The organism is Acidovorax sp. FG27, from assembly GCF_040365715.1.
Taxonomy (GTDB): Bacteria; Pseudomonadota; Gammaproteobacteria; order Burkholderiales; family Burkholderiaceae_C; genus Paracidovorax.
In genome coordinates, this window is record NZ_BAABVY010000011.1 from 112,458 (window position 1) to 169,672 (window position 57,215).

Here is a 57,215-nt window from a genome sequence, read left to right on the forward strand (position 1 = left end):
TGGTGGCCGAAGGCAAGGCGTACATGTTCTTCCAGCCCTGGGTGATCATGATCCCGGGCCTGGTGCTCGCGGTGCTGGTGCTGGCGATCAACCTCGTGGGCGACGGCATCCGCGACGTGGCCACTCCCGATGGCCGCCATTGAACGCATTGAAGGAGAACACCCTATGAGCATCCTTCTCGATGTGAAGAACCTGCGTGTGGATCTGCCCACCGAGCGCGGCCTGCTGCATGCCGTGCGCGGCATCGACTTCCAGGTGCGGCGCGGCGAGATGCTGTGCCTGGTGGGCGAGTCGGGCTGCGGCAAGTCCATGACCTCGCTGGCGCTGATGGGCCTGCTGCCGGCCAGGGCGCGGCGGTCGGCCGAGCGCCTGCACTTCGACGGCATCGACCTGCAGGCGCAGGACGAGCGCGGCATGGCGCGGCTGCGCGGCGCCCGCATGTCCATGATCTTCCAGGAGCCCATGACCTCGCTGAACCCGTCGTACACGCTGGGCGACCAGCTGTGCGAGGCGCTGCGCGCCCACCGCAAGGCGACGGCCGCCGAGGCCCGCGAGCGCGCCCTCTACCTGCTGGAGCGCGCCGGCGTGCCCCAGGCGGCCGACCGCCTGCGCCAGTACCCGCACCAGCTCTCGGGCGGCCTGCGCCAGCGCGTGATGATCGCCATGGCGCTGATGTGCGGGCCCGACCTCATCATCGCCGACGAGCCCACCACGGCGCTGGACGTGACCATCCAGGCGCAGATCCTGCGCCTCATCCGCGAGCTGCAGCAGGAATTCGGCACCGCCGTGGTGTTCATCACGCACGACCTGGGCGTGGTGGCGCGCATCGCCGACCGCGTGGCCGTGATGTACGCAGGCGAGGTGGTCGAGGCCGCGCCGGTGGGCGATCTGTTCGCCCGCCCGTCGCACCCCTACACCCAGGGCCTGCTGCGCTGCATTCCCGTGCGCGGCAAGACGTTGCCGGGCAGCCGCCTGCACGCCATCCCCGGCGTGGTGCCCAGCCTCGTCGGCGACGTGCAGGGCTGCGCCTTCGCCAACCGCTGCAGCCTGGTGCGGCCCGCCTGCAGCGTGGCGCCGCCGTTCGCCGAGGTGGCGGCCGGCCATGCCGTGCGCTGCGTGGCCGCCACCCATCCCACGACCCCGGCACTGGCGGAGGCCGCATGAACGCCATGACCGATTCCATGACCTGGACCCTGCCCGCACCGGCCGCCATGCCGGGCCCGGCGGGCGCGGTGGGCGGCTCCGAGGACATCGCGCTGGAGCTGTGCGCGCTCAGCCGCAGCTTCACGCTCAGGCGCGGCCTGTTCAAGCCCGCCGGCAGCATCCAGGCCGTCAGCGAGGTGTCGCTGCGCATCCGCAAGGGCGAGACGCTGGGCCTGGTGGGCGAATCCGGCTGCGGCAAGAGCACGCTGGCCAAGATGCTGCTGGGGCTGCTGCCGCCCACGTCCGGCAACGTGCTGGTCGGCGGCCGCGAGATCGACCCGCGCCAGCGCCGCGCGCTGGCCCGCCGCATCCAGCCCATCTTCCAGGACCCGTATTCCTCGCTCAACCCGCGCCGCACCGTGGCCGACATCGTCGGCGTGCCGCTGCGCCTGCACCGCGTGGGCACGGCCGCCGAGCAGGAACGTGCCGTCCGGGCCATGCTTGATCTGGTCGGCATGCCCGAGCGCACGCACCGGCAGTATCCCAATCAGCTCTCGGGCGGCCAGCGCCAGCGCGTGGCCATCGCCCGCGCCCTGGTGCTGCGGCCCGAGATCCTGGTCTGCGACGAGCCCACCTCGGCGCTGGACGTGTCCGTTCAGGCGCAGATCCTGAACCTGCTGCTGGACCTCAAGGCCGAGTTCGGCCTCACCTACCTGTTCATCAGCCACGACCTGGGCGTGGTCGAGCATCTGGTGGACCGCGTGGCCGTGATGCACCGGGGCCGCATCGTGGAGCAGGGCACGCGCGAGCAGATCTTCTCCGCCGCGCAGCACCTCTACACCCGCATGCTGCTGGCCTCGGCCCTGTCGCCCGAGCCGGGCCTCGGCCTGCCCGACATCGACCGCGAGGCCTTCGCCTGAACGGTTGCCGTGAACGAATCCACCCTGCAAGAGCCCGCCATGACCCGTGAATCCGCCATCGCACGCACCGTCGCCGTCTTCGACGACGGGCGCTTCCAGCAGACGCTCGACCGCCGCGTCGCCTTGCGCACCGAGAGCCAGGACGCCGCCAGCCTGCCGCAGCTGTACGCCTACCTCCGCGACGAGATCGCTCCGCTGCTGCAGCGGCTCGGCTTCGCTTGCCGGATCGTCGACAACCCCGTGCCCGGCAAAAGCCCGTTCCTGCTGGCCGAGCGCACCGAGGCGGGCGCCGCCTTCACCGTGCTCACCTACGGCCACGGCGACGTGGTGCGCGGCTACGACGCGCAGTGGCGCGAGGGCCTGCAGCCCTGGAAGATCGTGGTGGACGGCAACCGCTGGTACGGCCGCGGCACGGCCGACAACAAGGGCCAGCACACCATCAACCTCACGGCGCTGGAGCAGGTGCTCGGAGCGCGCGGCGGGGTGCTGGGCTACGACGTGAAGATCATCCTGGAGATGGGCGAGGAAGACGGCTCGCCGGGCCTGGACGAGGTCTGCGCGCGGCACCGCGACTTCCTGGCCGCCGACCTGTTCCTGGCCTCTGACGGGCCGCGCGTGTCGGCCTCGCGGGCGACGATGTTCCTGGGCTCGCGCGGCGTCTTCAACTTCGACCTGCACCTGGACCTGCGCGACGGCGGCCACCACTCCGGCAACTGGGGCGGGCTGCTGCGCAACCCGGGCATCCGCCTCGCGCACGCCATCGCCACGCTGGTGGACGCCAAGGGCCGCATCCTGGTGCCGGGCCTGCTGCCGAAGGAGCTGCCCGAGAGCGTGCGCGTGGCCCTGCGCGACATCGAGGTGGGCGGCAGCGCCGGCGACCCCGCCATCGACCCGGACTGGGGCGAGCCAGGCCTCACGCCCGCCGAGCGCGTCATCGGCTGGAACAGCCTGGAGGTGCTGGCTTTCACCTGCGGCAACCCTGCGATGCCGGTCCATGCGATTCCGGCCACGGCCCGGGCGCATTGCCACATGCGCTACGTGGTGGGCAGCGACGCGGCGCATTTCCTCGACCACATCCGCGCCCACCTGGCCGCCCATGGCTTCGACGACGTGGAGGTGCGGGGCACCGACGTGCACATGGCCGCCACGCGCCTGGACCCGGACGATGCCTGGGTGCGCTGGGGCCTGGCCTCCATGGAGCGCACCACCGGCAGGCGCCCCGCGCTGCTGCCCAACCTGGGCGGCTCGCTGCCCAACGATGTGTTCTCCGAAACGCTGGGCCTGCCCACGCTGTGGGTGCCGCACTCCTACCCGGCCTGCTCGCAGCACGCGCCCAACGAGCACATCCTGGCCGACGTCACGCGCGAATCGCTGGAGATCATGGCCGGCCTGTTCTGGGACCTGGCCGAGCAGGGGCCCGCCGTGATGCGGCAGCGCGCCGCGTGAGCGCCTGACTGCAGCGGGGCAGGGCAGGCAGGCGCCGCGTTGGCGGCGCGGTCGCTAAGATCGGCAGCTCCCTTCCCCTTTCCCGAACGATCAGGACGCTTCAGCCATGTGTGGTGCCGAACTCCGAACCCTGCCCGAGGGCGTGCAGCGCGTGGCCGCCGCCCTGCAGGCCCTAGGCCATCCCCATGCCCCGCGCATGCTCGACAACTCGGCGCGCACCGCGCAGGAAGCGGCCGATGCCCTCGGCATCGCCGTCGGGCAGATCGCCAAGAGCATCATCTTCCGCCGCAAGAGCGACGACGCGGCGGTGCTGGTCATCGCCTCGGGCGACCGGCGCGTGGATGAGAAGAAGGTCGATGCGCTCGTCGGCAAAACCGGCCGCGCCGACGCCGACTTCGTCAAGGCCAGGACCGGCTTCACCATCGGCGGCGTGTCGCCGGTGGCGCATGCCACGCCCCCCGTCACGCTGATCGACCGCGAGCTGTTCCGCTTCGACGAGATCTGGGCCGCGGCCGGGCACCCCAACGGCGTGTTCCAGCTGCGGCCGCAGGATCTGGAAGCACTCACCCAGGCGCCGGTGGCCGACGTGGTGCAGCCGCCGGCGGCGCAATGACCGATCGGCTCACGGTCGAGGATGCTATTGTTTTAATAGCTGCTCGAGCAGATGAATCAAGCGCTGCGGGCTGTTTTGATGCGCAAAACGATGCGGCCGTGCCGTCGCCCTGCATCGGCGTGTGCCGCATGGCCGCGGACGGCGGCCGGTGCGAGGGGTGCTTTCGCACGCTCGACGAGATCCGCGTCTGGTCGGCCGCCGGCCGCGAGCAGCGACGCGTCATCTGGGCCCGGCTGCTGCGCCGCGCCGGGTTGACGCCGCCAGCGTCCCTGCCGGCGGCGTCCTGACCGCTTCGTCCCTCTCCCCGCCCAGCCAATCCCGGAGCGCGCCATGCACCAGATCACCTTCTATCTCGACTTCGTCTCTCCCTACGCCTGGCTGGCCTTCGACGCGCTGCCGAGGTCGCTGGAAGGGCTGAGTCACGAGGTGAACTACCGGCCGGTGCTGCTGGGCGCGCTGCTGCAGCAGCACGGCAACCCCGGCCCCGCCGGCGTGCCGCCCAAGCGGGACTGGACGTACCGCCACGCCAGCTGGCTGGGCCATGCCCAGGGCTGCGGGCTGGACATGCCGGCCCGCCACCCCTTCAACCCGCTGCCGCTGCTGCGCCTGGCGCTGGCGTGCAGCGACGACGGCCACATCAACCGCTTCGTCGCGGGCACGGTGCTGCGGCATGTCTGGCTGGGCGGCGGCGACCCGCTGGAGCCGGCGCGCCTGGCGGCGCTGCAGGAGGCCTTGCAGGCGCAGCTGCGGCCCGACCCGGACGGCAGCGGCGCGCGGGCCAAGGCGCTGCTGCGGGCCAACACCGACGAGGCCATCGCCCGCGGCGTGTTCGGCGTGCCCAGCTACGCCGTGGGCGACCGCCTCTTCTGGGGGCTGGACGGCCTACCCATGCTGCGCGCCAGCCTGCAAGGCGATGCCTGGTTCGACGGCCCGGCGTGGGACGCCGCGCCCCGGGTGCCGAGCGGGCTGCCCGGCGCGGCCTCCTGACGCGCACCGCCTGGCCAGGTGGTGGCGGCCGTTGCCGCCCGCGCCATCCACGCCTCGGCTCGCATGGCGGCCTGACCGATCCGCCATCTATTCAGGGTTTGTCCCCGGCAGGGATAACCCGCGCCGCCCGCTCGGTGTTTACCCGCGCCGGGCGGGGGGCGAATCACGTGAGTTTGGCGCCGGGCGCCGTGTTTTTCCACATCGAGAAAAACGCGCTACGGGTTGCGCCGGGTTTTGTCAGCGGCGTGTAAGACCGGGTGGAGTCCTGCGACTTCGCGGGCCATGGCGCTGTCAGTTTTCGGTCAGACGGCGCGCACATATTGCGCCGCAGGCACCTTCCGGGGTGCTGCCGTCATCGCCCGCAAATTCATGGAGACACCCACCATGGCTACCAACGTCGCTCCCCGGCCCATGTCGCCGGAAGAAAGAAAAGTCATCCTGGCCTCGTCGCTAGGCACCGTTTTCGAATGGTATGACTTCTACCTGTACGGCTCGCTCGCAGCCATCATCGCCAAGCAGTTCTTCAGCGGGCTGGATGCCGGCTCTGCCTTCATCTTCGCGCTGCTAGCCTTCGCGGCTGGTTTCATCGTGCGGCCCTTTGGCGCACTGGTGTTCGGCCGCCTCGGCGACATGATCGGGCGCAAGTACACGTTCCTGGTGACCATTCTCATCATGGGCCTGTCCACCTTCATCGTGGGCATCCTCCCCACCTACGCCAGCATCGGCGTGGCCGCGCCGGTCATCCTGATCGTGCTGCGCATGCTGCAGGGCCTGGCCCTGGGCGGCGAGTACGGGGGTGCCGCGACCTACGTGGCCGAGCACGCGCCGCAGGGGAAGCGGGGCGCATACACCTCGTGGATCCAGACCACGGCGACGATGGGTCTCTTCCTGTCGCTGCTGGTGATCCTGGGCACGCGCACCGTCATGGGCGAAGAGGCCTTCACCGACTGGGGCTGGCGCATCCCGTTCCTGGTGTCCATCCTGCTGCTGGGCATCTCGCTGTGGATCCGGCTGTCGCTGTCCGAATCGCCCGCCTTCCAGAAGATGAAGGCCGAGGGCAAGACCTCCAAGGCACCGCTGCGCGAGTCGTTCGGCCAGTGGAAGAACCTGAAGATCGTGATCCTGGCGCTGATCGGCCTCACCGCCGGCCAGGCCGTGGTCTGGTACACCGGCCAGTTCTACGCGCTCTTCTTCCTGACGCAGCAGCTCAAGGTGGATGCCGTCACGGCCAATCTGATGATCGCTGCGGCCCTGCTGATCGGCACGCCGTTCTTCGTGGTGTTCGGTACGCTCTCCGACAAGATCGGCCGCAAGCCCATCATCATGCTGGGCTGCGTGCTCGCCGTGCTGACCTATTTCCCGGTCTTCAAGGCGCTGACCGAAGCCGCCAACCCTGACCTCGCCGCCGCGCAGGCGAAGAACAAGGTCGTGATCGTGGCCGACCCCGCCGAATGCTCCTTCCAGTTCAACCCCACCGGTACGGCCAAGTTCACCAGCTCCTGCGACGTGGCCAAGCAGGTGTTGGCCGCCAACTCCGTGAGCTATGACAACGAGGCGGCGCCGGCTGGCACCCCCGCCGTCATCAAGATCGGCCAGACCACGATCCCGAGCTACAGCGCCCGCGGCCTGCCCGCCGATGAAGTGAAAGCCAAGGACGCTGCATTCAAGAAGTCCGTGGCCGACACGCTGAAGGCCGACGGCTACCCGGCCAAGGCCGACCCCGCCAAGATGAACAAGGTGATGATGGTCGTCATCCTGACCTACCTGGTGCTGCTGGTGACCATGGTCTACGGCCCCATCGCCGCCATGCTGGTGGAGATGTTCCCGACCCGCATCCGCTACACCTCGATGAGCCTGCCCTACCACATCGGCAACGGCTGGTTCGGCGGCCTGCTGCCCACCATGTCGTTCGCCATCGTGGCGCAGACCGGCAACATGTACAACGGCCTCTGGTACCCGATCATCATCGCCGGCGCCACCGCCATCATCGGCACGCTGTTCATCCGCGAGACCAAGGACGTCGACATCTACGCGGGCGACTGATCGGGCGGGTCCAGGCACGGGCGAGGGGGACGTGCAAGCACTCACCCCGTGCCTGGAGATCCGTTCCGGAGGTTTTCGTGGTGCACCGCCGCACATCATTGGTGAATGGCCCGTGAAGTGTGGCGGCGATACATCACGACAATCATGAAATCGACTTTCGCATGTGTTAACCGGGGCGTTACACCTAGAATTTGGGCGAGTAGACGCACACGGTGCTCACGGCCCATCAGGCTGCAAGCGGTGCCTACATCACCCGATGGACACAAGCATTCAAGGATCCATATGCAAAAAACCAATCGCCTGCTGCTCGCTTCCCTGGCTCTGCTGAGCACCTCCGCTGCCTTCGCCCAAAGCAGCGTCACGCTGTATGGCCGCGTCAACACCACGGTCGAACGTCAAAAGGACGGCAGCACCACCAACACCGTGCTGGCCAACAACGCTTCGCGTTTCGGCTTCCGTGGCACGGAAGACCTGGGCGGCGGCCTGAAGGCTGGTTTCGTCCTGGAAAGCGGCTTCAACTCCGACACCGGCACCACCGACTCCCGCGGCTTCTTCGCTCGTCAGAGCGAACTGAACCTGTCCGGCAACTTCGGTACCGTGCGCCTGGGCCGCTGGACCGCCGAGTCGTACTTCGCCACCGCTGACTACATCAGCCTGCACAACCACGACACCGGCTCGTCGTCCGACGCCTTCTACGCATCCGTGATGCGCAACGCGTTCACCAACTCCAACTCCATCGCCTACAAGACGCCCGACATCGGCGGCCTGACGGTCGAAGGCTCGGTGGGCCTGCACGAGCAAGCCGTCGGCGGCAAGAACGTGTACGACCTGGCTGCCAACTACACCCTGGGCGCTCTGGCCCTGGGCGCTGGCTACTCCAAGCTGGACACCGCCAACCAGTTCGCCCTGCGCGCCCTGTACACGGCTGGCCCGTTCATCGTCGGCGCCTACTACCAGCGCAGCGACGACTGGAACGCCATGACCGACTCGGCCGCTCCCGTGGGCAAGCGTGACACGTACCGCGTGTCCGGCGCCTACATCCTGGGCGCTTCGGAGTTCCACCTGAACGTCGGCCGCGCCGGCAAGTACGACAACATCGCCAACAGCTCCGCTCTGCAATACACGCTGGGCTACAACTACAACCTGAGCAAGCGCACCAAGGTGTACGGCTACTACACCAAGGTCGACAACAAGGCTGGCGCCAGCTACTACAGCTCCGCCGCCGGCAACGACTTCAGCTCCGTGGCCGTGGGCGTTCGCCACAACTTCTGATCGCCATCACCCCAGCTCCAGGCTCCTATGAGCCTGTGGCCTGCGGTCTCGCATCAGAACCCCACACCCGCAAGGGCGTGGGGTTTTTTCATGCCCGATTTCTGACCATTTCAATAACCAGGAGACAAAAATCATGTGGAAACTCGTCGTGGGCTTCGTTCTGTTCGCCGCCGTATCGCTGTTCGTGATCATGAAGGCCGGGGACAAAGTGGACATGAGCGGTGAGAAGCACGGTGCAGATGCCGTGCACGTCCCCGAGGCGCCTGCGTCCGCCGCATCCCGCTGACGCTGCTGCGCGATGGTGGACAGGCGTCGGGAAGCGAGGTCCCGGCTGCCCGCCCAGCCCGGCCTGTCTCGCAGGGTCCGGCGGCTGATTGCCGTGGTCACCGTATTGGTCGGCATTCCGTTGCTCCTGGCCTGCTGGATCGGCGGCCTGATGCTGGCCAGCAAGCTGGGTACCCCGATCTCGGCCGCGCAGATGCTGGCCTGGGTGCTGAGCGTGTTCGTGGCCGCCATCGTCTGGCCGCTCGGCATCCGCCGATTCCGAAGGGACTGTCCGTATCCCGAGGGCTCCGGCCTGACGCCGCAGGCGCCCACCCGCCTCGACGCGGCCGCCCGGGTGCTGGTGCTCTTTGCCGGCGGCATCGCCATCGTGCTGGTCTGCGGTCCGCTGGGCGTCGTCGCCATGCTGGGGGAATGGTGGCAAATGGCTTCCGCCGGCGGCCGCGCGGATGGGCCGCTGCTGCAACTGGCCGCGATACTGGTCTCGCTTCTGCTCGCGGCGCCGGTGCTGATCGCGTCCCACCGCGCGCTCCGCCATCTGCCCCCGGGCGATCCTCGCCGCTTGAAATGGCAGGAGCGCGAAAGCTGGTACTACGGCGCCGCTGTCGCGTGGGTGGTGTCGCTGGGGATCGGGATGATGGCTTCGCTCATGGCGCTGCGGATGCTCTGACCGCCGATCTCCCGCGCCTCTCCTTCAGCGTCGGAACTTCCCGTCCGTGCCGATGATGGACAGATCGGCGAAGTCCAGGCCCGAATGGTCCGTGGGGCTGTACGAGATCTCCAGTCCGCCCAGGTCGAACTTCTGCAGCCCGTCCAGCGCCGCGTCGATGCTCTCGCGCGTCGGCCGGGGACCGGAGCGGCGCAGACCTTCCACCATCACCTTGGCGGCGGCGAAGCCCTCCAGCATGGCGGGGCTGACGTCCTGCCCTCGGGCCTTGGCCAGTTCCTGCGCCTCCCGCACCATCGGGAAGTTGACCGAGCGCTCGTTGGGGAACACCTGCGTGACGATCACGCCGCGCCCGTTCGCGCCCAGGCTTTTGGCGAAGCCCGTCGAGGCATTGTTCGACAGCGTCACGATCTGCGCCGTGGAGCCCGCTGCGCGGAAGGCGGCGTAGCCGTCCACCACCGCGACGCCCGACGCGATCATCAGCACGGCCTGCGCGTTTGTCTGCATCAGCTTGGCGGCAACCGGGCCGAAATCGGGCTTGGAGCGGTCGAAGCGCTCTTCCAGCACGGCTTTCAGCTGCGCCCGTTCCAGGCCGCGCTGGGCGCCGGTCAGGCCGTCGGCGCCGAAGCTGTCGTCGGCCAGCACCACGGCGATGCGGGTGATGCCCAGCGAGGCCAGGTGGGCGATGGCTTTTTCCGCCTCGCGCTGGTAGGTGGCGCGCACGTTGAAGACGTGCTTGCGGGCGGGCTTGTGCAGCACCATGGCGCCGGTGGACGGGCCCACCAAAGGCACGCCGTACTGGTTCAGGAGAGGGATGATCGCCTCGGTGTGGGGCGTGCCCCGGGTCAGGAACAGCGCCAGCACCTTGCGGTCCTCGATCAGCTGGCGGGCGTTCTCCGCGCTCAGCTTGGGGTCGAACTTGTCGTCAAGCGACACCAGCTCGATCTTCTGGCCGCCCACGCCGCCCTTGGCGTTCACCGCGTCGAAGTACAGCTTCGCTCCATCGGTCGTTTCCTGCACGCCGGCCGCCACCGGGCCGGTGAAGCCCGCCGTCTGGCCGATCAGCAACTGCGCGTGGGCAAAGGGAGCGAACAGCGCCGTGGCGGCGACGAGCACGGCGGCAGCCTGGGGCCAGCGGATCATGGGAAAAGCTCCTTAGCAGGGGGCGAAAGGTGAGGGACGGGGCCGGCAGCCGCGCCGATTTCCGCACGGCGGCACGGCGGGGGAGGGCGCGGTACGGGCGGCACTATCACCCGGAACCGGTAGCGTGACAACTGGTAACCACCCTGTGCCCGGCCCGCACCCCGTTGCGTTTCCGGCCTACCGCCCCACCTATGACGACCGCGCAAGAATACGGCGCACTCTCTGCCCGCGCGCCGCCCCCGTCCGACGGGCCGCCCCTCCTAGAATCTTCCGCCCCGCACCAGAAAGACCCCACCCCATGACCCAGGGACTGATCCGCATCCACGGCGCTCGCCAGCACAACCTCAAGGACATCGACCTCGACATCCGCACCGGCGAGTTGACCGTGGTGACCGGCCCCAGCGGCTCGGGCAAGTCCAGCCTGGTGTTCGACACGCTCTATGCCGAAGGCCAGCGCCGCTACGTCGAAACCTTCAGCGCCTATGCCCGGCAGTTCCTTGACCGCATGGACAAGCCCGCGGTGGACAAGGTCGAGGGCGTGCCGCCGGCCATCGCCATCGACCAGACCAACCCGGTGCGTTCGTCGCGCTCCACCGTGGGCACGATGACCGAGCTGAACGACCACCTGAAGTTGCTCTTCGCCCGCGCCGGCCAGTTGTTCGACCGGCAGACCGCGCAGCCCGTGCGCCACGATTCTCCCGACAGCATCTATGCCGAGCTGCAGCAGCGCTGCGCCCGGGCGGGCGACCCGCGCATCGTGCTCACCTTCCCGGTCGAGCTGCCCGCCAACACCTCGCCCGAGCAGGTCGAGCAGTGGCTGTCCGCCAGCGGCTTCACCAAGGTGCAGGCCGAACGCGAGCAGGGCGGCCGCAAGCTGCTGGATGTGGTGGCCGACCGCTTTCGCCTCGCCAGGGCCGAGCGCGCCCGCGTGGTGGAGGCCATCGAGGTCGCGCTCAAGCGCGGCACCGGCCGGCTCACCGTCTACCGGCTGGCGGACGAGGAGGGCGGCGAGCCCGAGCTGTGGAAGTTCTCCACCGGCCTGCACTCACCCGACAGCGACCTGCGCTACTCCGAGCCCATCCCCTCGATGTTCTCGTTCAATTCCGCCGTGGGCGCCTGCGAGACCTGCCGTGGCTTCGGCCGCGTCATCGGCGTCGACTACGGGCTGGTCATTCCGAACGACAAGCTCACGCTGCGCGCCGGCGCCATCAAGACCATCCAGACCCCGGCCTGGAAGGAAGCGCAGGACGACCTGATGCGCCATGCCGAGGCGGCCGGCATTCCGCGCGACACGCCCTGGTACAAGCTCACCGACGAGCAGAAGGCCTGGGTGATCGACGGCACGCCCGGCTTCAAGCAGGGCAACTGGAACAAGCAGTGGTACGGCATCAAGCGCTTCTTCGAATACCTGGAGAGCAAGGCCTACAAGATGCACATCCGCGTGCTGCTGTCCAAGTACCGCAGCTACACGCCGTGCCCCACCTGCGGCGGCGCGCGCCTGAAGACCGAGAGCCTGCTCTGGCGCATCGGCAGCAAGGCCGCGGCCGACGCGGTGGTGGAGCCTGCGCGGCGCTTCATGCCTCGGGGCGTGGCCTGGAGCCGCGCCCAGCTGGAGGCGCTGCCCGGCCTGGCCCTGCACGACCTGATGCTGCTGCCCATCGACCGGCTGCGCCGCTTCTTCGCGCAGATGGGTGACGAGCAGATTGCTCCTGGTTTGATAGCTGCTGGCGCAGATGGATCAAGCGCTGGCGGCCAAAATGACCATGAAAACGCTGCCGCGTCCGGCGACGCGCAGGCGCTCAAGCTCCTGCATGAAGAAATCACCACCCGTCTCAAGTACCTGTGCGACGTGGGCATCGGCTACCTCACGCTCGACCGGCAGAGCCGCACGCTCTCGGGCGGCGAGGTGCAGCGCATCAACCTCACCACCGCGCTCGGCACCAGCCTGGTCAACACGCTCTTCGTGCTGGACGAGCCCAGCATCGGCCTGCACCCGCGCGACATGCACCGCATCACCGAGGCCATGCTGCGCCTGCGCGACGCCGGCAACACGCTGGTGGTGGTGGAGCACGACCCGGCCGTCATGCTGGCGGCCGACCGCGTGATCGACATGGGCCCGGGCCCGGGCGAGCGGGGCGGCTCCATCGTGTTCGACGGCACCACCGCCGAGCTGCGCCGCGCCGGCACGCTGACCGGCGTCTACCTGAGCGGTACCAGGCAGATCACCTCCGGCATGAAGCGGCTGGTGACCGACGCCACGCCCCGCCTCATCCTGGAAGGGGCGCGCGAGCACAACCTGCAGAACGTCTCGGTGGACTTTCCGCTGCAAAAGCTCGTCACCGTCACCGGCGTCAGCGGCTCGGGCAAGTCCACGTTGATCCAGGACGTACTCGCGCCCGCGCTGCTGCGCCACTTCGGCAAGGCCACCGAAACGCCCGGCGCGCACGACCGGCTGCTGGGCGCCGACCACCTGGGCGACGTGGTGTTCGTCGACCAGTCGCCCATTGGCAAGACGGCGCGCTCCAACCCGGTGAGCTACGTGGGCGCGTGGGACGCCATCCGCGAGCTGTTCGCCGTGGCGCCGCTGGCGCGCCAGCGCGGCTATACGGCCGCCAAGTTCAGTTTCAACTCGGGCGACGGTCGCTGCCCGACCTGCGGCGGCTCGGGCTTCGAGCACGTGGAGATGCAGTTCCTCTCCGACGTGTACCTGCGCTGCCCCGACTGCGACGGCAAGCGCTATCGGCCCGAGATCCTGGAAGTGACCATCGAGCGCGGCGGGCGCACCGTGAACGTGGCCGACGTGCTCGACCTGACGGTGAGCGAGGCCGCCGCCGCCTTTGCGCAGGACCGCGACGTGATCCGGGCGCTGCAGCCCATCGTGGACGTGGGGCTGGAATACGTGAAGCTCGGCCAGCCCGTGCCCACGCTCTCGGGAGGCGAGGCGCAGCGCCTGAAGCTCGCCGGCTTCCTGGCCGAAGCCGCCAGGAGCGCCAGCAGCAGCCGCCAGCCGCTCGCCAGGAAGGGCACGCTGTTTCTGTTCGACGAACCGACGACGGGCCTGCACTTCGACGACATCGCCAAGCTCATGCGTGCGCTGCGCAAGCTGCTCGACGCCGGCCATTCGCTGATCGTGATCGAGCACAACCTGGACGTGATCCGCGCCAGCGACTGGCTGATCGACCTGGGGCCGGAAGGCGGCGACGGCGGCGGCCTGGTGGTGGCCGAGGGCACGCCCGAGGACGTGCGCCAGCACCCCACGTCGCACACCGGCGCGGCGCTGCGCGACTACGAACTCGCCCTGGGCGAGGGCGGCCACTCGGTGCACGAAAAGGCCGCCGTGCTACGAAAAGAGAAGCGCGCAGCCCAGGTGGAATCGGCGCTGGAGCCCAAAAACGCCATTGAAATCGTCAACGCCAAGGAACACAACCTGAAGAACCTGTCGGTGGACATTCCACGCGGCAAGTTCAACGTGGTGACCGGCGTGTCGGGTTCGGGCAAGTCCACGCTGGCCTTCGACATCCTGTTCAACGAAGGGCAGCGCCGCTATCTGGAATCGCTCAACGCCTATGCCCGCAGCATCGTGCAGCCGGCCGGCCGGCCCGAGGTGGACGCCGTCTACGGCATTCCGCCCACGGTGGCGATCGAGCAGCGCCTCTCCCGTGGGGGCCGCAAGAGCACGGTGGGCACGACCACCGAGGTCTGGCACTTCCTGCGCCTCCTGTACGTGAAGCTGGGCGTGCAGCACTGCATTTACGACGGCGCGGCCGTACAGCCGACGAGCGCCGACAACATCGCCGCGCAACTGCTCACCCAGTTCAAGGGCCAGCACATCGGCCTGCTGGCGCCCCTGGTGATGAACCGCAAGGGCGTCTATACCGAGCTGGCCGACTGGGCCCGCCCGCGTGGCTACACCCACCTGCGGGTGGACGGCCACTTTTTGCCGACCACCGGCTTTCCGCGCATCGACCGCTTCAAGGAGCACACCATCGAGCTACCCGTGGCCAGCCTGGACGTGGCGCCCGCGCAGGAGGCCGAGCTGCGCGCCGCCCTGTCCCGGGCGCTGGAACTGGGCAAGGGCGTGGTCCACGTGCTGAGCAGCCTGGACGGCCTGAAGGACGCCATGCTGGCCGGCCGGAGCACCGCCGCCATCGGCACCCTGCAGGCGTTCTCGACCAAGCGCGCCTGCCCGGTCTGCGCGACGAGCTATGCCGAGCTGGATCCGCGCCTCTTCTCCTACAACAGCAAGCACGGCTGGTGCCCCGACTGCGTGGGCACGGGCGTGAAGCTCACCAAAGAACAGCGCAAGGTCTTCGACGACTCGGTGCAGGACGACAAGGACCGAGGCCGCGAGCAGACCTTCGCCGAGCCGGAGGCCGAGGACGTGGCCGAGACCGCCTGCCCCACCTGCCAGGGCACGCGCCTGAACCCGGTCGCCCGCACCGTGCTCTTCGCCGGCACGCCGGTGACCGAGGTCGCGCGCCTGTCGGTGTCCGAAGTGCGGCAGTGGATCGAAGGCCTGCAGCTTTCCGGCCGCGAGGCCGAAATCGCCCGCGACCTGGTGCCCGAGATCAAGAGCCGGCTGGAATTCCTGGAGGAAGTGGGCCTGTCGTACCTCACGCTCGACCGGGGCGCGCCCACGCTCTCGGGCGGCGAGGCGCAGCGCATCCGCCTGGCCGCGCAGCTGGGCAGCAACCTGCAGGGCGTGTGCTACGTGCTGGACGAGCCCACCATCGGCCTGCATGCGCGCGACAACCAGATCCTGCTCAACGCCCTGCACAAGCTGGGCGACAAGGGCAACACCCTGGTGGTGGTGGAGCACGACGAAGACACCATCCGCCGGGCCGACCACATCATCGACATCGGCCCCAGCGCCGGCAAGCGCGGCGGGCGGCTGGTGGCGCAAGGCAGCGTGGCCGACATCCAGGCCGCCGAGGATTCGCAGACCGGCCGCTACCTGCTGCACGCCATGCGCCACCCGCTGCAGGCGCGCCGCGCCATGCAGCCGGCCGAGGTGGACGCAGGCACCCTGGCGTTGGCCGAACCCGCCGTGACCCCGGCCGGCCGCCAGAGCGCCGCCGTCAAGAAGCGGGCCGCGCAGGCCGCGGCACTGCAGGCCGCTGCGCTGGAGGATGCCAAGGAGCGCGCCGCCATCCGCTGGCTGACGGTGCATGGCGCGAACCTGCACAACCTGCAGAACGTGACGGCCACCGTGCCGCTGCACCGCCTCGTCGCCGTCACCGGCGTCAGCGGCTCGGGCAAGTCGACCCTGGCGCGCGACGTGCTGCTGGCCAACGTGCAGGCCTGGGTGCAGCAGCGCTCCACCAAGGCCGGGCGCGACGCCATGGACGCGGGCAAGGCGCCGCCGCTGGTAGGCTGCACGGGGCTGGCGGGCTTCGAGAGCATCGACCGCGTGCTGGAGGTGGACCAGACCCCCATCGGCAAGACGCCGCGTTCATGCCCTGCCACCTACATCGGCTTCTGGGACACCATCCGCAAGCTGTTCGCCGAAACGCTGGAGGCCAAGGCACGCGGCTATGCGGCCGGGCGCTTCAGCTTCAACACCGGCGAGGGCCGCTGCCCGGTCTGTGAAGGCCAGGGCATCCGCACCATCGCGATGAGCTTCCTGCCCGACGTGAAGGTGCCGTGCGAGGCCTGCCACGGCGCGCGCTTCAACCCCGAGACGCTGGCCGTCACCTGGCGTGGCAAGAGCATCGGCGACGTGCTGCAGATGGAGGTGGACGAGGCGGTGGATTTCTTCGCCAGCATGCCCAGCATCGCGCATCCGCTGCAGCTGCTGAAAGACGTGGGCCTGGGCTACCTCACGCTGGGCCAGCCCAGCCCCACGCTGTCGGGCGGCGAGGCGCAGCGCATCAAGCTCGTGACCGAACTCACCAAGGTGCGCGACGAGGTGGGCCGGCGCGGGCAAAAAAGCCCGCACACCCTCTATGTGCTGGACGAGCCCACCGTGGGCCTGCACATGGCCGACGTGCACAAGCTCATCCAGGTGCTGCACCGGCTGGTGGCGGGCGGCCACAGCGTGGTGGTCATCGAGCACGACCTCGACGTGATCGCCGAGGCCGACTGGATCATCGACCTGGGACCGGAAGGCGGCAAGGATGGCGGCCGCATCGTCGCGGCGGCCACGCCGGAAGAGGTGGTGCGGCTGGGCACGCACACCGGGCGGGCGCTGGCGCCGGTGCTGGCACGGTAGCCGGCGGCCGCCTGCAGGGCCGCCCTCCTACAGGGCGCGCCAGGGCAGGACGACACGGCGCCGGGCCCGGGAGTTTTTAGGATGCCCTCATGGCCCGTCGCGCCTGCCGCCTGCGGCAGGATGCCAAGGCGGCGGGCGTGCATCGGGCCTGCTGCCGCACCGCGGCCAGCGCGCATCGAGGCCCCGCGGGCGATGGCCTGCCGGGCACGGACCCCACCGCTTGTGTCTCCGCTTCCCTCCAGCGGGCTTCACCCCGGGGGCCTTCACCGGCCCCCGGGGGCTTTTTGCGTGCGCCGGCACGTCTGCACGCATCATCCCTAGCTCCCGTAGCCGGCGGCCCGATGGGCCAAGGTTCGCCCGCGGGCGGAATGGGCGCCGGGCCGCAGTGGAATGGGACAATGCCGCCCCATGACCGCAGCCGCCCCCACCACCACCGCCCAGGCCCTGGGCCCCGACACCCTCACCATCACCCGCCCCGACGACTGGCACCTGCACGTGCGCGACGGCGAGGCGCTGCGCACCGTGGTGCCGCATACCGCCGCCCAGTTCGGCCGGGCGATCATCATGCCCAACCTGCGCCCGCCGGTGACCACCGCCGCGCAGGCCGCCGCGTACCGGGGCCGCATCCTGGCCGCCGTGCCCGAGGGCGTGGCGTTCGAGCCGCTGATGACCCTGTACCTCACCGACAACCTGCCGGCAGACGAGATCGCCCGCGCGCGGGAAGCCGGCGTGGTTGCCGCCAAGCTCTACCCGGCGGGGGCCACCACCAACAGCGATGCCGGCGTGACCGACATCCGCAAGACCTACGCCACGCTCGAAGCCATGCAGAAGGCCGGCATGCTGCTGCTGGTGCATGGCGAGGTTACCTCCAGCGACATCGACCTCTTCGACCGCGAGGCGGTGTTCATCGAGCAGCAGCTCATGCCGCTGCGCCGCGACTTCCCCGAGCTGAAGATCGTCTTCGAGCACATCACCACGAAAGACGCCGCGCAGTACGTGCGCGAGGCCGGCCCCTTCACGGCGGCCACCATCACCGCGCACCACCTGCTCTACAACCGCAACGCCATCTTCACGGGCGGCGTGCGGCCGCACTACTACTGCCTGCCGGTGCTCAAGCGCGAAACGCACCGCGTGGCGCTGGTCGAGGCCGCCACCAGCGGCAGCGACCGGTTCTTCCTGGGCACCGACAGCGCACCCCACCCGGCGCACCTGAAGGAGCACGCCACCGGCTGCGCGGGCTGCTACACCGCCCACGCCGCCATCGAGATGTATGCCGAGGCGTTCGACCACGCGGGCGCGCTCGACCAGCTGGAAGGCTTCGCCAGCTTCCACGGCCCGGCCTTCTACGGCCTGCCGCGCAACGAAGGCACCATCACGCTGCGCCGCGAATCGTGGACGCCGCCCGACAGCTTCGCCTTCGGCGAGGCTGAGCTCAAACCCCTGCGCTCGGGCGAGGCGCTGCCCTGGCGCGTGGTGGCCTGACGGCTTGGTTGGCCGAGGCCCCCAGCGATGGGTCGAAAACAAGTACACCAGGGAAGCTGACTGATGATCGCTTTTTTTATCGACGCAGATAATCTGTGCTCTTGCGCGTGGGTGGAAGAGGCTTGCCTTCTGCTGGACGCAGAAGGCACCGTGTCCTTGCGCAGGGCATACGGCAGTGCCGAAAAGCTGAAGGGACTGGCGGACGTTCTGCGCACGCGTCTGATCCGACCCTACGTGAACCTGTCGCTCTCGAAAAATACAACAGACGTGGCCCTGGCCATCGACGCGATGGAGGTGTCCTGCGCGGCGCCGTGCCCCGCCGTCTTTGCGATCGGCTCGGGAGACGCGGACTTCGTTCCGCTGGTACTCCGCCTGCGTGAACGGGGCTTCCGGGTCATCTGTGTTTCACAAAAGGGGAAGATGGCGCCGGAAGCCGTCTATGCCTATGACAAGGTGTTTTTTGTCGGCGAGGGCGATGGACTCGCCCTTCCCAATGCGCCCGCCTTCGCTGCACGCGATGAGCAACTCGTTCCTGTTGCCAAAACAGTAACGGCGCCCGTGGCAGCGGCTGAGACGGCGCCAACCAAAAAGCCAGCAGCCAAGAAGACGGCTGGAGCCGTCAAACCCGGCGCTGCTGCGAAGGTAGCGAAGAAGACTCCGGCAAAGAAAGATACGCCGACTGCAAAGAAGGCGACAGTGGCCAAGTCGCAACCCGGCACGCCCAAGTCCGTCTCCATGGAAGATGTTCTGAAACATGCGCCCGTGTTGAGGAGTGGGGAAGTGCAGCCGTTGGGCGAAATCGTCAAGCTGTTGCACGACGCCAAACTACTTGGAAAAAACGCGGCGTCCACCAAACTTTTCAAGAAGTACCCACAGCATTTCGAACTGTCCCCGGCGCGGCAACCGAACAAGGTGCGATACATCCTGACTGCGCATTGAGCCGTGAAAGGCAGTGTCTTCGCGGCAGCGGCTCCCTGGCTGTCGCCTTATGTCGATTTGGGATCACAGGTGGAGCGGCGCTGGCAGCATGCGGGGTGCCTGTGGGACGCATTGAATGGCTCGCAGGCGCAATCCCTGGCAGGCGTTCGCTTCGTGGCGTCATCGGCCTTGCCCGCCGGCACCGCCTACGAGCAGTTCATCCACGCCACCCGCACCGTCCCCACCCGCGACAACCTGCACGACTTCTTCAATGGCCTCGTCTGGCTGCACTACCCGCAGACCAAGCGCCTGTTGAACGACTGGCAGGCCCGGGCCATCGCGTCGCAGGGCATCGGCGCGGTGCGCGGGCCGCTGCGGGACGCGATCACCGTGTTCGACGAGAACGGCGCCGTGCTGTTCGCCCCGGCCGCGCTGCGCGAAGCGCTGCGGGAGCGGGCGTGGCGGCGCCTGTTCGTGGACCTGCGCCCGCTCTGGGCCGAGGCCACGCTGCTGCTGTTCGGGCATGCGCTGCTCGAAAAGCTGGTCCAGCCGCGAAAACCCATCACCGCGCACGTCCACTGTGCTGGAGATGCTATTGAATCAGTAGCATCGGCCGACGCCTGGCTGGCGCAATCGCTGGATGCCGAGGTTTTCGCCGGCAAGCCGTTCAATCCCCTTCCCGTCCTGGGAATGCCCGGCTGGTGGCCCGAAAACGAGAACTTTTGCTTCTATGATGACTCCCACGTTTTCCGCAGCAGACGCCCCGCATAAGCACCACAACAGGGCGCGCAACCGCTGCGGAAGCGGCTTGAACCGCTGGGCAGCACCCCCATTTTTCGTGCTGCGCACCTGCGTCATGCTGCAGTGCCCAACCCAACCCCTGTTTATCCCTTTGCGGAGAACTTCCCGATGAAACGTATCGCCCTTTTTCTGTTGACCAACATCGCCGTGGTGGTGGTGCTGGGCATCGTCGCCAGCCTGCTGGGCGTCAACCGCTTCCTTACGTCCAACGGACTGAACCTGGGGGCGCTGCTGGGCTTCGCCTTCATCATGGGCTTCGGCGGCGCCATCATCTCGCTGTTGATCAGCAAGCCCGTCGCCAAGTGGAGCGCAGGCGTCACCATCATCGACGGCACCGGCTCGCCCGATGAGCGCTGGATCGTCGACACCGTCCGCCAGTTCGCCGACAAGGCCGGCATCGGCATGCCCGAGGTCGGCATCTTCGAGGGCGAGCCCAATGCCTTCGCCACGGGCGCCTTCAAGAACAACGCGCTGGTCGCGGTCTCCACCGGCCTGCTGCAGGGCATGACCCGTGAAGAGGTCGAGGCCGTGATCGGCCACGAGGTCGCCCACGTGGCCAACGGCGACATGGTGACCATGGCGCTGATCCAGGGCGTGATGAACACGTTCGTGGTGTTCCTCTCGCGCGTGATCGGCTACGCGGTGGACAGCTTCCTGCGCCGCAACGACGAGAACAGCTCCGGCCCCGGCATCGGCTACTACGTCACCACCATCGTGCTGGACATCGCCCTGGGCTTCCTCGCCGCCATCATCGTGGCCTGGTTCAGCCGCCAGCGCGAGTTCCGCGCCGACGCGGGCGCCGCGCAGCTCATGGGCCGCAAGCAGCCCATGATCAACGCCCTGGCCCGCCTGGGCGGCGCCGGCCCGAACGAGCTGCCCAAGAGCATGGCCGCCATGGGCATCACCGGCAACATCGGCAAGCTGTTCTCCACGCACCCGCCGATCGAAGAGCGCATCGCCGCGCTGCAGGCCCGCTGATCCCGACGCCCGCCGCGCCCGTCCTGCCCGCCCCGCCGTGTCGCCACGGCGGGGTTTTTTTCTAATTCATCGGTGCATCCAGGCCAGCTGCACCGCCAGCAGGCCGAAGGACACGGCGAAGCTCCAGCGCACCCACCGCAGCGCGCCGGGGCGCGCCAGCACCCGGTCGCGCACCGCGACCGCCAGCAGGCCGTAGCCCGCGAAGACCGCGAACGTGAGCGCCATGAACACTGCCGACAGCTCCAGCATGCGGCGCGTGGGGTGTGCGCTTGCGGGCTCCACGAACTGCGGCAGGAAGGCGAGGAAGAACAGGGACAGCTTCGGGTTGAGCGCATTGACCAGGACCGCCTCCCGGATGACCTGCCAGCGGGAAGGATCGCCCTGCACGGGCTGGAACTGCAGCGGGCCGTTCGCCTGCAAGGTGGCCCACGCCATGTAGAGAAGATAGGCGGCGCCGGCGTAGCGCAGCGCGTGGAAGGCGATGTCGCTCGCCTGCAGCAGCGCCGCCAGGCCGGTGACCGCCCCCAGCATGTGCGGAACGATCCCCAGCGTGCAGCCCATGGCCGCCACCACGGCGGCTCGCCGCCCGCGCGCGAGGGCGGTGGCCAGGGTGACCAGCGCGCCCGTTCCCGGAGCGGCAATCACCACCAGCGATGTCAGCAGAAATTCAGGAGTGAAAGGCACACGCGACCATGGGAAGCTCTGCACGAATCGGGCGGAAAGTGGGCGCTGCGAATCGGGAGGGGCTGCAAGGCGCAAACCGCAGCCATAGCGGGCTATGGCGAGGATTTGCAACGCCGCAGACTGCCCGAATCCGCAAATGCCCACGGCGCGGTGATTCGTGCAGAGGTTCCCTAGGGTTCGGGGGGAGATGCGCGATCCTCCCCGGCCCCGGGGCCGACGTCTTGAATGAAATTGCGCCGGGATTTCAACTCTTCGCCGCTGCGGCGTAGCGCCCTGGCGCCATGCCGAAGCTGCGCATGAAGAGCCGGTTCATGTGGCTCTGGTCACAAAAGCCGCTGTCGGTGGCCGCTTCCGCCAGCGGTGCGCCAGAGGCGATCAAGCGGCGCGCCTGGTGGGTGCGCCGCTGCATCAGGTAGGCATGCGGGGTCAGGCCGGTCGCCCGCGCGAAGGCGCGCAGGAATTGGTAGCGGCTCAGGCCCGCTTCCCCCCCCCAGGCTGGCCAGGCTCGCCGGCGCGGCGGGTTCGTCGTCCATGCGCGCCATGGCCCGGGCGATGCCTGGCGGTGTCGGGCCCTGCGGCGCTGCGCCAGCGGGGTGCCGCTGCAGCAGCCCGGCCAGCACCTGCAACAAGGCTTCGTCCGTGGCAAGGCCGTCCAGGTGGCCATCGGCGACCGTCAATGTCTGGAAGAGCCTGCGGAAGGCGCTGGCCAGCACCGGGTCGTGCAGCGCGGGGCGGGTGAATTCAGCGGCGGGGGCTGGCGCTTCCTGCGCGATGTCGCCGGTGGCGCGCGCCAGCACGGCGGGGTCCAGGTACAGCATGCGCCACGCGCGGCCGCCGTGTCCGATGGGAGCGCCGTCGTGCACCTCGCCCGGGTTCACCGTGATGAGATCGCCGGCGCTGGCCTCGACCCCGCCACGGCCGCTCGCCGATTTCTGCGCGCCACGCTCGATCAGCCCGATGCCGAACTGCTCGTGCGTGTGGCGACCGAAGGCCAGGGTGGTGTCGGCCGCCACGGCTTCGATGCCTGGCGAGCGGCAGCGCAGCAGCTCGACACGGTGGTGAGCGGCGGCCATGCCGGCCTTCACGCCATCGCGGGGCGCGGCCCGCGGCGGAAGATGGGGGTGGACATGACGATGGCGGTGCGGGTCTCGCCCCAGCGGTTGATGTCGCCCAGGAAGGACTCCAGCGCTGCCATGTCCGCCACCGCCACGGTCATCATGTAGGAGTCCGCACCGGTGACGTGGTGGCATTCCAGCACTTCGGCGCGTGAGCGCAGGGCCTTGATGAACGCCTGCTTGTGCGGCTGCGCCACGGTGATGCCGACCAGCGCCTGGACGGGCCGCCCCAGCCGGGCCGGATCGAGGTCTGCATGCACGCCGCGCACCACGCCCGACTCCTGCAGTCGCCTGAGCCGCTCGGCCGTGGCGGCCACCGACAGGCCCGCCGCCTGGGCCAGCGCCTTGAGCGGCGCCCGGCCGTCGGCCTGGAGGGCGTCCAGCAGCTTCCAGGCCTTCTCGTCCAAAGAGGGTGTTTCGGTCATTCGCCGGATTCTCCGTAAAAGCAGCGGCGAATGGAACGAATCGCCAGAAGAAACGGCTTCTGCGTGGCGGCGCGCGTACCTACGATCGATGCCATGACGCTACACGACGCTTTGCTTCCTTCGATGCTGATCGGCCTGTCGATCGCGGCGCCGGTCGGCCCGGTGGGGGTGCTGGTCATCCAGCGCAGCCTAGACCACGGCCCGCGTGCAGGCCTGGCCACCGGCCTGGGCGCCGCGGCGGCGGATGCGGTCTATGGCGCGCTGGGCGCCTTCGGCGTGCACTGGCTGATCCATGCGCTGGTGGCAGTGCGCACGCCGCTGGTGCTGGCGGGCACGGCCTTTCTCTGCGCCATGGCCTGGAAGATCGCCCGCACGCCTGCCGCCGCCGGCGGCGCGGCGGCCACGGGCCCGGCGCGCGGTGGCTGGCAGCTGTTCGCCAGCACCTTCGTGCTGACACTGTCCAACCCGGCCACGATCCTGTCGTTCATCGCTGTCTTCGGGGCCATGGCGGGCCGCTCGGCCACGGCGGCGCCCGGGGTCATGGTCGCCGGGGTGTTCGCGGGTTCCGCCGCGTGGTGGCTGGTGCTGAGCACCGCCACGGGCCTGCTGCGCGGCCGGCTCGACGGACGCTGGCAGGGCCGCATCCACCGGGCCAGCGCGGCGCTGCTGGCGGCGTTCGCGTTGTGGCAGGTGTGCGCGGTGCTGTGATTCGAGGGATGCGCGGCGCGGGGCGGGTCAGCGGGCCGCGGGCGGCTCCGCGGCGGCGCGCATGCGCTCGGCCAGCGCCGGCTGGCCACGGCCCGCCGCGCCTTCTGCCGCGCCGGCGCGGTCGCGGGCATCCTTGTTCTGGCTGAGCTTGCGCTTGCCGACCAACGAGGTCACGGCGATCTCGATGCCCACGATGTGCTGCAGCAGGCCGTCGATGAAGCCAGGGGCGGAGTCGGACATCTTCCAGGGGCGCGGCTCGGCCGCTTCGTGCCGGCGGGTGAGGCGGCCCACCAGGCCGCGCACGAAGCGCTCGTCGTCGCGCACGGTGAGCGTGCCGTGCGCGTGGACGACCTCGTAGTTCCAGGTGGGCACCTGGCGGTGGGCTTCATGCTTGCTGGGGTACCAGTTGGGCGAGACGTAGCCCTCGGCGCCCCGGAAGACGACCAGCACCTGCCCCCCCGCGCCGTGTTGCCACACCGGGTTGGCCCGCGCCACGTGGGCCGTCAGCAGGCCATGGGGGCCGGCGGCGGGGTCGAATTCGAAGGGAATGTGGTCGGCGTCGAGGCCATCGGCCCCCTGGGTGACGAGCATGCCCAGCGGGTGCGCGTGGATGATGCGGGCCAGTTCGTCGGGCCGGTTTTCGGCGAAGTGCGTGGGGATGTACATGGGGGTCGGACCGGGCGTGCGGCGGCGGGAGGGCCCGCCACTTTTGCGCAAACCGGCCGGCAAGGCAAGCGCCGCGTGCGGCGGCGGCCTCGCGGTCAGCGCGCAGGCTGCGCCGCCACCGGGGCATCATCGGCCGGCGCGGCGCCCGACTCCCGCAGGCGCGCCTTGTCCAGCAAGAAGTCGATGCAGGTGCGCACCGCCCGCGTCTGGTGGCGGTTGGGCAGATACAGCAGGTACATGTGCGTGCCGAAGATGCTGAGGCGGTATTCGTCCAGCGTGGTCAGCACCTCGCCGGTGGCCAGCTTGTCCTGCACCACGTAGTCGGGCACCAGGCCCACGCCCAGCCCGGCCAGGATGGCCTGGCGCAGGAACGGGAAGTGCTCGGAGATCAGCGTCGGCTCCAGCATCACCTCGTGCCGCTCCGCCCCCTGGTAGGCCGCCAGGCGCAACTGCCGCCCGGTCACGCCTGCGGTGATGACCGGGCTGGTGCGCAGCGCGTGCAGGGTGCGCGGCAGGCCGTGGCGGCGGGCGTAATCGGCCGACGCGCAGGCCAGGTAGCGCACGTTGCCCAGGCTGCGCGCCACCAGCGACAGGGGCGGCTCCTGCACCACGCGGATGGCGATGTCCACTTCATCGCGCAGGTTGTCGGCCCGGTTTTCGAACAGCACGTCCAGCACGATGCCGGGGTACATGCGCTTGAATTCGACCAGCCAGTCGCTCATCACGATCTGGCCGTAGCCGCTGGGCACGCTGATGCCCACGCGGCCCTGCAGGCCCTGGCCCAGCGTGGTGACGGCTTCCTGCGCGGCCATCAGCTCGTTGCGGATGGTGCGGCCGTGCTCGTAGAGGCGCAGGCCGATCTCGGTCGGCTCCACCCGGCGCGTGGTGCGCTGCACCAACTGCACGCCCACAGCCTTTTCCAGCTTGGTGAGGTGGTAGCTCACGTTGGCGCGGGTCATCTTCAGCTTGCGAGCCGCCTGGCTGAGGTTGCCGGCGTCGATGATTTCCACCAGCAGGGTCAGGGAAGGCAGATCCATGGCGTCACGTCCGATTGGTCTAAATCATTTGACAGTCTGTCAATGATTGATGTGATTGTCAGAAAACATTGTCGCCGCAAGAATGGGGATGGCTTTTCCAAGAACCATTCAGGAGACAAGTGCATGACGTCTGAAGCGACCGGATCCGTCGTTCGAATGCAGGAGCAGCAGGGCGTGGCGGTGGTGAGCATCGACAACCCGCCGGTGAACGCGCTCGGCGCCGCCGTGCGCCAGGGCTTGCTGGCGGCGATCGAAGAGGCCGAGGCGAACGCCGCCACCCGGGCCGTGCTGATCGTGGGCGAGGGCAAGGCCTTCATCGCCGGCGCCGACATCCGCGAGTTCGGCCAGCCCCCCGTGCCGCCGGCGCTGCCCGATGTGTGCCACCGCATCGAGTCGTGCGCCAAGCCGGTGGTGGCCGCCATCCATGGCGCCGCCCTGGGCGGCGGGCTGGAGGTGGCGCTGGCCGCCCACTACCGGCTGGCCCTGCCCGCCGCACAGCTGGGCCTGCCCGAAGTGAAGCTGGGCCTGCTGCCCGGTGCCGGCGGCACGCAGCGCGCACCGCGCCTGATGGGTGCCAGGCCTGCGGCCGAGATGATGCTGAGCGGCAAGCCGCTGAACGCCAGGGCGGCGCAGGCCGCGGGGCTGGTGGACCGGCTGGCCGAGGGCACCGATCCCGTCGCCGCGGGCCTGGCCTATGTGCACGAGCTGCTGGCCGCGAATGCCCCGGTGCGCCGCACGCGCGAGCTGGCCGTGCCCGACGCGGCCGCCGCGCTGGTCGAACTGGACGCGCTGGCCGCCGACACCGCCCGGAAGTCGCGTGGGCTCTTTTCGCCGCAGAAGATCGTCGAATGCGTGCGCAACGCCGTGGAGCTGCCTTTCGATGAAGGCATGCGGCGCGAGCGCGCGGCCTTCATGGAATGCATCGCCAGCCCGCAGCGGGCGGGGCTGATCCACGCCTTCTTCGCCGAGCGCGAAGTCGCCAAGGTGCCGGAGGCGAAGGCCGCCGCGCCGCGCCCGGTGGCCTCCATCGCCGTCATCGGCGGCGGCACCATGGGCGCGGGCATCACCGTGTCGGCGCTGGACGCCGGCCTGCCGGTGACGATGATCGAGCGTGACGACGCTTCGCTGGCCCGGGGCCGCGCGCACGTCGAGAAGGTGCACGACGGCCTCGTCGCCAAGGGCCGCATGACGGCGGACGCCAAGGCCGCCGTGATGGCGCGCTACACGGGCAGCACGCGCTACGAAGACATCGCCGCCGCCGATCTGGTGATCGAGGCGGTATTCGAGGACCTGGAGGTCAAGAAAGCCGTGTTCCGCGAGCTGGACCGCGTCTGCAAGCCAGGGGCCGTGCTCGCCACCAACACCTCGTACCTGGACATCGACGCCATCGCCGCCGCTACCGAGTGCCCGCAGGACGTGATCGGCCTGCACTTCTTCAGCCCCGCCAACATCATGAAGCTGCTGGAGATCGTGGTGCCGGTGAAGGTCAGCGCCGACGTGGTCGCCACCGCCTTCGCGCTGGCCAGGACGATGAAGAAGGTGCCGGTGCGCGCCGGCGTGTGCGACGGCTTCATCGGCAACCGCATCCTGGCCGTGTACAAGCAGGCGGCCGACTACCTGATGGAAGACGGCGCGTCGCCCTATGAGATCGACGCCGCCGTGCGCGGCTTCGGCTACCCGATGGGCCCGTTCCAGGTGACCGATCTGGCGGGCGGCGACATCGGCTGGGCCACGCGCAAGCGCCGCGCGGCCACGCGTGACCCCAAGGCGCGCTACGTGGAGATCGCCGACCGCATCTGCGAACGCGGCTGGTTCGGCCAGAAGACCGGGCGCGGCTTCTACCTGTATCCCGAGGGCGCCCGCACGGGCCAGCCCGATCCGGAGGTGCTGGCCATCGTCGATGCCGAGCGCGCCAGGAAGGGCGTCACGCCGCGCAGCTTCACGCCCGACGAGATCATGCGCCGCTACCTGGCCGCCATGGTCAACGAAGGCGCCAAGGTGGTGGCCGAGGGCATCGCCCTGCGCCCGCTGGACGTGGACGTGACCTTTCTGTCGGGCTACGGCTTCCCGCGCTTCCGTGGCGGGCCGATGAAGTACGCCGACACGGTGGGGCTGGACACCATCCTGGCCGACATCCGCGCGTTCGCCCAGGAAGACCCGCTCTTCTGGCAACCCGCGCCGCTGCTGGAACAGCTGGTGGCCGAAGGGCGTGACTTCGACAGCCTGAATCGGGCAGCAGCCAGCGCGTGAGCGGCTGACAACGCCACGCACTATCAAAAAGAGAGCTGCCTACGCTGATGCATAGGGCGATTCGGATGCATTTGGCTCTGGATCGTCCATGGAGCCAGCGCGGCCAGCTCCTGAATCCATAGCAAATTCACTTCGGGACTAAAGACACCCATGCGCGAAGCCGTCATCGTTTCCACCGCCCGCACCCCGCTGGCCAAGTCCCACCGCGGCGAATTCAACGCCACGCCCGCGCCCCAGCTGGCCGCCTACTCGGTCAAGGCCGCCGTCGAACGCGCCGGCATCGATCCGGCGCTGATCGAGGATCTGATCCTCGGCTGCGGCAACCCCGAAGGCATGCAGGGCAGGAACCTGGGCCGCCAGACGGTGCTGCGCGCGGAGCTGCCGCTGTCCATCGCCGGCACCACGGTCACGCGCTTTTGCGCCTCGGGCCTGCAGGCCATCGCCATCGCGGCGGGCCGAATCGTGGCCGAGGGCGTGGACGCCATGATCGCGGGCGGCGTGGAGAGCATCTCGGGCGCGCGCGCCCTGGGCACGCCGGCCGACCTGGACCCGTGGCTGGTCGAGCGCAAGCCGGAACTCTTCATGGCCATGATCGACACGGCCGACGTGGTCGCCAAGCGCTACGGCATCACGCGCGAAGACCAGGACGCCTTCTCGCTGCAGAGCCAGCAGCGCACGGCCGCCGCGCAGCAGCAGGGCGTGTTCGCCGATGAAATCATCGCCTGCGCCGCGCGCATGGCCGAGAAGAACAAGGAGACCGGCGAGGTCACCTGGCGCGACGTGGTCGCCACGCAGGACAACTGCAACCGCCCGGGCACCACGCTGGAAGGCCTGGCGAAGCTGGAACCCGTGAAGGGCCCGGGCCACTTCGTCACCGCCGGCAACGCCTCGCAGCTGTCGGACGGCTCCAGCGCCTGCGTGCTGATGGAAGCCAGGCAGGCCGAGCGGCTGGGCCTGCAGCCGCTCGGCGCCTTCCGCGGCATGGCCGTGGCCGGCTGCGAACCCGACGAGATGGGCATCGGCCCGGTCTTCGCCGTGCCCAAGCTGCTCAAGCGCCACGGCCTCACGGTGGACGACATCGACCTGTGGGAGCTGAACGAGGCCTTCGCCTCCCAGGCGCTTTACTGCCAGCGCCAGCTGGGCATCCCGATGGAGCGGCTGAACGTGAACGGCGGCGCCATCTCCATCGGCCACCCCTTCGGCATGACGGGTGCGCGCCTGGCCGGCCACATCCTGCTGGAAGGCCGGCGCCGCAAGGCCCGGAACGCATCCGTCAAGTACGGCGTGGTGACCATGTGCATCGCCGGCGGCATGGGCGCGGCCGGCCTGTTCGAAATCTATTGAGACCCCTTCCGGAACCTACGCCATGGATCTGCAATTCACCCCCCAGGAAGAGGCCTTCCGCGCCGAAGTCCAGACCTTTCTGAAAGACCACCTGCCCGCGCGCATCGCCAGCAAGGTGAAGGCCGGGCAGCGCCTGACCAAGGCCGACCAGGAGGAGTGGCATGCCATCCTCAACGCGCGCGGCTGGCTGGCCAACCACTGGCCCGAGGCCTACGGCGGCCCGGGCTGGGGCGCGGTCGAGAAATTCATCTTCGATACCGAATGCGCGCTGGCCGGCGGCCCGCGTATCGTGCCCTTCGGCGTGAACATGCTGGGCCCGGTGCTGATCAAGTACGGCAACGAGCAGCAGAAGGCTTACTGGCTGCCGCGCATCCTGAGCGGCGAGGACTGGTGGTGCCAGGGCTATTCGGAGCCGGGCGCGGGCTCGGACCTGGCGTCCGTCAAGACCACGGCTGTGCGGGACGGCGACCATTACGTGGTCAACGGCCAGAAGACCTGGACCACCCAGGGCCAGCACGCCAACATGATCTTCTGCCTGGTGCGCACCCAGCGCGAGGCCAAGGCCCAGGCGGGCATCAGCTTTTTGCTGGTGGACATGAACAGCCCGGGCGTGGAGCTGCGCCCCATCCGCACGCTGGACGGCGATCGCGAGGTCAACGAGGTCTTCTTCACCGACGTGCGCGTGCCGGTCGAGAACCTGGTGGGCGAGGAGAACAAGGGCTGGACCTATGCCAAGTACCTGCTGACGTACGAGCGCACCGGCATTGCCGGCGTGGGCTTTTGCATCGCGGCGCTGGTCAAGCTCAAGGTCATTGCCGACAAGGTGTACAAGAACGGCAAGCCGATCGCGCAGGACCCGCTGTTCGGGGCGCGCCTGGCGCGGGTGGAGATCGACCTGGAGAACATGAAGACCACCAACCTGCGCGTGATCGCCGCCGTGGCCGGTGGCGGCGTGCCGGGCGCGGAAAGCTCCATGCTCAAGATCCGTGGCACCGAGATCCGCCAGGAGATCCTTTCGCTGATCCGCCGTGCGATGGGCGTGCATGCCGCACCGTTCATCGAAGAGGCGCAGTACGAAGGCTATTCCGATGCGCCCGTGGGACCGGCGGAGGCCGCCACGGCCGCGGCCAACTATTTCAACTACCGCAAGCTGTCGATCTTCGGCGGCTCCAACGAGATCCAGAAGAACATCATCTCCAAGATGATCCTGGGCCTGTGACCCCGCAACGGAAGGAATCAAGACCATGAACTTCGTGCACACCGAAGACCGCCGCATGCTGGCGGACACCTTGAACCGCTTCGTGGCCGAGCAGTACGGCATCGAGCACCGCAACCAGATCGCCTATGGCGACGCGGGCCACAGCCCGGCGCTGTATGCCCAGTTCGCGGAGCTGGGCGCCATCGGCGCGCTGTTCCCCGAGGCCGCTGGCGGCTTCGGCGGGTCGGGCTTCGACATCGGCGTGGTGTTCGAGGCACTGGGCCGCGGCCTGGTGGCCGAGCCGCTGCTGGGCGCCCTGGTGGTGGGCCAGGCGCTGATCGCCGCAGGCACCGATGCGCAGAAGCAGCGGCTGGAAGGCCTCATGGCTGGCGGCACCCTGGCCGCCCTGGCGCACGACGAGTCCGGCAGCCACTACGAGCTGGCCAACGTGGCCGCGACGGCCACGAGGAACGCCTCGGGCTGGACGCTGAACGGCGCCAAGTCGGTGGTGGCCTTCGGCGACAAGGCCGATCTGCTGCTGGTGTCGGCCCGCACGTCCGGCAGTGCTTTCGATACGGATGGCATCAGCCTGTTCCTGGTGAACGGCCAGGCGGCCGGCATCGCCCGCCGGGGCTACGGCCGCATCGACGGTGGGCGCGCGGCCGAACTGGCGTTCACCGATGTGCAGGTGGGCGCCGATGCGCTGCTGGGCCGGGAAGGGCAGGGCCATGCCGTGCTGGAGCACATCCAGGGCTACGCGCTGCTGGCGCTGGCGGCCGAGGCGCTGGGCGCCATGGACGTCGCCAAGCAGAGCACGCTGGAATACCTGCAGACGCGCAAGCAGTTCGGCGTGGTGATCGGCACCTTTCAGGCGCTGCAGCACCGCATGGCCGACCTGCTGCTGGAGGTGGAGCAAATGCGTTCGGCCGTCATCAACGCGGCCGATGCGATCGACAACGCGCAAGGCGCGGCACGCCAGAAGATGCTGTCGGCGGCCAAGTACACGGCCGGCTACGTGGGCGCGCTGGTGGCCGAGGAAAGCATCCAGCTGCATGGCGGCATCGGCATGACCTGGGAACTGCCGCTGTCGCACTACGCCAAACGCCTGGTGCTGATCGACCACCAGTTCGGCGACGAAGACCACCACCTGGGCCGCTTCATGGCCCTGTCGCAGGAGGGTTGAGTCATGGACGCACCGATGCTCGTTCGCCGCGAAGGTGCCGTTCTGGTGCTGAGCAACAACGATCCGGCCACGCGCAACGCGCTGTCGCCAGAGTTCTACACCGCGCTGGCGCAGGCCCTGGCCGACGCCGCGTCGGATGCCACCGTGGGCGCCGTCGTGCTCACGGGCGAGGGCGGGCATTTCTGCTCGGGCGGCAACCTGAACCAGCTCGCCAAACGGCGCGAGCTGCCCGTGGAGGAGCGACGCGCCAGGCTGGAAGGCCTGCACGGCCTGGTGCGTGCGGTGCGCGACTGCCCCAAGCCCGTCATCGCGGCCGTCGAGGGCGCGGCCGCCGGGGCGGGCCTCTCGCTGGCGCTGGCCTGCGACATGCTCGTCGCCGCGAGGAACGCGGTGTTCTCCGTCGCCTATGTGAAAGTGGGCCTCACGCCCGACGGCGGGGCCACGGCCTTCCTGGCCGAGTTCGTGTCGCGCCAGGTGCTGACCGAGCTGTGCCTGACTGGCGAGCGCCTGAGCGGCGAGCGCATGGCGCAGCTGGGCCCCGTCAACCGCCTGGCCGAGCCGGGCGACGCCCTGGTCCAGGCCCTGGTGCTGGCGCGGCAGATCGCGGCCGGCCCCGACCAGGCCATGGCGCGGATCAAGCACCTGTGCCGCCAGGCGCCGCACCACACGCTGGAAGAGCAGCTGGACATGGAGGCGCAGTACATGGTGCTGTCGCAGGCGACCGCGGAGTCGCAGGAGGGCATCGGCGCCTTCCTTGCCAAGCGCAGCCCCGACTTCGCCCAGCTGCGCCGCACGCCTGGCTGACGCCTGCCGCGGCCCCACCCATCATCGAGGAGACAAAGAACATGAACCCGAACCCGACATCCGACGGCATCGACTTTCCGCTGGAGGGCGTGCGCGTGCTGGACCTTTCCCGGGTCTTCGCCGGCCCGCTCTGCGGCCAGGTGCTGGCCGACTTCGGCGCCGAGGTGGTGAAGGTGGAGCACCCCGGCCGCGGCGACGACACGCGCGACTGGGGCATGCGCATCGGCAAGACCGAGACCACCTACTACAACAGCATGAACCGCAACAAGCGGTCGATCACGCTGGATCTGCAGAGCCCCGAGGGCGCGAAGATCGTGCACGACCTGCTGCCCCGGTTCGACGTGGTGATCCACAACTTCAAGACCGGCGGCGCCGAGAAGCTGGGCCTGGGCTACGAACAGCTCAAGGCGATCAAGCCCGACCTGATCTACTGCGCCGTGGCCGGCTACGACGTGACCGGCCCCGAGGCGAAGCGGCCGGGCTACGACCTGGTGATCCAGGGCGAGACGGGGCTCATGGCCCTCAACGGCGAGGCTGGCCAGCCGCCGCTGAAATTCGGCGTGGCTGTGGTCGACCTGATGACCGGCATGTACGCCGCGCAGGCGGTACTGGCGGCGCTGTTCCAGCGCGGCCGCACGGGCCGGGGGCGCCTCATCGAGATGGCGCTCTACGACTGCGGCCTCATGGTCACCGGCTACTACGGGCTCGATGCGATGCAGCTGGGACACGATCCGGCACGCTACGGCAACGCCCATCCGTCCATCGTGCCCTACGGCATGTTCGAGGCGGCCGATGGCCCGCTCATCATCGCCGTGGGCAACAACGCGCAGTTCGACAAGTTCTGCCGCCAGGTGATCGCACGGCCCGACATCGTGGAAGACCCGCGTTTTGCCACCAACGTGCAGCGCGCGAAGAACCGGCACGAGATCGGCCCGATGCTCACGGAGCTGATCCGCAGCTTCCCGCGCGACGTGCTGCTGGAGCGCATGACGACCTGCGGCATTCCCTGCGGCAAGGTGGCCGGCCTGCATGAAGCGCTGACCAGCGAGCGCACCCGGCGCGGCGGCCTGCTGCAGGACATGCCGCACCCGGTGGTGGGCACCACGCCGGTGTTCGCGCCGCCTTACCGCATCGACGGCCAGCGCCTGCCCATCCGCCATGCACCGCCCACGCTGGGCGAGGGCACGCGCGAGGTGCTGCAGCGCCTGCTGCAGATGAGCGACGAGCAGCTGCAGCAGCTGCAGCAGCGCGGCGTGCTCACGCTGCCGGAGGCGCCGCCCGCCGCCGCCTGATTCGTTCCCGTCACCGGCCCGGTGGCAAGCCAAGCCGCACAGACGGCGCGCCGGGCCGGTTCCTTCGTGCCCACCCTACAGGAGACAAGACCATGACAGGTTCCCGATTCGATCGCCGCGCCGTGCTGCGCGGCCTGGCCGCCCTCGGCGGCGGCAGCTGGCTGGGCGGTGCCCGGGCCCAGCCGGCCAAGGCGGCCTGGCCGACCAAGCCCATCCGGCTCATCGTGCCGTTCAACGCGGGCGGCGCCACCGACATCATCGCCCGCAGCGTGGGCGAAGCGCTGTCCCAGCGCCTGGGCCAGCCGGTGGTGGTGGACAACCGGGGCGGCGCGGCCGGCATCCTGGGCACCGACGCCGTCGCCAAGGCCGCGCCCGACGGCACTACCCTGCTGCTCTCGCTCAGCACCTCGATGCTGATCAACCAGTTCCTCTACACCAAGCTGCCCTACGACCCGCAGAAGGACCTGACGCTCATCACGCAGATCGCCGCCGCGCCCGTCACGCTGGTGGTGCACCCTTCGGTGCCGGCCAGCAACATGAAGGAGCTGCTCGCCTACGTGAAGGCGAACCGGGGCAAGGTGTCGTACGGCTCCTGGGGCGTGGGTTCGTACGCGCACCTGGGCGGCGCCTACATGAGCAAGACGCAGGACGCCGACATGGCCCACGTCGCCTACAAGGGCGAGGCGCCGATGATCCAGGACCTGATCGGCGGCCAGCTGCAGCTGTGCTTTTCCAGCGCGCAGAACACCAAGCCGTTCATCGACTCCGGCCGCCTCAAGGCCATCGGCGTAACGGGCCTGCAGCGCATGGACATCCTGCCGCAGGTGCCCACCATCCACGAACAGGGCGTGACCGACGACGCCTACGCCGTCTTCGGCTGGGTCGCCATGGGCGGCCCGGCGAACCTGCCCAAGGACGTGATGGACGTGCTGCAGGGCCACCTGCGCGAGATCGCCCGCGACCCCAAGCTGCTGGAGCGCATCCGCGGCGCCGGCTTCATGCCGGTGATGAACACCCCGGAGGCCTTCCAAGCCAACTACCGCCGCGACATGCCGGTGTGGAAGGCGCTGGTCGATGCGGCCGGCGCCAGGCTCGACTGACCTCTCGTCGTGCGCGGCAAGGAGCTCCACCACCGCCATGCACGCCCTGTCCGGTGGTTCCCAACGCCCTCTTTTCCCCAATCCACGGAGACTGCCCTTCATGCCTCGTTTCTTCACTGCTGCCGCACCGTTGGCCCGCGCCACCCGCCGAACGCTGCTGGCCCTGGCCGCCGCGCCGTTCGTCGTCGGTGGCATTGCCCACGCGCAGCCGGCGGCGCCGTCGCCCGCCTGGCCCACCAAGGCGATCAAGCTGGTGGTGCCCTTTCCACCGGGCGGCCCGACCGACACCGCATCGCGCATCGTCGGCCAGCAGCTGGGCGAGCGGCTCAAGCAGCCGGTGGTGGTCGAGAACCGGCCCGGTGCATCGGGCTCCATCGCCGCCGCGCAGGTCGCCAAGGCCGATGCCGACGGCTACACGCTCGTCATGCTGGCCACGCCCACGCTGCTGGCGCCGCACCTCTACAAGAAGGCCGGCTACGACACCACCAAGGACTTCGCGCCCGTCGCCACCGTGTACGACCTGCCCATCGTCGTGGTGGTGAACCCCACGCTGCTGCCGCAGGTGAAGGACCTGCGCCAGCTGATCGCGGCCGCCAAGGCGCAGAAGACGTCGCTGAACTACACCAGCTCGGGCACCGGCAGCTTCGGCCACCTGAGCATGGAGCTGCTCAAGCAGATGGGCCAGTTCGACATGCAGCACGTGCCCTACAAGGGCGGCGTGCCGGCCATCACCGACACGCTGGGCGGCCAGGTGCCGGTCATGTACGCCGATCTGGTCGCGGCGCTGCCGCACATCCAGGCGGGCAAGCTGCGCGCCATCGCCGTGGGCTCGCCGCAGCGGGTCGCCATGCTGCCGGACGTGCCGACCATCGCCGAGCAGGGCTTCAAGGGGTATGACGCCGTGTCGTGGGGCGGCCTGCTGGCGCCGCGTGGAACGCCCCAGCCGGTGATCGACCGGCTGGCGACGGAAGTGCAGCAGATCCTGGCCGACAAGGCCACGCAGGACAAGCTGCTCAACGCGGGCGCCATCGCCAACTTCCAGAACCCCGCCGGCATGGAGCGCCGCATCCAGCAGGACTATGCGAAGTGGGGCCAGGTGATCCGCGACAAGGGCATCACCACCGACTGAGCGCGCAGCGCTCCCCGCATTTCTTTCACACCCTCTATCTCTCTTTTCAGCAAAAGGTCATCCCATGAAAATCCTGGTCCCGGTCAAGCGCGTGGTGGACTACAACGTGAAGGTCCGCGTGAAGTCGGACGGCACGGGCGTGGACATCGCCAACGTCAAGATGAGCATGAACCCCTTCGACGAAATCGCGGTGGAAGAAGCCGTGCGGCTGAAGGAAAAAGGCGTGGCCACCGAAGTCATCGCCGTGAGCTGCGGCGACGCCAAGTGCCAGGAAACGCTGCGCACCGCCATGGCCATCGGCGCGGACCGCGGCATCCTGGTGGAAACGACGGAAGAGCTGCAGCCGCTCGCCGTCGCCAAGTTGCTCAAAGCCCTGGTGGACAAGGAGCAACCCCAGCTCGTCATCCTCGGCAAGCAGGCCATCGACGACGACTCCAACCAGACCGGCCAGATGCTCGCGGCCTTGGCCGGCCTGCCGCAGGCCACCTTCGCCTCCAAGGTCGAAGCCACGGGCGACACGGTGAACGTCACCCGCGAAGTCGATGGCGGCCTGGAGACCCTCGCGCTCACGCTGCCCGCCGTCATCACCACCGACCTGCGCCTCAACGAGCCGCGCTACGTCACGCTGCCCAACATCATGAAGGCCAAGAAAAAGCAGCTCGACACCGTCAAGCCCGAAGACCTGGGCGTGGACGTCAAGCCGCGCCTGAAGACCCTGAAGGTGGCCGAGCCCGCCAAGCGCGGCGCCGGCGTCAAGGTGCCCGACGTCGCCGCCCTGGTCGACAAGCTCAAGAACGAAGCCAAAGTGATCTGAACAGACTGAGACAAGGAATACACGACATGACCGCACTCGTCATTGCAGAACACGACAACGCCGGCATCAAGCCCGCCACCCTCAACACCGTCACCGCAGCTCTCGCCTGCGGCGGCGACGTCCACATCCTCGTGGCCGGCCAGGGCGCCGACGCCGCTGCCCAGGCCGCAGCCCAGATCGCAGGCGTTGCCAAAGTCATCCAGGCCGACGGCGACAGCCTCAAAGACGGCCTCGCCGAGAACATCGCCGCCCAGGTCCTCGCACTCCAGGGCAATGGGGCAGGCAACTACAGCCACATCCTCTTTCCCGCCACCGCCGGCGGCAAGAACGTGGCGCCCCGCGTCGCCGCCCAGCTCGACGTCGCGCAGATCAGCGACATCACCGCCGTGGTGAGCGCCGACACCTTCGAGCGCCCCATCTACGCGGGCAACGCCATCGCCACTGTGCAAAGCAGCGACCAGACCAAGGTCATCACCGTGCGCACCACCGGCTTCGACGCCGCCGCCGCCACGGGCGGCAGCGCCGCCGTGGAAAGGGTGGACGCCGCAGCCGACTCCGGCAAGAGCCAATTCGTCGGTCGCGAAGTCACCAAGAACGACCGGCCCGAACTGACGGCCGCCAAGATCATCGTCTCGGGCGGCCGGGCGCTGGGCAGCGCGGAGAAGTTCAACGAAGTCATGACGCCGCTGGCCGACAAGCTGGGCGCGGCCATCGGCGCGAGCCGCGCGGCAGTCGACGCGGGCTACGCCCCGAACGATCTGCAGGTGGGCCAGACGGGCAAGATCGTGGCGCCGCAGCTCTACATCGCGGCGGGCATCTCCGGGGCGATCCAGCACCTGGCGGGCATGAAGGATTCCAAGGTGATCGTGGCGATCAACAAGGACGCCGAGGCGCCGATCTTCAGCGTGGCCGACTATGGGCTGGAGGCGGATCTGTTCACGGCCGTGCCAGAGCTGGTCGGTCGCATCTGACAGCCTTCCCGCCCGGCATATCCCACTCCCCTTGCATGGAAGGACGATTTCGATGAACGCGACCCTTGCATCCATCACCGACCCCGCCGCAGCGTCCGGCGTGCGCGCCCAGGTCACGCCCGAGGAATGGCAGACCCGAGTCGAGCTGGCCGCCGCCTACCGCCTGGTGGCCCACTTCGGCTGGGACGACCTGATCTTCACGCACATCTCCGCGCGTGTGCCGGGCGAGCCGGAGCAATTCCTCATCAACCCCTACGGCATGCTGTTCGACGAGATCACGGCCTCCAGCCTGGTCAAGGTGGACCACCACGGCGAACCCGTCATGGCCACCGAGTACGACGTGAACCCGGCGGGCTTTTTGATCCACAGCGCCATCCACGAAGCGCGGCCCGAGGTGCAGTGCGTGCTGCACACCCACACGCAATACGGCGTGGCCGTGTCGGCGCAGGAGGGCGGGCTGCTGCCGATCTCGCAGCAGTCGATCTTCCCGCTGGCGAGCCTCGCCTATCACGGCTACGAAGGCGTGGCGCTGAACGACGACGAGCGCCCCCGCCTCGTGGCCGACCTGGGCAGCCGCAACAGCATGATCCTGCGCAACCACGGCCTGCTGACCTGCGGGCGTGGCGTGCCCGAGGCGCTGCTGGCCATGTACACGCTGGAATCGGCCTGCCGCATCCAGATCCTGGCGCAAGCCGGCGGTGGCGTGCTCACGCGGATTCCGGGCGAGATCATCGCCAACTCGGTGCAGCAGTCGCGCCAGGTCACCAAGGGCAAGGGCGCCGGCCTGGCCTGGCCCGGCCTGCTGCGCCGGCTGGACCGCATGGACCCGAGCTACCGCACCTGAGCCGTCAGGGCTGAACCACCCAAAAACAGGAGACGACACGCCATGCCATCCCTTCCTTCTCGACGCCACTTCCTGCAGGCCGGCTCCGCCGTCGCGGCCGGCGCCCTGCTGCCGCTGGCGCCAGCCCGTGCGCAGGGCGCCTGGCCCGCCAAGCCGATCCGCATCGTCGTGCCGTACACGGCGGGCGGCTTCACCGACCAGATGGCGCGGCTGCTGCAGGTCGGCCTGCAGCAGCGCCTGGGCCAGCCCATCGTGGTGGACAACAAGCCCGGCGCCAACAGCATCATCGGTGTCGACGCGGTGGCCAAGGCCGCGCCGGACGGCTACACCTTCGGCGTGTTCATCGCCGCCTATGCGGCCAACACCACGCTTTACCCCAAGCTCCCGTACGACCCGCAGAAGGACCTGACGGGCGTCTCGCTGATGGGCGTGTCCCCCCTGGTGGCGGCCGTGTCGATGAACGCGCCCTTCAAGACCATGGCCGAGCTGGTGGCCTACGGCCGCGCCAACCCGGGCAAGATCAGCTATGCCTCGTCCGGCAGCGGCTCGGCCGCGCACCTCACGTCGGAGCTGATGCGCATGGTGACGGGCGTGGAGATGGTGCACGTGCCGTACAAGGGCGCGTCGCCCGCGCTGGCCGACCTGATGGGCGGGCAGGTGCCGCTGTTCCTGGACCCGCCGCCCAACCTGATCCAGCCCGCCAAGGCCGGCAAGATCCGCCTCATCGGCGTGGCGAGCGACAAGCGGCTGCCGGCGCTGCCGGATGTGCCCACCTTCGCCGAGCTGGGCTTTCCGGCCCTGGTCGGCAGCACCTGGGCCGCGATGCTGGCGCCCGCCGGCACGCCGGTGGACATCGTGCAGCGCATGTCCGAGGAGGTGGCGCGCATCGTCCGCAGCCCGGAGGTGAGCCGGCGCATGGAGCAGACCATGGGCACCTTCCCCGAAGGCTCCACGCCCAAGGAGTGCGACGCCTTCATCGCCGCGGAAACCACCAAGTGGGCGAAGGTGATCCAGTCGGCGGGCGTGAAGCCGGACTGACTGGCGGGCCGCCTGCCACGGGCTGAAGCGCCCCGCTGGTCCACCCCTGTGGTTTGCCTTTCTTTACAGGGCGGGCGTGCGCTGAGTGCCGCCGGGGCGCGTTGAAACTCCATCCCCATGGCTCAAGGACTGGAGCGTTGCATATGGTGTTCAAGACGGATCGGAACCGCCTCGGCGGGATGGGCGTGGCCGCTGCCCTGGCAGCCGCCCTGCTGGCAGGCTGCGCCGCACCGCCGCCCCCGCGGCATGTGGTGGTGCAGGAAGAGGCCGTCGTCGTGGCGCCCTCGGCCCCGCCTGCGCCCTATGTGGAGACGATCACCGTGGCGCCGTCACCGGCCCATGTGTGGGTGGGCGGGTTCTGGGAATGGAGCGGGGGCCGGTATGCCTGGCGGCCCGGCCACTGGGCCACGCCGCCCAAGCCGGGCTGGGTCTGGGTGCCGCACCGCTGGGAGCCGGGCCCGGGCGGCTGGCACATGCGGCCGGGCCATTGGGCCTACCGCTGATACGGCCTTGCCTTCCATCGTCTGACGCAAGTTGGTTCGCCCCGCCGTGCTAGGGCACTGTCTTCGGCTTCCCGCCAGGTGATCCGATGAAAGGCGAACCCGCAGGCGCGGCTGAAGCGCCTACGGGTTCGCCGCCGGCCTGGCTGCCGCGAGAGGGCGCCTCCAGGCCTTTCAGCACCAGGTGGCAGAGCAGCGTCTCTGCATGCTCGTAGTCGCGCTCGCTCAGAGCGGGCTGGCCCAGCAGCAGCGCGAACTGGGTCTGCTGGTCGGCATAGGCCTGCGTGACCGACCAGATGATGAACATCAGGTGCATGAAGTTCACCCGGGCGATGCGGCCTTCGCTGGCCCAGCGCTCGAAGGTGCGCACGTCGTTCTTCAGCACCGGCCCGACCCGCGCCGCGATCACGTCGGCATAGCGCGGGGCGCCGGCGATCACCTCCCGGGCGAATACCTTGGCGGCATCGGGCCGCTCCAGCGACGACCGCAGCTTCGCGCGGATGTACTGCCGCAGCGCCGCCTGCGGCTCGTCGCCCTGTGACATGGCTTCCATGCCCGAGAGCCATTGCGTGAGCACGTCGTCGAGCACGCGCAGGTAGAGCGCTTCCTTGCTCGGAAAGTAGTAGAGCAGGTTGTGGCGGCTGATGTTCGCGGCCGCCGCGATGCTTTCGAGCGAGGCGCCTTCGAAGCCGACCTGGGCGAACTGGCGCTCGGCTTCGGCGAGGATGGACTGCTCCTTCTTCAGCCGGGCAGCGCTGGGCTGCCGGATGCCTGCCGGGGGAATCTCTGGAGAGGTGCGCTGGTGCACAGGCACCGGGCGCCGGGTGGACGGGGGACGGCTCATCGCACCATTGTGGGGTGAATGCGGAAGGCTTTGCCTGGCATGCCGCTTGCAGATGGGTTTTTACTGATTGGTAAATTTTTACCAAGCGGTAAATTGACCAACAGGCAGGGCGACGGTTTCGCCGATGACACCTGCCACACCCCGTGAGGCCCCGATGAAAGCTCCGCAGATCGCACGCACGTGCGCCGGGTTTGTCGCCTGCGCATGCCCCATGCCGCGCCGAAAACGTTCGGGCCTCCGCCTTGCGCGATCGCGCTCGCGCATCCCCCACGACTGATCCCCCTCTGCTGGAGAAAATCCGATGGAAACGACCGCAAGCCGCGCCTGCGGCGTGCATGCCGCACGCCTGAACCTGGCAGATTACGCCGTGAATTTCAGCGACGCGCACCCGCCGCTCACCCGCGCGCAGGCCCTGGTGGAGGCCGAGCGCTGCTATTACTGTTTCGATGCGCCGTGCGCCACGGCCTGTCCCACGGGCATCGACATCCCGTCCTTCATCCACCGCATCGCCCAGGGCAACGAGCGGGGCGCGGCGCAGGCCATCCTGGAGGCCAACCCGCTGGGCGGCATGTGCGCCCGGGTCTGCCCGACCGAGGTGCTGTGCGAAGAGGCCTGCGTGCGCAACGCGCACGACGACAAGGCCGTCGAGATCGGCGCGCTGCAGCGCCATGCCACCGATGCCTACTTCGCTCAGCCCGGCGCGCCTCTCTTCACCCGCGCCGCGCCCACCGGCAAGCGCGTGGCGGTGGTGGGCGCAGGGCCGGCGGGCCTTGCCTGCGCGCACGGCCTGGCGCGGCGCGGGCACGACGTGGTGCTGTTCGAGGCCCGGCCCAAGCTGGGCGGTCTGAACGAATACGGCTTGGCCAGCTACAAGACCACGGGCGGCTTCGCGCAAAAGGAGGTCGAGTGGCTGCTGTCCATCGGCGGCATCGAGGTGCGCTGCCGCCAGGTGCTGGGCCGTGACATCACCGTCAATGGCCTGCTGCAGGCCTACGACGCCGTGTTCCTCGGGCTGGGGCTGGCCGGCGTGAACGCGCTCGGCATCGCCGAGCCGCAGTTGCAGGGGCTGCGCAACGCGGTGGATTTCATCGCCGACATCAGGCAGGCGGCCGACCTTTCCGCCGTGCCGGTGGGCCGGCGCGTGGTGGTGATCGGCGGCGGCATGACGGCGGTGGACGCGGCGGTGCAGGCGCGCAAGCTGGGCGCCGAGGAAGTGACCATCGTCTATCGCCGCGGGCCGGACGGCATGTCGGCCTCGGCGGTCGAGCAGCAGTGGGCGCAGACCAACGGCGTCACGATCCGCCACTGGGCCGCGCCGCAGGAGTTGCTGGGTGGGGACGGCGTGGTGCGCGGCATGCGCTTCGCCGCGACGGCGGTGGATGACACGGGCCGGCTGGCCGCGACCGGCGAGACCTTCGTGCTGGAGGCCGACATGGTGCTCAAGGCCATCGGCCAGAGCTACCTGCACGAGCACGCCGGCCCCGCCATCGCGCTGCAGGCCGGCCGCATCGCCACCGACGAAGAAGGTCGCACCAGCGTGGCGCGTGTCTGGGCCGGTGGCGACTGCCGTGCCGGCGGGCGCGACCTGACCGTGGAGGCCGTGGAGCACGGCAAGGTAGCTGCCGCCTCCATCCACCAGGCCCTGCTGGGCTGAAGCGCCGCCCAGCCCCACGAACCGAACCGAACAGAACACCGAACGACAGGAGCCGCACATGGCCGACATCCGCAGCGAATTCCTGGGCATCCGCAGCCCCAACCCGTTCTGGCTGGCCTCGGCGCCGCCCACCGACAAGGAGATCAACGTCACCCGCGCCTTCGAGGCCGGCTGGGGTGGCGTGGTCTGGAAGACCCTGGGCGAAGACCCGCACGTGGTGAACGTGAACGGGCCGCGTTATTCCACGCTCATGTCGCAGGACCGGCGCGTGATCGGCCTGAACAACATCGAACTCATCACCGACCGGCCGCTCGCCGTGAACCTGGAGGAAATCCGCCGCGTGAAGCGCGCCTGGCCCGACCGCGCCATGATCGTCTCGCTGATGGTGCCCTGCGTGGAAGAGAGCTGGAAACGCATCCTGCCCATGGTGGAAGACACCGGCGCCGACGGCATCGAGCTGAACTTCGGCTGCCCGCACGGCATGAGCGAGCGGGGCATGGGCGCGGCCGTGGGCCAGGTGCCCGAATACATCCAGATGGTGACGGCCTGGTGCAAGCAGTACAGCCGCCTGCCGGTGATCGTGAAGCTCACGCCCAACATCACCGACGTGCGCCACCCCGCGCGGGCCGCCAAGGCGGGCGGGGCGGACGCGGTGTCGCTCATCAACACCATCAATTCCGTCATGGGGGTGGACCTGGAACGCATGGCGATGAGCCCCCACACCGGCGGCTGGGGATCGCACGGCGGTTATTGCGGGCCGGCCGTCAAGCCCATCGCGCTCAACATGGTGGCCGAGATCGCGCGCGACGCACAGACCGCCGGCCTGCCCATCAGCGGCATCGGCGGCATCACCACCTGGCGCGACGCGGCCGAATACATCGCGCTGGGCTGCGGCACGGTGCAGGTCTGCACCGCCGCCATGGTGTATGGCTTCAAGATCGTGCAGGACCTGTGCGACGGCCTCTCCAACTTCATGGACGCGCACGGCTATGCCTCCATCGACGACTTCCGGGGCCAGGCCGTGCCCACCGTCAAGGACTGGAAGCAGCTCGACCTGAACCACATCGAGAAGGCGGTGATCGACCAGGACGCCTGCATCGGCTGCGGCCGCTGCCACGTGGTGTGCGAGGACACGTCGCACCAGGCCATCACCTTCGACAAGCTGGGCGGCGTGCGCCGCTTCGAGGTGAACGAGGCCGAGTGCGTGGGCTGCAACCTGTGCGCCTCGATCTGCCCGGTGCCCGAGTGCATCAGCATGCGCAGCCTGGCGCCCGGCGAGGTCGATGCGCGCACCGGCAAGCTGGTCACCGGCGAATACGCCAACTGGACCACGCACCCCAACAACCCGCAGCGCGTGGCGGCGTAAGGCCCCCTGTCCACAACGTACCGGAGACACTTCCATGAACACCGTGCAACCCCCCGGCTCCCACAGCGAGCTCTGGAACGAGGACCTGGCCCCCACGCAGGCGCACCAGCGCACCTGGCGCTGGTACCACTTCGCGGCGCTGTGGGTGGGCATGGTGATGTGCATTCCCGCCTACACCCTGGCCGCCAGCCTGATCGAGAGCGGCATGTCGTGGGGGCAGGCTGTGGGCACCGTGTTCCTGGGCAATCTCATCGTGCTGGTGCCCATGCTGCTGATCGGGCATGCGGGCGCCAAGCACGGCATTCCGTACGCGGTGCTGGCGCGCTCTTCGTTCGGCACGCGCGGCGCCAAACTGCCGGCGCTGCTGCGGGCCCTGGTGGCCTGCGGCTGGTACGGCATCCAGACCTGGTTCGGCGGCATGATGATCTACACGCTGGCCGGCGTGCTGATCGGCCATCCGCTGGAGGGCGAGAAGATCGCGGGGCTGGGCATCAACCTGGGGCAGCTCGTCTGCTTCCTGGTCTTCTGGGCGATCCAGTTCTACTTCGTGGTGCACGGCATCGAGTCGATCCGCAAGCTCGAGACCTGGACGGCCCCCATCAAGATCGTGATCTGCTTCGTGCTGCTCTGGTGGGCATACGACAAGGCCGGCGGCTTCGGCCCCATCCTCCAGCAGCCCTCGCAGTTCGCCCCCGGCGGGGCGAAGGCCGGACAGTTCCACTCAGTGTTCTGGCCGTCGCTCACCGCCATGGTGGGCTTCTGGGCCACGCTGGCGCTGAACATTCCCGACTTCACCCGCTTCGCCAAGTCCCAGCGCGACCAGGTGGTGGGCCAGGCCATCGGCCTGCCCGTGCCCATGGGGCTGCTGGCGGCGCTGGCGGTGATCGTCACCTCCGCCACGGTGGTCATCTACGGCAAGGCCCTCTGGGACCCGGTGGACCTGGCCAGCCGCATGACGGGCGCGGCCGTGCTGATCGCGCTCATCATCCTGCTCATCGACACCGTGAGCGTGAATCTGGCGGCCAACCTGGTCGGCCCCGCTTACGACTTCTCGGCGCTGAGCCCCTCGCGCATCAGCTACCGGGTGGGCGGCTACATCACCGTGGGCATCGCCATTGCGATGATGCCGTGGAAGATCCTCGAATCCACCCAGGGCTACATCTTCACCTGGCTCATCGGCTACTCGGCGCTGCTGGGGCCGGTGGCCGGCATCCTGATGGTGGACTACTACCTCATCCGCCGCACCGAGCTGGACGTGAAGGCGCTCTATGCCGATGACGGCCCCTACCGCTACCGCGGCGGCTGGAACGCGGTGGCCGTCGTCGCCTTCGTGCTGGGCGTGGCACCCAACGTGCCGGGTTTCCTGAACGCCGCCTTTCCCGCCGCCTTTCCGGGCGTGGGCGAGGTCTTCAAGCAGATCTACGCCTATGCCTGGTTCATCGGCCTGGCCATCGCCGCCGTGGTGTATCGCCTCGGCATGGCGGGCCGGATGCAGCCCGCGCCCGCGGCATCGCGCCGCGCCTGACAACCCCTTTCTCCCAGGAGACGAGCCATGACCCCAACCCCTTCGAAAGCCCTGCTGATCCGTGGCGGCACCGTGGTGAACGCCGACCGCGAGGAGCGCGCCGACGTGCTCTGCGTGGACGGCCGCATCGCCGCCGTGGGCGAGACCGCCGCCGCCCAGGCGCCCGCCGGTGCCGAGACGCTGGACGCCAGCGGCCAGTACGTGCTGCCCGGCGGCATCGACCCGCACACGCACATGCAGCTGCCGTTCATGGGCACCGTCACCATGGACGACTTCTTCACCGGCACGGCGGCCGGGCTGGCGGGCGGCACCACCAGCATCATCGACTTCGTGATTCCCGACCCCCAGGAGCCGCTCATGGACGCCTACCGCAAATGGCGCGGCTGGGCGGAAAAGTCCGCGGCGGACTATTCCTTCCACGTCGCCGTCACCTGGTGGAGCGAGCAGGTGCATGCCGACATGGGCACCCTGGTGCGCGAGGAAGGCATCAACAGCTTCAAGCACTTCATGGCCTACAAGAACGCCATCATGTGCGACGACGAGACGCTGGTGAACAGCTTCAAGCGTGCGCTGGAGCTGGGGGCCATGCCCACCGTGCATGCCGAGAACGGCGAACTCGTCTACCTGCTGCAGCAGGAAGTCGCCAAGATGGGCATCACCGGCCCCGAGGGCCACCCGCTGGCGCGCCCGCCCATGGTGGAGGCCGAGGCCGCCAACCGCGCCATCGCCATCGCCGACGTGCTGGGCGTGCCGATCTACGTGGTGCACGTGAGCTGCGCGGAGGCGGCCGAGGCCATCGCCCGCGCCCGGGCGCGCGGCCAGCGCGTGTTCGGCGAGGTGCTGGCCGGCCACCTGCTGGTGGACGACAGCGTGTACCGCGACCCCGACTTCGCCACCGCCGCCGCCCACGTGATGAGCCCGCCCTTTCGCTCGCGCGCGGGCGGCCACCAGGAGGCGCTGTGGCGCGGCCTGCAGTCGGGCCAGCTGCACACCACCGCCACCGATCACTGCACCTTCTGCGCCGCGCAGAAGGCCATGGGGCGCGACAACTTCGCCAAGATCCCCAACGGCACCGGCGGCGTGGAAGAGCGCATGGCCGCCATCTGGGACGGCGGCGTGAATACCGGCCGGCTCACGCCCAGCGAGTTCGTGGCCATCACCTCCGCCAATGCCGCCAGGCTGTTCAACATCTACCCGAGGAAGGGCTTCGTGGGCGCGGGAGCCGATGCCGACCTGGTGCTGTGGGACCCGGAAGGCACCAAGACCTTTTCCGCGAAGACGCAGCACAGCAAGGGCGACTTCAACATCTTCGAAGGCCGCACCGTGCGCGGCATTCCCAGCCACACCATCAGCCAGGGGCGGGTGGTGTTCGCGCAGGGCGATCTGCGCGCCGAGCGGGGCGCGGGCCGCTACCTGCCGCGCCCGGCCTTCGGCCCGCAGTTCCAGGCCCAGCAGCGCCGCACGCAGGACCTGGCGCCCACGGCGGTGGCGCGTTGACTTGTCGCCCGTGTAGTGAACCAGCCAGGCCGGCGCCACGCTTCCTTCCCCCTATTCCGGAGACCACCATGGATACGAAAGTGACAACAGACACCAGCCACCTGCGCATCAACGGCGAACGCCTCTGGGATTCGCTCATGGAGCTGGCGCAGATCGGCGCCACGCCCAAGGGCGGCGTCTGCCGGCTCACGCTCACCGACCTGGACAAGCAGGGCCGCGACCTGGTCACGCGCTGGGCGCGCGAGGCGGGCATGTCCGTCACCATCGACAAGATCGGCAACGTCTTCATGCGCCGCCCCGGCCGTAACGACAGCCTGCCGCCCATCATGACCGGCAGCCACATCGACACCCAGCCCACGGGCGGCAAGTTCGACGGCAACTACGGCGTGCTGGCCGGCATCGAGGTGGTACGCACGCTCAACGATCACGGCATCCAGACCGAGGCGCCCATCGAGGTCGCTTTCTGGACCAACGAGGAAGGCAGCCGCTTCGTGCCAGTGATGATGGGTTCGGGCGTTTTCGCCCGTGCCTTCACGCTGGAGCACGCCTACGCCGCGACCGACACCGAAGGCAAGACCGTGAAAGGCGAGCTGGAGCGCATCGGCTACATCGGCGACCAGGAGCCGGGCGACCATCCCATCGGCGCCTATTTCGAGACGCACATCGAACAGGGCCCGGTCCTCGAGGACAACGACAAGACCATCGGCGTGGTCAGCGGCGTGCTGGGCATCCGCTGGTTCGACTGCACCGTGACGGGCATGGAGGCCCATGCCGGCCCGACACCCATGGCCCTCCGCAAGGATGCGTTGTTCGCCGCCACCCGCATCATGCAGGACGTGGTCGCGGCCGCGCACCGGCACCCGCCGCACGGCCGGGGCACGGTGGGCATGGTGCAGGTCTTCCCCAACAGCCGCAACGTCATTCCCGGCCGGGTCAAGTTCAGCATCGACCTGCGCAACAGCACCGACGCGCTGGTCGATGCGATGGCGGCCGAGGTGAAGGCCCTGGCCGAACAGGTGGGCAAGGAGCACGGCGTGCAGGTGCAGATCGATCTCGTCTCCAGCTACCCCGCGCAGCAGTTCCACGCCGAATGCGTGGAGGCCGTGGGCCGCGCCGCCGCCCGGCTGGGCTACAGCCACATGCCGGCGGTGTCCGGCGCCGGGCACGACGCGGTGTACATGGCCAAGCTGGCCCCGGCCGGAATGATCTTCATCCCCTGCAAGGACGGCATCAGCCACAACGAGATCGAGGACGCCAAGCCCGAGCACATCACCGCAGGCTGCAACGTGCTGCTGCACGCCATGCTGGAACGCGCGGGATAGCAGGGAAGGGTGCGCGGGGCGCGGCGCCTGAACCCTCAGGCCGCCTGGCCCAGCAGCGCACGGGCCACGGCCTCGCCCACCTTGATGCCGTCCGCCCCGGCCGACAGGATGCCGCCCGCGTAGCTGGCGCCTTCGCCGGCGGGGTAGAGGCCGGCGGTGTTCAGGCTCTGCAGGTTCTCGCCCCGGCCGATCTTCAGCGGCGACGAGGTGCGCGTCTCCACGCCGGTCAGCACGGCGTCGTGCATGTCGTAGCCGCGGATCTTCCTGCCGAAGGCGGGCAGGGCTTCGCGCATGGCATCCGTGGCATAGGCGGGCAGCGCCTCGCGCAGATCGACCATCGTCACGCCCGGCTTGTACGACGGCTCCACGCTGCCCAGCTGCGTGGAGGCGCGTTGTGCCAGGAAGTCGCCCACCAGCTGCGCGGGGGCGTTGAAGCTGCTGCCGCCCAGCAGGTAGGCGTTCGATTCGAGCTGCCGCTGCAGCACGATGCCGGCCAGCGGATGGGCCTGGCCAGCCGCCAGCGCCTCGACGCCATGCGTGCCGCCCAGAGCCGCGGCGAAGGCCTCGGCATCGTGCGGATAGTCGCGCGGGTCGATGGCCACGACCATGCCGGCGTTGGCGTTGCGTTCGTTGCGCGAATACTGGCTCATGCCGTTGGTGACCACGCGGCCGGGCTCGCTGGTGGCTGCCACCACCGTGCCGCCCGGGCACATGCAGAAGCTGTACACCGCGCGGCCATTGCCGGCGTGGTGCACCAGCTTGTAGTCGGCCGCGCCCAGCAGCGGGTGGCCGGCATGGCGGCCCCAGCGCGCACGGTCGATCACGCCCTGCGGGTGTTCGATGCGCACGCCTACCGAGAACGGCTTGGCTTCCATGTGCACGCCCCGGTCGTACAGCATGGCGAAGGTGTCGCGCGAGCTGTGGCCCAGCGCCATCACCACATGGTCGGCGCGCATGGTGTGCGACTGGCCGGTGGCCTGGTCCAGCACCTGCAGGCCGCGCAGATGGCGCTGGCCGCTCGCGTCTCGTTCCACCACCACGTCGGTCACGCGCTGCTCGAAGCGCACCTCTCCGCCCAGGGCGATGATCTGCTCGCGCAAGGTTTCCACCACCTTGACCAGCTTGAAGGTGCCGATGTGCGGGTGGGCGACGTAGAGGATCTCCGGCGGCGCGCCCGCCTGCACGAATTCTTCCATCACCTTGCGGCCGAGATGGCGCGGGTCCTTGATCTGGCTGTAGAGCTTGCCGTCGCTGAAGGTGCCTGCGCCGCCCTCGCCGAACTGCACGTTCGACTCGGCGTGCAGCGCGCGCTTGCGCCACAGGCCCCAGGTGTCCTTGGTGCGCTCGCGCACCGGCTTGCCGCGCTCCAGCACGATGGGGCGAAAGCCCATCTGGGCCAGCACCAGCGCGGCGAAGATGCCGCAGGGCCCGAAGCCGACGACGACCGGGCGGTGCGCCAGGTCCGCCGGTGCCCGGCCCACGGGCCGCCAGGCCATGTCGGGCGTGGGCTGGATGTGCGGATGGGCCGCATGGCGGGCCAGCAAGTCGGGCTCCTGCGCCGGGTCGGCCAGGGTGACGTCGAGGATGTAGACCGCCAGCAGCTCGGGCTTGCGCGCGTCGAAGCTGCGCTTGTGGACATGCAGGTGCGCCAGCGCGCCCTCGGGAATGCCGAGCAGGGCCGCCGCCTGCGCGAGCAGGGCGGCGACGGGGTGGGCGTGCGGGTTTTCGGGGGAGTCGGCGGTACCGGCGTCGGCCGGCAGGGCCGCCAGCGGCAGCTTGATTTCTGAGAGACGGATCATGGCGTGCAGGCCCGTGGCTATCGGGCGTGTGGCAGGTTCGCGGGGGCGCCCATGATACCGAAGGGGCGCGTTGTCCGTGCGCCGCGGCGCCGCCGGCTTACCGGTCGCGCCACGCGGCGCTCTGCGCCTTCAGCCAGCGCTTGAGCTCGGCCGGGTGTTCCAGGGCGCGGCGCTGCATCCGCCAGTCGGCGATGTCTTCGTGCAGCTGCTGGGCCTGCACTCGCAGGTGCTTGTCCAGCGACTGGGGCGACAGCTGACCGGGCGCCGTCAGGCCGAAGCGGGCCTTGAAATCGTCCTGGATCGCGCGCACCTCGCGCTGCAGGCCGGCCAGCTCAGCCGCCAGGGCCTGGTTGTAGTGCGCCAGCCGCTCCTCGCCCAGCCGGGCGAGATGGTCCGGGTCGATCTGCTGCACCTCCAGCTGCAACTGCAGCAGCTCGGTCAGATTCTCGTCCGCGTAGGCCCGGTTCACCCGCTGCATCAGCGCGGTCTTGCGGTCGCGCTGCGCAGGGTCGGGCTCGCGATCCGGGTGCAGTGCACTGGCCAGTTGCCGATAGACCGAGCGCACCGACTGGCCGGCCTGCTGGGCGGCTTCCTGCTCGCGCCGCTCCCGGGCCGTGGGCTTCCTGGCGCGCTGGGCGCGGTGGCGCTGGCGCTCGGCCTCCACGCGGGCCCGGTCGGCGCGCATCTGCGCTTCCACGCGCTCCAGAATGGCTTCCGGCGAGTCGTCTTCCGGCCCGTCCACGCTCGGCCCCTCGGGGGCCGTGGGCGCTGGCGCGGCCGGTGCCGGCGCGTCCTGCGGGCCATAGCGCGCATGTAGGGCCTGCATGGCGGCACGGGTGTCCTCGTCCAGCACGCCTTCGGCCAGGTAGGCGGACATGCTGGCGATGACCTCGCCCACCGTCTGCTGCATGGACTTGCTGAGACCCATGCGCCCGGTGGCCTCGGTATCCAGCCACTGCACCAGCTCCACGTGGATGGCGTGGTAGTCGCGGATCAGCGGCTGCAGCTCGCGGGCGTAGCGCTGCTGGTAGGCGGCGATGGCGGCATTCCAGGTGCCGAGTTGCGCGCGCTCTTCGCCGATCCGCTCCACCAGGGTGTTGAACTGCTGCTGCGATTCGGACAGCGGCGGCGGCGAGACCGCGTCCGCGATGCCCACCCGTGACGGAATGGCAATGGAGGCTGAAGGCGTCGAGGTTTCGCGGGGGCCGGACATGGGGCGATCATGCCTGCGCGCAGGCGGCGCGGCGCCGCATCACAGGGCGTGCGTGGACGGCCGCGAGCCGTTCGCCGCAGCCGTCGCCCCATGCATGGCCTCGGGCGGCGCAGCCCGGCGGCGCCACCAGATCTCGGTGGCCGCGAACGCCAGGGCCGCCAACGCCAGCGGCGCGAAAAAGTAGAGCGCCCGATAGGCCAGCACGGCCGCCAGGGCCTGCGGCGCCGGCATGTAGGCGGACAGCACGGCCGTGCCCACGGCCTCCAGCACGCCCAAGCCGGCGGGAATGCGCGAGATCACCCCGGCCACGGCGCCCAGCAGGATCGTGGCGAGCGCGGCCGCGTAGGGTGCCTGCTGCTGGGTCAGCCACCACAACGCGGCGGCCATCAGCATCCAGTTGGCGGCCGACACGGCCACCTGCAGCAGGCCCACCGGCCAGCGCGGCATGGGCAGCGGGTGGTCGCGCACCACCAGGGGTTCGCCCCGGCGCCACGCGCAGAGCACCAGGTAGGCCAGGCTGACGCAGGCCAGCGCCGTGCCGGCCCAGCGCAGTTGCTGCGCACCCACGGTCCACCCCTCGGGCAGCTGCGGCGTCCAGGCCCAGAACACGGCGCCCGCCAGGGCGAAGTAGCCCAGCCAGTTGGTCAGGATGGACAGGCCCACGATATGGCCGATGTGGGCCAGGCTCACGCCCTGGCGCGAATAAAGCCGGTAGCGGGCGCTCACCCCGCCGATGACCGACCCCAGGTTCAGAGTGAACGGGTAGGCGATCAGCGTGATGCCCATGGTGCGGGCCACCGTCAGGCCGTGGCCGGTGTAGTGGCGGCCGAAGAGGTCGAAGGTGCTGTAGAGCAGGTGGCTGCTCCAGGCCAGCGCGCCGGCCGTCAGCACCACGGCGGGGGGCAGGGCGAGAAACGAGTGCCACACCGACCCCCAATCCACCCGGCTGCCCTGGTGCCACAGCAGGTACACCACGAAGCCGATGAAACCCCCCGTCAGCCCCGTCAGCAGCCAGGGCCACCAGCGCTGACGGCGCAACCGGGCGAATCGGCCCGCCAGCCCCGGCCGCTCGGGTGCCGGCGACGTGGGCTGCGAAGACGGCATGGCAGGCGGGCGCCGGGGCTCGCGCTTCACTGCGCGCCCGACGGGCGCTGCGAGGCTTCGGTCGCCAGGGCGGCTTCGTCCACCAGGGAGATTTCCGGCTCGTGCCTGGGCAGCCAGCCCGCCCAGGTGGGGAACCAGCGCATCAGGTGGAACACGCAGTAGCTGCGCACCAGCCGCAGCCCTTCCCAGCGGCCCTTGGGCTCGGGTTCCACCTGCTTGCAGCTGTGCTCCATCAAGTGCGCCAGGCGCTCGTACAGCCGCCGGTTGAAGCCCGCGTCGCGAATGATGACGTTGGCCTCCAGGTTGAGCGACAGGCTCAAGGGGTCGAGGTTGCTCGAGCCCACGGTGGACCATTCGTCGTCCACCAGCGCCACCTTGCCGTGCAGCGGCCGGTCGCAGTATTCGTAGATGCGCACGCCGGCACGCAGCAGGTGGTCGTACAGCAGGCCGGCGGCGGTCTTCACGATGGGCATGTCGGGCTGGCCCTGCAGGATCAGCCGCACGTCCACGCCGCGCTGGGCGGCGCGGCGCAGTTCGCGCACAAAGCGGTAGCCGGGAAAGAAGTACGCGTTGGCGATGACCACGCGCTTGCGGGCCGAGCGCAGCGCGATGCGGTAGTGCCGCTCGATGTCGTTGGTGTGGTTGTGGTTGTCGCGGGTGACGAAGAGGGCCTGGGCCGGCCCGGCGTGGGGCGTGTCGGCCGCCGCCTTGTTCTGCTTCCACTGGCGCAAGCGCCGCCGCTGCTTCAGCGGCACCACGGCGTCCTGCACGAAGGCGTGCATCTGCGCCACCAGAGGGCCGCGCACCTCGACGGAATAGTCCTGCTTGGCCTCGGGGCCGAAGTCGGCCACGTGGTCGGCCGAGTAGTTGATGCCGCCGATGAAGGCGCGCTCGCCGTCCACCACCACGATCTTGCGGTGCATGCGGCGCAGCACGTTCAGCCGCTGGCCGAAGAGCTGGCGGCCCGGGTCGAAGATGCGGAAATGCACGCCGGCCTCCACCAGCTCGCCCACGAAGCGGTCGGACAAGTCGGGCGAGCCGAAGCCGTCCACCAGCATGTGCACCGTCACGCCGCGCCGGGCGGCTTCCAGCACGGCGGCATGCAGCTGCAGGCCGATCTTGTCTTCGAAGAGGATGAAGGTTTCGAGCCACACCTCGCGCTTCGCCGCGCGGATCGCGTTGAACACGCGGGGAAAGAATTCCTCGCCGTTTTCCAGCAGGTCGAAATCGTTGCCCGGCACCCAGCGGCTGCCGGCGCCGCGCTCGCCGCGTGCGGCGCCACCCTGCGCGGCGGAAGGGCCGCTCACAGCGCGATCTCCGCCGCCAGCGGCGCATGGTCGGAGAGGCGGTCCCAGGGCTTGCGCGGCAGCGTGACAGGGGTGAGCACGGAAGCGTTGCGCACATAAATGCGGTCCAGCTGCAGCAGCGGCATGGACGCCGGAAAGGTGCGCACAGCCTTGCGCCCGCCCTGCATGAATACCTCGTGCAGGCCGGCCCCCTTCTTCAGCACTTCGTGGGCACGGCCCCGCCAGTCGTTGAAGTCGCCGGCCAGCACCACCGGCTCATCCGGGTCGAACGTGGCCACCAGGTCGCAGATGCGGCGCAGCTGCCGCTGGCGGTGCGCTTCCTGCAAGCCCAGGTGCACGCAGATGGCATGCACCGGCGTGGGGCTGCCGGGCGGCTGCAGCACGCAGTGCAGCATGCCGCGGCGCTCGGGGCCGGTCACCGAGATGTCGTGGTTTTCGTAGTGGGTGATGGGGAACTTGGAGAGCAGCGCATTGCCGTGGTGCCCGTTGTCGTACACCGCGTTGCGGCCATAGGCATGCTGCTGCCATATCGTATCGGCCAGGAATTCGTAATGCGGCTCCTGCGGGAAGTTCTCCACGCGGCCGGCATGCTTGTGGTGCGTGCCCAGCACCTCCTGCAGGAACACCAGGTCGGCCGACACCTCGCGCACGGCGTCGCGCAACTCGTGCAGCATGAAGCGGCGGTTGAAGCTGGTGAAACCCTTGTGGACGTTCACGGTCAGCACCTTGAACGCAATGGGCTTTGGGGTGGCGGTGTCCATCAGTTCGATCGCAAAAGGGGCAGGTGCGTCGCCGAAAGGGCGGGCGGTCTGCGGTGGTCGATTGTTCCAAATCGGCCCTTCCACCCCCTGTAGGACGGGTGGCCGACCCCTTGACGCTGCATGCCGGAAACGCCTGCACAGCCGCGCCGTGGCGGCCCCGCAGGCCCCGTGGCCAGGGCGGCCGTGCGCCGCTCAGCCCGGCAGGAAGCCTTCGACCGACAGGTAGCGCTCGCCGGTGTCGTAGTTGAAGCCCAGCACCCTGGCGCCGGCCGGCAGCTCGGGCAGCTTCTGCGCGATGGCCGCGAGCGTGGCGCCGGAGGAAATGCCCACCAGCAGGCCTTCTTCGCGCGCGGCGCGGCGGGCGTATTCGCGGGCCGGTTCGGCATCGACCTGGATCACGCCGTCCAGCACCGTGGTGTCCAGGTTGGCGGGAATGAAGCCCGCGCCGATGCCCTGGATCGGATGCGGCCCGGGCTGCCCGCCGGAGATGACGGGCGAGGCCACCGGCTCCACCGCGAACACCTTCAGCTGCGGGAACTTCGCCTTCAGCACCCGACCCACGCCGCTGATGTGGCCGCCCGTGCCCACGCCGGTGATGACCGCGTCCAGCCCCTCGGGGAAGTCCGCCAGGATCTCCTGCGCCGTGGTGCGCACGTGCACGTCGACGTTGGCCGGGTTTTCGAACTGCTGGGGTACCCAGGCGCCGGGCGTGCTGGCGGCCAGCTCCTGCGCGCGGGCGATGGCGCCCTTCATGCCCTTTTCCTTGGGCGTGAGGTCGAACGTGGCGCCGTAGGCCAGCATCAGGCGGCGGCGCTCCAGGCTCATGCTCTCGGGCATCACCAGGATCAGCTTGTAGCCCTTCACGGCCGCGACCAGCGCCAGGCCGATGCCGGTGTTGCCCGAGGTCGGCTCGATGATGGTGCCGCCGGGCTGCAGGGTGCCGCTGCGTTCGGCGTCTTCCACCATCGCCAGGGCGATCCGGTCCTTGATCGAGCCGCCCGGGTTGCCGCGCTCGGATTTCACCCACACGTTGGCGCCGGCGCCGAAGAGGCGGTTGATGCGCACATGGGGCGTGTTGCCGATGGTTTGCAGGATGTTCTGTACGGGCATGGCATCTCCGAAGAAAAAGTGGAAGGGGTGGAAAGCGAACGGGAAACGGCGATCATTGTGGGCCAGCCCAACTGCCGTTCGGCAATATGGTTATGCCCCGCACCAGGGGCACCTGGCCGCCCCGCCGTGGCCCGCCCGATCGGATGGGATAATGCGCGCCGTGAAGCACGCCAGACCGTCGCTGGTGCCGTATGGAAACCTGGCACTGGAGGAACGTCCGGACTGCACAGGACAGCGTAGCAGCTAACGGCTGCCCACCGTGAGGTGAGGATCAGAGCAACAGAGACGAGTTTGGGTACGGACAGCCACGGAGTGTTCTGTGGGTCGCCAGCGCAAGCTGGCGCCGGATGGCGTAAGCCAGACGGTTCCCGGCGAAAGCCGGGAAAGCCCACAGCCACCTTGGGCGCGTTCCGCGCCCAAGGTGAAACGGGCAATCTCTACGCGCAGCAATACCAAGTAGGCCAGCCACGGGAGCAGGGCAATCTCTCCCGACCTTGTGGTTCCGCAGGGCGAGCTGGCGGGTAGGTAGCATCGAGCCGGGTGGGCGACCCCCGGCCCAGAGTAATGGCGGTCACACCCGGGCAACCGGGTGCACAGAATCCGGCTTATCGGCGCGCTTCACACTTTCTTCCATCGAGGCCCCGCGCGGGCGCGGCCGTCAGCGCGCGCAGCCCGCCAGCGAGCCCGTCCGCAGCGCCTGGGCGCGCTGCACCGTGTCCGGGTGGCTGCTCAGAAGCGACAGCACGGAGGCCTCCCGGGCGCGGGGGCTGGATGCCGGCCGCGATGCGGGGGCCGCCGCCGGGCCCCCACCTTCATCCTGGCCCTTCTCCTGATCGCGCTCCTCCCGCGCCAACGCCAGCAGCAGGTCGGCCATGGGCGCGGTGGGGAGCCGCGCCTCGCCCATCAGCGCCACGGCAAAGCAGTCGGCCTCGCGCTCGTGGCTGCGGCGGTAGGCCAGGCCGGTCAGCAGGGCGCTGCCGGTGGACAGCAGCGCCGACACGTCGCCCAGCGCCAGCCCGAGCCCGACGTTGAGCACGCCCTGCTCGACCAGCAGGCGCGTGGTGTGGCGGTGCGCCACGTGGCCGATTTCATGCGCCAGCACGCCCACGATGGCGGCGTCGCCCAGCTGCCGGCCTTGCGCCTCGCGTACCAGGTCGTCCGTCACCACGATGGCGCCGCCGGGCAGCGCGAAGGCATTGGCTTGCATGCCCGACCGGAACGACAGCGTGTAGCGCGGCGCGTAGCCGCCATAGCGCTGCAGGGCCGGGGGTGCCTGGGCGACGAGGTTGTCGAAGCGCTGGCGCAGCTCGGCCTGGCGTGCGGCGGGCAACTGGCTGGGTTGGAGGTAGCCGTCGTCCATGCGAGCGAGCGCGTCGCCGGCGAGCGCGATCTCCCACGACAGCGGCACGAAGCGCGTGAGCTGGGTGGCGGCCCAGGGCGTACCGTAGCGGTAGAACAGCGTGAGCCCCACGGCCGCGAGGGCCACCACCGCCGCAAGGGTGGTCCAGCGCGTCTGCATGCGGTGCGCCAGGGTCGGCCGCTGGCCGGCCGCCCGCAGCGCGGCGTGCCAGCGCGGGGCGTCGTCCACCTCCAGGCTGCCGCCGTCCTGCAGGTCCACCACCAGGCGCTGCTGCACGCGCTGCGCGTGCCAGGTCTCCGGCCAGCCGACCTGGGCGTGGCGGTAGGTCAGCGGTGCCGCGCCGCC

The 57,215-nt window shown here is 69.5% G+C and carries 48 protein-coding genes, 1 other RNA gene and 1 pseudogene (2 of these 50 cut by a window edge); 36 read left to right on the forward strand and 14 right to left on the reverse strand.

What is annotated here, in order from left to right; genetic code table 11:
• The 11 genes from ABWV53_RS15640 to ABWV53_RS15690 form a co-directional block, all read left to right on the forward strand.
• A protein-coding gene (locus tag ABWV53_RS15640) for an ABC transporter permease (protein WP_353367072.1) crosses the window boundary here: on the forward strand, positions 1–143 show its 3' end. Its footprint begins 769 nt before the window's first position; only the last 143 of its 912 coding nucleotides appear in the window; its start codon lies beyond the left edge, outside the window; its stop codon occupies positions 141–143.
• 22 nt (positions 144–165) lie between these two features.
• Positions 166–1,164: an ABC transporter ATP-binding protein gene (locus ABWV53_RS15645; RefSeq protein WP_353367073.1), complete on the forward strand. Its 999-nt coding sequence runs from the start codon at positions 166–168 to the stop codon at positions 1,162–1,164.
• Positions 1,165–1,211: 47 nt separating this feature from the next.
• Positions 1,212–2,063, forward strand: a complete 852-nt coding sequence (locus ABWV53_RS15650) for an ATP-binding cassette domain-containing protein (RefSeq protein WP_353367143.1) — start codon at positions 1,212–1,214, stop codon at positions 2,061–2,063.
• A 39-nt stretch (positions 2,064–2,102) separates the two neighbouring features.
• Positions 2,103–3,509 carry a M20 family metallopeptidase gene (locus ABWV53_RS15655; RefSeq protein WP_353367074.1) on the forward strand — a complete coding sequence of 469 codons (1,407 nt, stop codon included), beginning with the start codon at positions 2,103–2,105 and terminating at the stop codon, positions 3,507–3,509.
• A 106-nt stretch (positions 3,510–3,615) separates the two neighbouring features.
• Positions 3,616–4,122, forward strand: a complete 507-nt coding sequence (locus ABWV53_RS15660; protein WP_353367075.1) for a YbaK/EbsC family protein — start codon at positions 3,616–3,618, stop codon at positions 4,120–4,122.
• Positions 4,119–4,409: a DUF1289 domain-containing protein gene (locus ABWV53_RS15665; protein ID WP_353367076.1), complete on the forward strand. Its 291-nt coding sequence runs from the start codon at positions 4,119–4,121 to the stop codon at positions 4,407–4,409. Before ABWV53_RS15660 ends, ABWV53_RS15665 begins: the two co-directional genes overlap by 4 nt.
• Before the next feature lie 43 nt (positions 4,410–4,452).
• Positions 4,453–5,109 carry a DsbA family protein gene (locus tag ABWV53_RS15670; RefSeq protein WP_353367077.1) on the forward strand — a complete coding sequence of 219 codons (657 nt, stop codon included), beginning with the start codon at positions 4,453–4,455 and terminating at the stop codon, positions 5,107–5,109.
• Between the two features lie 384 nt (positions 5,110–5,493).
• Positions 5,494–7,152 (forward strand): MFS transporter, encoded by a 1,659-nt coding sequence (locus ABWV53_RS15675; RefSeq protein WP_353367078.1) that lies wholly within the window; start codon positions 5,494–5,496, stop codon positions 7,150–7,152.
• Positions 7,153–7,434: 282 nt separating this feature from the next.
• Positions 7,435–8,424, forward strand: coding sequence for a porin (locus tag ABWV53_RS15680; RefSeq protein WP_353367079.1), 990 nt, complete (start codon positions 7,435–7,437; stop codon positions 8,422–8,424).
• A 133-nt stretch (positions 8,425–8,557) separates the two neighbouring features.
• Positions 8,558–8,710: a hypothetical protein gene (locus ABWV53_RS15685; protein WP_353367080.1), complete on the forward strand. Its 153-nt coding sequence runs from the start codon at positions 8,558–8,560 to the stop codon at positions 8,708–8,710.
• 93 nt (positions 8,711–8,803) lie between these two features.
• Positions 8,804–9,376: a hypothetical protein gene (locus ABWV53_RS15690; protein WP_353367081.1), complete on the forward strand. Its 573-nt coding sequence runs from the start codon at positions 8,804–8,806 to the stop codon at positions 9,374–9,376.
• A gap of 24 nt (positions 9,377–9,400) precedes the next feature.
• Here ABWV53_RS15690 and ABWV53_RS15695 read toward each other — a convergent pair whose 3' ends face one another.
• Complete coding sequence (locus ABWV53_RS15695) at positions 9,401–10,516, reverse strand: ABC transporter substrate-binding protein (protein ID WP_353367082.1); 1,116 nt, start codon at positions 10,514–10,516, stop codon at positions 9,401–9,403.
• Between the two features lie 298 nt (positions 10,517–10,814).
• Between ABWV53_RS15695 and uvrA the strand changes: the two genes are divergently transcribed.
• The 5 genes from uvrA (at position 10,815) to htpX (ending at position 20,906) form a co-directional block, all read left to right on the forward strand.
• Positions 10,815–16,727: an excinuclease ABC subunit UvrA gene (gene uvrA / locus ABWV53_RS15700; RefSeq protein WP_353367083.1), complete on the forward strand. Its 5,913-nt coding sequence runs from the start codon at positions 10,815–10,817 to the stop codon at positions 16,725–16,727.
• A 408-nt stretch (positions 16,728–17,135) separates the two neighbouring features.
• Positions 17,136–18,209, forward strand: a complete 1,074-nt coding sequence (pyrC, locus tag ABWV53_RS15705) for a dihydroorotase (protein WP_353367084.1) — start codon at positions 17,136–17,138, stop codon at positions 18,207–18,209.
• Between the two features lie 63 nt (positions 18,210–18,272).
• The gene (locus ABWV53_RS15710) at positions 18,273–19,148 is read left to right on the forward strand and encodes an NYN domain-containing protein (RefSeq protein WP_353367085.1); all 876 of its coding nucleotides are present in this window, start codon (positions 18,273–18,275) and stop codon (positions 19,146–19,148) included.
• Between the two features lie 3 nt (positions 19,149–19,151).
• On the forward strand, positions 19,152–19,898 hold the full coding sequence (locus ABWV53_RS15715) for a DUF3025 domain-containing protein (protein WP_353367086.1): 747 nt from the start codon (positions 19,152–19,154) through the stop codon (positions 19,896–19,898).
• 138 nt (positions 19,899–20,036) lie between these two features.
• Positions 20,037–20,906 carry a protease HtpX gene (gene htpX / locus ABWV53_RS15720; protein WP_353367087.1) on the forward strand — a complete coding sequence of 290 codons (870 nt, stop codon included), beginning with the start codon at positions 20,037–20,039 and terminating at the stop codon, positions 20,904–20,906.
• A 66-nt stretch (positions 20,907–20,972) separates the two neighbouring features.
• Here the strand turns inward: htpX and ABWV53_RS15725 are convergent, their stop codons facing one another.
• From ABWV53_RS15725 to ABWV53_RS15735, 3 genes and pseudogenes are all read right to left on the reverse strand, one after another.
• Complete coding sequence (locus ABWV53_RS15725; RefSeq protein WP_353367088.1) at positions 20,973–21,590, reverse strand: LysE family translocator; 618 nt, start codon at positions 21,588–21,590, stop codon at positions 20,973–20,975.
• 244 nt (positions 21,591–21,834) lie between these two features.
• Positions 21,835–22,663, reverse strand: a pseudogene (locus tag ABWV53_RS15730) (AraC family ligand binding domain-containing protein).
• An 8-nt stretch (positions 22,664–22,671) separates the two neighbouring features.
• Positions 22,672–23,130, reverse strand: coding sequence for an Lrp/AsnC family transcriptional regulator (locus ABWV53_RS15735; RefSeq protein WP_353367089.1), 459 nt, complete (start codon positions 23,128–23,130; stop codon positions 22,672–22,674).
• A gap of 93 nt (positions 23,131–23,223) precedes the next feature.
• On the opposite strand from ABWV53_RS15735, the gene ABWV53_RS15740 reads away from it, so the two are divergent.
• Positions 23,224–23,838, forward strand: coding sequence for a LysE family transporter (locus ABWV53_RS15740; RefSeq protein ID WP_353367090.1), 615 nt, complete (start codon positions 23,224–23,226; stop codon positions 23,836–23,838).
• A gap of 27 nt (positions 23,839–23,865) precedes the next feature.
• On the opposite strand, the gene ABWV53_RS15745 is transcribed toward ABWV53_RS15740, so the two are convergent.
• Together ABWV53_RS15745 and ABWV53_RS15750 are read right to left on the reverse strand one after the other, a co-directional pair.
• The gene (locus tag ABWV53_RS15745; RefSeq protein WP_353367091.1) at positions 23,866–24,504 is read right to left on the reverse strand and encodes an FMN-binding negative transcriptional regulator; all 639 of its coding nucleotides are present in this window, start codon (positions 24,502–24,504) and stop codon (positions 23,866–23,868) included.
• A 95-nt stretch (positions 24,505–24,599) separates the two neighbouring features.
• Complete coding sequence (locus ABWV53_RS15750; protein WP_353367092.1) at positions 24,600–25,541, reverse strand: LysR family transcriptional regulator; 942 nt, start codon at positions 25,539–25,541, stop codon at positions 24,600–24,602.
• Between the two features lie 123 nt (positions 25,542–25,664).
• Here ABWV53_RS15750 and ABWV53_RS15755 point away from each other — a divergent pair, with 123 nt between their 5' ends.
• The 13 genes from ABWV53_RS15755 (at position 25,665) to ABWV53_RS15815 (ending at position 40,011) form a co-directional block, all read left to right on the forward strand.
• Positions 25,665–27,791, forward strand: coding sequence for a 3-hydroxyacyl-CoA dehydrogenase NAD-binding domain-containing protein (locus tag ABWV53_RS15755; protein WP_353367093.1), 2,127 nt, complete (start codon positions 25,665–25,667; stop codon positions 27,789–27,791).
• A gap of 150 nt (positions 27,792–27,941) precedes the next feature.
• On the forward strand, positions 27,942–29,135 hold the full coding sequence (locus tag ABWV53_RS15760) for an acetyl-CoA C-acyltransferase (protein ID WP_353367094.1): 1,194 nt from the start codon (positions 27,942–27,944) through the stop codon (positions 29,133–29,135).
• Between the two features lie 22 nt (positions 29,136–29,157).
• Positions 29,158–30,354, forward strand: a complete 1,197-nt coding sequence (locus ABWV53_RS15765; protein ID WP_353367095.1) for an acyl-CoA dehydrogenase family protein — start codon at positions 29,158–29,160, stop codon at positions 30,352–30,354.
• Positions 30,355–30,379: 25 nt separating this feature from the next.
• Positions 30,380–31,516, forward strand: coding sequence for an acyl-CoA dehydrogenase family protein (locus tag ABWV53_RS15770; RefSeq protein WP_353367096.1), 1,137 nt, complete (start codon positions 30,380–30,382; stop codon positions 31,514–31,516).
• Positions 31,517–31,519: 3 nt separating this feature from the next.
• Complete coding sequence (locus ABWV53_RS15775; protein ID WP_353367097.1) at positions 31,520–32,320, forward strand: oxepin-CoA hydrolase, alternative type; 801 nt, start codon at positions 31,520–31,522, stop codon at positions 32,318–32,320.
• A gap of 41 nt (positions 32,321–32,361) precedes the next feature.
• Positions 32,362–33,612, forward strand: coding sequence for a CaiB/BaiF CoA transferase family protein (locus tag ABWV53_RS15780; protein ID WP_353367098.1), 1,251 nt, complete (start codon positions 32,362–32,364; stop codon positions 33,610–33,612).
• Between the two features lie 92 nt (positions 33,613–33,704).
• Complete coding sequence (locus tag ABWV53_RS15785; protein ID WP_353367099.1) at positions 33,705–34,712, forward strand: Bug family tripartite tricarboxylate transporter substrate binding protein; 1,008 nt, start codon at positions 33,705–33,707, stop codon at positions 34,710–34,712.
• 100 nt (positions 34,713–34,812) lie between these two features.
• Complete coding sequence (locus tag ABWV53_RS15790; RefSeq protein WP_353367100.1) at positions 34,813–35,841, forward strand: Bug family tripartite tricarboxylate transporter substrate binding protein; 1,029 nt, start codon at positions 34,813–34,815, stop codon at positions 35,839–35,841.
• A 64-nt stretch (positions 35,842–35,905) separates the two neighbouring features.
• Positions 35,906–36,655 (forward strand): electron transfer flavoprotein subunit beta/FixA family protein, encoded by a 750-nt coding sequence (locus ABWV53_RS15795; RefSeq protein ID WP_353367101.1) that lies wholly within the window; start codon positions 35,906–35,908, stop codon positions 36,653–36,655.
• A gap of 26 nt (positions 36,656–36,681) precedes the next feature.
• Positions 36,682–37,626, forward strand: a complete 945-nt coding sequence (locus ABWV53_RS15800) for an electron transfer flavoprotein subunit alpha/FixB family protein (RefSeq protein WP_353367102.1) — start codon at positions 36,682–36,684, stop codon at positions 37,624–37,626.
• A gap of 52 nt (positions 37,627–37,678) precedes the next feature.
• The gene (locus ABWV53_RS15805) at positions 37,679–38,470 is read left to right on the forward strand and encodes a class II aldolase/adducin family protein (RefSeq protein ID WP_353367103.1); all 792 of its coding nucleotides are present in this window, start codon (positions 37,679–37,681) and stop codon (positions 38,468–38,470) included.
• A gap of 42 nt (positions 38,471–38,512) precedes the next feature.
• Complete coding sequence (locus ABWV53_RS15810; protein WP_353367104.1) at positions 38,513–39,508, forward strand: Bug family tripartite tricarboxylate transporter substrate binding protein; 996 nt, start codon at positions 38,513–38,515, stop codon at positions 39,506–39,508.
• Between the two features lie 143 nt (positions 39,509–39,651).
• Positions 39,652–40,011, forward strand: a complete 360-nt coding sequence (locus tag ABWV53_RS15815) for a hypothetical protein (RefSeq protein WP_353367105.1) — start codon at positions 39,652–39,654, stop codon at positions 40,009–40,011.
• 49 nt (positions 40,012–40,060) lie between these two features.
• On the opposite strand, the gene ABWV53_RS15820 is transcribed toward ABWV53_RS15815, so the two are convergent.
• Positions 40,061–40,852 (reverse strand): TetR family transcriptional regulator C-terminal domain-containing protein, encoded by a 792-nt coding sequence (locus ABWV53_RS15820; protein ID WP_353367106.1) that lies wholly within the window; start codon positions 40,850–40,852, stop codon positions 40,061–40,063.
• 301 nt (positions 40,853–41,153) lie between these two features.
• Between ABWV53_RS15820 and ABWV53_RS15825 the strand changes: the two genes are divergently transcribed.
• The 5 genes from ABWV53_RS15825 (at position 41,154) to ABWV53_RS15845 (ending at position 48,216) form a co-directional block, all read left to right on the forward strand.
• Positions 41,154–42,506, forward strand: coding sequence for an NAD(P)-dependent oxidoreductase (locus ABWV53_RS15825; RefSeq protein WP_353367107.1), 1,353 nt, complete (start codon positions 41,154–41,156; stop codon positions 42,504–42,506).
• A gap of 58 nt (positions 42,507–42,564) precedes the next feature.
• Positions 42,565–43,872 carry an NAD-dependent dihydropyrimidine dehydrogenase subunit PreA gene (gene preA, locus ABWV53_RS15830; RefSeq protein WP_353367108.1) on the forward strand — a complete coding sequence of 436 codons (1,308 nt, stop codon included), beginning with the start codon at positions 42,565–42,567 and terminating at the stop codon, positions 43,870–43,872.
• A gap of 34 nt (positions 43,873–43,906) precedes the next feature.
• Positions 43,907–45,397, forward strand: a complete 1,491-nt coding sequence (locus tag ABWV53_RS15835) for an NCS1 family nucleobase:cation symporter-1 (protein ID WP_353367109.1) — start codon at positions 43,907–43,909, stop codon at positions 45,395–45,397.
• A 27-nt stretch (positions 45,398–45,424) separates the two neighbouring features.
• Positions 45,425–46,894 (forward strand): dihydropyrimidinase, encoded by a 1,470-nt coding sequence (hydA, locus tag ABWV53_RS15840; RefSeq protein ID WP_353367110.1) that lies wholly within the window; start codon positions 45,425–45,427, stop codon positions 46,892–46,894.
• A 68-nt stretch (positions 46,895–46,962) separates the two neighbouring features.
• Positions 46,963–48,216 carry a Zn-dependent hydrolase gene (locus ABWV53_RS15845; protein WP_353367111.1) on the forward strand — a complete coding sequence of 418 codons (1,254 nt, stop codon included), beginning with the start codon at positions 46,963–46,965 and terminating at the stop codon, positions 48,214–48,216.
• 35 nt (positions 48,217–48,251) lie between these two features.
• Here ABWV53_RS15845 and ABWV53_RS15850 read toward each other — a convergent pair whose 3' ends face one another.
• The 6 genes from ABWV53_RS15850 to cysK form a co-directional block, all read right to left on the reverse strand.
• Positions 48,252–50,015: an NAD(P)/FAD-dependent oxidoreductase gene (locus tag ABWV53_RS15850; RefSeq protein WP_353367112.1), complete on the reverse strand. Its 1,764-nt coding sequence runs from the start codon at positions 50,013–50,015 to the stop codon at positions 48,252–48,254.
• Positions 50,016–50,112: 97 nt separating this feature from the next.
• The gene (locus tag ABWV53_RS15855) at positions 50,113–51,228 is read right to left on the reverse strand and encodes a J domain-containing protein (protein WP_353367113.1); all 1,116 of its coding nucleotides are present in this window, start codon (positions 51,226–51,228) and stop codon (positions 50,113–50,115) included.
• 39 nt (positions 51,229–51,267) lie between these two features.
• Positions 51,268–52,332 carry a lysylphosphatidylglycerol synthase transmembrane domain-containing protein gene (locus tag ABWV53_RS15860; protein WP_353367114.1) on the reverse strand — a complete coding sequence of 355 codons (1,065 nt, stop codon included), beginning with the start codon at positions 52,330–52,332 and terminating at the stop codon, positions 51,268–51,270.
• Between the two features lie 26 nt (positions 52,333–52,358).
• Positions 52,359–53,639 (reverse strand): cardiolipin synthase ClsB, encoded by a 1,281-nt coding sequence (gene clsB / locus ABWV53_RS15865; RefSeq protein WP_353367115.1) that lies wholly within the window; start codon positions 53,637–53,639, stop codon positions 52,359–52,361.
• A complete protein-coding gene (locus ABWV53_RS15870; RefSeq protein WP_353367116.1) occupies positions 53,636–54,400 on the reverse strand; it encodes an endonuclease/exonuclease/phosphatase family protein in 765 nt (254 codons plus the stop codon). Before ABWV53_RS15870 ends, clsB begins: the two co-directional genes overlap by 4 nt.
• 192 nt (positions 54,401–54,592) lie before the next feature.
• Complete coding sequence (gene cysK / locus ABWV53_RS15875; RefSeq protein ID WP_353367117.1) at positions 54,593–55,510, reverse strand: cysteine synthase A; 918 nt, start codon at positions 55,508–55,510, stop codon at positions 54,593–54,595.
• A gap of 162 nt (positions 55,511–55,672) precedes the next feature.
• On the opposite strand from cysK, the gene rnpB reads away from it, so the two are divergent.
• Positions 55,673–56,134: RNase P RNA component class A (gene rnpB / locus ABWV53_RS15880), an RNA gene on the forward strand.
• A gap of 34 nt (positions 56,135–56,168) precedes the next feature.
• Here rnpB and ABWV53_RS15885 read toward each other — a convergent pair.
• Positions 56,169–57,215, reverse strand: the 3' portion of a protein-coding gene (locus tag ABWV53_RS15885) for a M48 family metallopeptidase (RefSeq protein WP_353367118.1). 177 nt of this gene lie beyond the right edge of the window; only the last 1,047 of its 1,224 coding nucleotides appear in the window; its start codon lies beyond the right edge, outside the window; it ends in the stop codon at positions 56,169–56,171.

Excerpts from the sequence above, each read along its gene's own strand:
- ABWV53_RS15645 (WP_353367073.1), top strand. The coding sequence starts at position 166 with ATGAGCATCCTTCTCGATGTGAAGAACCTGCGTGTGGATCTGCCCACC.
- ABWV53_RS15650 (WP_353367143.1), top strand. The coding sequence starts at position 1,212 with ATGCCGGGCCCGGCGGGCGCGGTGGGCGGCTCCGAGGACATCGCGCTG.
- ABWV53_RS15655 (WP_353367074.1), top strand. The coding sequence starts at position 2,103 with ATGACCCGTGAATCCGCCATCGCACGCACCGTCGCCGTCTTCGACGAC.
- ABWV53_RS15660 (WP_353367075.1), top strand. The coding sequence starts at position 3,616 with ATGTGTGGTGCCGAACTCCGAACCCTGCCCGAGGGCGTGCAGCGCGTG.
- ABWV53_RS15665 (WP_353367076.1), top strand. The coding sequence starts at position 4,119 with ATGACCGATCGGCTCACGGTCGAGGATGCTATTGTTTTAATAGCTGCT.
- ABWV53_RS15670 (WP_353367077.1), top strand. The coding sequence starts at position 4,453 with ATGCACCAGATCACCTTCTATCTCGACTTCGTCTCTCCCTACGCCTGG.
- ABWV53_RS15675 (WP_353367078.1), top strand. The coding sequence starts at position 5,494 with ATGGCTACCAACGTCGCTCCCCGGCCCATGTCGCCGGAAGAAAGAAAA.
- ABWV53_RS15680 (WP_353367079.1), top strand. The coding sequence starts at position 7,435 with ATGCAAAAAACCAATCGCCTGCTGCTCGCTTCCCTGGCTCTGCTGAGC.
- ABWV53_RS15685 (WP_353367080.1), top strand. The coding sequence starts at position 8,558 with ATGTGGAAACTCGTCGTGGGCTTCGTTCTGTTCGCCGCCGTATCGCTG.
- ABWV53_RS15695 (WP_353367082.1), bottom strand. The coding sequence starts at position 10,516 with ATGATCCGCTGGCCCCAGGCTGCCGCCGTGCTCGTCGCCGCCACGGCG.
- uvrA (WP_353367083.1), top strand. The coding sequence starts at position 10,815 with ATGACCCAGGGACTGATCCGCATCCACGGCGCTCGCCAGCACAACCTC.
- pyrC (WP_353367084.1), top strand. The coding sequence starts at position 17,136 with ATGACCGCAGCCGCCCCCACCACCACCGCCCAGGCCCTGGGCCCCGAC.
- ABWV53_RS15710 (WP_353367085.1), top strand. The coding sequence starts at position 18,273 with ATGATCGCTTTTTTTATCGACGCAGATAATCTGTGCTCTTGCGCGTGG.
- htpX (WP_353367087.1), top strand. The coding sequence starts at position 20,037 with ATGAAACGTATCGCCCTTTTTCTGTTGACCAACATCGCCGTGGTGGTG.
- ABWV53_RS15735 (WP_353367089.1), bottom strand. The coding sequence starts at position 23,130 with ATGACCGAAACACCCTCTTTGGACGAGAAGGCCTGGAAGCTGCTGGAC.
- ABWV53_RS15740 (WP_353367090.1), top strand. The coding sequence starts at position 23,224 with ATGACGCTACACGACGCTTTGCTTCCTTCGATGCTGATCGGCCTGTCG.
- ABWV53_RS15745 (WP_353367091.1), bottom strand. The coding sequence starts at position 24,504 with ATGTACATCCCCACGCACTTCGCCGAAAACCGGCCCGACGAACTGGCC.
- ABWV53_RS15750 (WP_353367092.1), bottom strand. The coding sequence starts at position 25,541 with ATGGATCTGCCTTCCCTGACCCTGCTGGTGGAAATCATCGACGCCGGC.
- ABWV53_RS15755 (WP_353367093.1), top strand. The coding sequence starts at position 25,665 with ATGACGTCTGAAGCGACCGGATCCGTCGTTCGAATGCAGGAGCAGCAG.
- ABWV53_RS15760 (WP_353367094.1), top strand. The coding sequence starts at position 27,942 with ATGCGCGAAGCCGTCATCGTTTCCACCGCCCGCACCCCGCTGGCCAAG.
- ABWV53_RS15765 (WP_353367095.1), top strand. The coding sequence starts at position 29,158 with ATGGATCTGCAATTCACCCCCCAGGAAGAGGCCTTCCGCGCCGAAGTC.
- ABWV53_RS15770 (WP_353367096.1), top strand. The coding sequence starts at position 30,380 with ATGAACTTCGTGCACACCGAAGACCGCCGCATGCTGGCGGACACCTTG.
- ABWV53_RS15775 (WP_353367097.1), top strand. The coding sequence starts at position 31,520 with ATGGACGCACCGATGCTCGTTCGCCGCGAAGGTGCCGTTCTGGTGCTG.
- ABWV53_RS15780 (WP_353367098.1), top strand. The coding sequence starts at position 32,362 with ATGAACCCGAACCCGACATCCGACGGCATCGACTTTCCGCTGGAGGGC.
- ABWV53_RS15785 (WP_353367099.1), top strand. The coding sequence starts at position 33,705 with ATGACAGGTTCCCGATTCGATCGCCGCGCCGTGCTGCGCGGCCTGGCC.
- ABWV53_RS15790 (WP_353367100.1), top strand. The coding sequence starts at position 34,813 with ATGCCTCGTTTCTTCACTGCTGCCGCACCGTTGGCCCGCGCCACCCGC.
- ABWV53_RS15795 (WP_353367101.1), top strand. The coding sequence starts at position 35,906 with ATGAAAATCCTGGTCCCGGTCAAGCGCGTGGTGGACTACAACGTGAAG.
- ABWV53_RS15800 (WP_353367102.1), top strand. The coding sequence starts at position 36,682 with ATGACCGCACTCGTCATTGCAGAACACGACAACGCCGGCATCAAGCCC.
- ABWV53_RS15805 (WP_353367103.1), top strand. The coding sequence starts at position 37,679 with ATGAACGCGACCCTTGCATCCATCACCGACCCCGCCGCAGCGTCCGGC.
- ABWV53_RS15810 (WP_353367104.1), top strand. The coding sequence starts at position 38,513 with ATGCCATCCCTTCCTTCTCGACGCCACTTCCTGCAGGCCGGCTCCGCC.
- ABWV53_RS15815 (WP_353367105.1), top strand. The coding sequence starts at position 39,652 with ATGGTGTTCAAGACGGATCGGAACCGCCTCGGCGGGATGGGCGTGGCC.
- ABWV53_RS15820 (WP_353367106.1), bottom strand. The coding sequence starts at position 40,852 with ATGAGCCGTCCCCCGTCCACCCGGCGCCCGGTGCCTGTGCACCAGCGC.
- ABWV53_RS15825 (WP_353367107.1), top strand. The coding sequence starts at position 41,154 with ATGGAAACGACCGCAAGCCGCGCCTGCGGCGTGCATGCCGCACGCCTG.
- preA (WP_353367108.1), top strand. The coding sequence starts at position 42,565 with ATGGCCGACATCCGCAGCGAATTCCTGGGCATCCGCAGCCCCAACCCG.
- ABWV53_RS15835 (WP_353367109.1), top strand. The coding sequence starts at position 43,907 with ATGAACACCGTGCAACCCCCCGGCTCCCACAGCGAGCTCTGGAACGAG.
- hydA (WP_353367110.1), top strand. The coding sequence starts at position 45,425 with ATGACCCCAACCCCTTCGAAAGCCCTGCTGATCCGTGGCGGCACCGTG.
- ABWV53_RS15845 (WP_353367111.1), top strand. The coding sequence starts at position 46,963 with ATGGATACGAAAGTGACAACAGACACCAGCCACCTGCGCATCAACGGC.
- ABWV53_RS15850 (WP_353367112.1), bottom strand. The coding sequence starts at position 50,015 with ATGATCCGTCTCTCAGAAATCAAGCTGCCGCTGGCGGCCCTGCCGGCC.
- ABWV53_RS15855 (WP_353367113.1), bottom strand. The coding sequence starts at position 51,228 with ATGTCCGGCCCCCGCGAAACCTCGACGCCTTCAGCCTCCATTGCCATT.
- ABWV53_RS15860 (WP_353367114.1), bottom strand. The coding sequence starts at position 52,332 with ATGCCGTCTTCGCAGCCCACGTCGCCGGCACCCGAGCGGCCGGGGCTG.
- ABWV53_RS15870 (WP_353367116.1), bottom strand. The coding sequence starts at position 54,400 with ATGGACACCGCCACCCCAAAGCCCATTGCGTTCAAGGTGCTGACCGTG.
- cysK (WP_353367117.1), bottom strand. The coding sequence starts at position 55,510 with ATGCCCGTACAGAACATCCTGCAAACCATCGGCAACACGCCCCATGTG.